Source organism: Mycobacterium sp. pV006, from assembly GCF_041287115.1.
GTDB lineage: Bacteria > Actinomycetota > Actinomycetes > Mycobacteriales > Mycobacteriaceae > Mycobacterium.
The window spans coordinates 1-57069 of the sequence record NZ_JBGGKT010000019.1 but is presented as its reverse complement, the minus strand read 5'-3'; the positions used below and the strand labels follow the sequence as shown (position 1 = coordinate 57069).

52 protein-coding genes and 2 pseudogenes (1 of these 54 only partly in view) are annotated in these 57069 nt (G+C 67.3%); 20 read left to right on the top strand and 34 right to left on the bottom strand.

The features are described from left to right. Nucleotides 1-355, top strand: the final stretch of a protein-coding gene (locus ACAG25_RS22125) for a class I SAM-dependent methyltransferase (RefSeq protein WP_370490618.1). Its footprint begins 419 nt before the window's first position; only the last 355 of its 774 coding nucleotides appear in the window; the start codon falls outside the window, past its left edge; it ends in the stop codon at nt 353-355. On the opposite strand, the gene ACAG25_RS22120 is transcribed toward ACAG25_RS22125, so the two are convergent. Both ACAG25_RS22120 and ACAG25_RS22115 read right to left on the bottom strand, forming a co-directional pair. Beyond that, on the bottom strand, nt 340-1797 hold the full coding sequence (locus ACAG25_RS22120; protein ID WP_370490637.1) for a methyltransferase: 1458 nt from the start codon (nt 1795-1797) through the stop codon (nt 340-342). The genes ACAG25_RS22125 and ACAG25_RS22120 overlap by 16 nt on opposite strands. 41 nt (nt 1798-1838) lie before the next feature. Further along, nucleotides 1839-2585, bottom strand: a complete 747-nt coding sequence (locus ACAG25_RS22115; protein ID WP_370490617.1) for an SOS response-associated peptidase — start codon at nt 2583-2585, stop codon at nt 1839-1841. A gap of 69 nt (nt 2586-2654) precedes the next feature. On the opposite strand from ACAG25_RS22115, the gene aroA reads away from it, so the two are divergent. The 3 genes from aroA (at nt 2655) to ACAG25_RS22100 (ending at nt 5909) form a co-directional block, all read left to right on the top strand. Next, nucleotides 2655-3956, top strand: coding sequence for a 3-phosphoshikimate 1-carboxyvinyltransferase (aroA, locus tag ACAG25_RS22110; RefSeq protein ID WP_370490616.1), 1302 nt, complete (start codon nt 2655-2657; stop codon nt 3954-3956). A gap of 3 nt (nt 3957-3959) precedes the next feature. Continuing rightward, complete coding sequence (gene rsgA, locus ACAG25_RS22105; protein WP_370490615.1) at nt 3960-4970, top strand: ribosome small subunit-dependent GTPase A; 1011 nt, start codon at nt 3960-3962, stop codon at nt 4968-4970. 90 nt (nt 4971-5060) lie between these two features. Further along, on the top strand, nt 5061-5909 hold the full coding sequence (locus ACAG25_RS22100; RefSeq protein ID WP_370490614.1) for an aldo/keto reductase: 849 nt from the start codon (nt 5061-5063) through the stop codon (nt 5907-5909). A 67-nt stretch (nt 5910-5976) separates the two neighbouring features. On the opposite strand, the gene ACAG25_RS22095 is transcribed toward ACAG25_RS22100, so the two are convergent. The 5 genes from ACAG25_RS22095 to ACAG25_RS22075 all read right to left on the bottom strand — a co-directional run bounded on the left by ACAG25_RS22095 (nt 5977) and on the right by ACAG25_RS22075 (nt 12243). Next, entirely contained in the window at nt 5977-7224 is a 1248-nt protein-coding gene (locus ACAG25_RS22095) for a fatty acid desaturase (RefSeq protein WP_370490613.1), read from the bottom strand. A 72-nt stretch (nt 7225-7296) separates the two neighbouring features. Continuing rightward, nucleotides 7297-8439, bottom strand: coding sequence for a ferredoxin reductase (locus ACAG25_RS22090; protein WP_370490612.1), 1143 nt, complete (start codon nt 8437-8439; stop codon nt 7297-7299). 86 nt (nt 8440-8525) lie between these two features. Then, complete coding sequence (locus ACAG25_RS22085) at nt 8526-9029, bottom strand: hypothetical protein (protein WP_370490636.1); 504 nt, start codon at nt 9027-9029, stop codon at nt 8526-8528. 30 nt (nt 9030-9059) lie between these two features. Then, a complete protein-coding gene (locus tag ACAG25_RS22080) occupies nt 9060-10775 on the bottom strand; it encodes a BCCT family transporter (RefSeq protein WP_370490611.1) in 1716 nt (571 codons plus the stop codon). A gap of 58 nt (nt 10776-10833) precedes the next feature. After that, nucleotides 10834-12243, bottom strand: a complete 1410-nt coding sequence (locus ACAG25_RS22075) for a wax ester/triacylglycerol synthase family O-acyltransferase (protein WP_370490610.1) — start codon at nt 12241-12243, stop codon at nt 10834-10836. A 175-nt stretch (nt 12244-12418) separates the two neighbouring features. Here ACAG25_RS22075 and ACAG25_RS22070 point away from each other — a divergent pair, with 175 nt between their 5' ends. Next, nucleotides 12419-12889 (top strand): Rv3235 family protein, encoded by a 471-nt coding sequence (locus ACAG25_RS22070; RefSeq protein WP_370490609.1) that lies wholly within the window; start codon nt 12419-12421, stop codon nt 12887-12889. A gap of 6 nt (nt 12890-12895) precedes the next feature. Here ACAG25_RS22070 and secA read toward each other — a convergent pair whose 3' ends face one another. The 3 genes from secA to ACAG25_RS22055 all read right to left on the bottom strand — a co-directional run bounded on the left by secA (nt 12896) and on the right by ACAG25_RS22055 (nt 17434). Then, nucleotides 12896-15691, bottom strand: coding sequence for a preprotein translocase subunit SecA (gene secA, locus ACAG25_RS22065; RefSeq protein WP_370490608.1), 2796 nt, complete (start codon nt 15689-15691; stop codon nt 12896-12898). A gap of 141 nt (nt 15692-15832) precedes the next feature. Then, entirely contained in the window at nt 15833-16483 is a 651-nt protein-coding gene (hpf, locus tag ACAG25_RS22060; protein WP_370490635.1) for a ribosome hibernation-promoting factor, HPF/YfiA family, read from the bottom strand. A 321-nt stretch (nt 16484-16804) separates the two neighbouring features. Then, nucleotides 16805-17434 carry a ComF family protein gene (locus tag ACAG25_RS22055; RefSeq protein ID WP_370490607.1) on the bottom strand — a complete coding sequence of 210 codons (630 nt, stop codon included), beginning with the start codon at nt 17432-17434 and terminating at the stop codon, nt 16805-16807. Between the two features lie 496 nt (nt 17435-17930). Between ACAG25_RS22055 and ACAG25_RS22050 the strand changes: the two genes are divergently transcribed. Next, nucleotides 17931-18635, top strand: coding sequence for a PE domain-containing protein (locus tag ACAG25_RS22050; RefSeq protein ID WP_370490606.1), 705 nt, complete (start codon nt 17931-17933; stop codon nt 18633-18635). 9 nt (nt 18636-18644) lie between these two features. Here ACAG25_RS22050 and ACAG25_RS22045 read toward each other — a convergent pair whose 3' ends face one another. Then, nucleotides 18645-19616: a secretion protein EccK gene (locus tag ACAG25_RS22045; RefSeq protein ID WP_370490605.1), complete on the bottom strand. Its 972-nt coding sequence runs from the start codon at nt 19614-19616 to the stop codon at nt 18645-18647. A 292-nt stretch (nt 19617-19908) separates the two neighbouring features. Between ACAG25_RS22045 and ACAG25_RS22040 the strand changes: the two genes are divergently transcribed. Further along, a complete protein-coding gene (locus ACAG25_RS22040; RefSeq protein WP_370490604.1) occupies nt 19909-20121 on the top strand; it encodes a hypothetical protein in 213 nt (70 codons plus the stop codon). Between the two features lie 745 nt (nt 20122-20866). Here ACAG25_RS22040 and ACAG25_RS22035 read toward each other — a convergent pair. From ACAG25_RS22035 to mtrA, 4 genes are all read right to left on the bottom strand, one after another. Continuing rightward, complete coding sequence (locus ACAG25_RS22035; protein ID WP_370490603.1) at nt 20867-21865, bottom strand: hypothetical protein; 999 nt, start codon at nt 21863-21865, stop codon at nt 20867-20869. A 107-nt stretch (nt 21866-21972) separates the two neighbouring features. Then, nucleotides 21973-23733, bottom strand: a complete 1761-nt coding sequence (lpqB, locus tag ACAG25_RS22030) for an MtrAB system accessory lipoprotein LpqB (protein ID WP_370490602.1) — start codon at nt 23731-23733, stop codon at nt 21973-21975. Then, nucleotides 23733-25373: an MtrAB system histidine kinase MtrB gene (mtrB, locus tag ACAG25_RS22025; protein ID WP_370490601.1), complete on the bottom strand. Its 1641-nt coding sequence runs from the start codon at nt 25371-25373 to the stop codon at nt 23733-23735. Before mtrB ends, lpqB begins: the two co-directional genes overlap by 1 nt. A gap of 85 nt (nt 25374-25458) precedes the next feature. After that, complete coding sequence (gene mtrA / locus ACAG25_RS22020; protein WP_098005155.1) at nt 25459-26145, bottom strand: two-component system response regulator MtrA; 687 nt, start codon at nt 26143-26145, stop codon at nt 25459-25461. A 106-nt stretch (nt 26146-26251) separates the two neighbouring features. Between mtrA and ACAG25_RS22015 the strand changes: the two genes are divergently transcribed. Then, complete coding sequence (locus tag ACAG25_RS22015) at nt 26252-27889, top strand: dihydroxyacetone kinase family protein (RefSeq protein ID WP_370490600.1); 1638 nt, start codon at nt 26252-26254, stop codon at nt 27887-27889. Here the strand turns inward: ACAG25_RS22015 and ACAG25_RS22010 are convergent. The 9 genes from ACAG25_RS22010 to ACAG25_RS21970 all read right to left on the bottom strand — a co-directional run bounded on the left by ACAG25_RS22010 (nt 27878) and on the right by ACAG25_RS21970 (nt 35551). Then, on the bottom strand, nt 27878-28474 hold the full coding sequence (locus ACAG25_RS22010) for a hypothetical protein (protein ID WP_370490599.1): 597 nt from the start codon (nt 28472-28474) through the stop codon (nt 27878-27880). The genes ACAG25_RS22015 and ACAG25_RS22010 overlap by 12 nt on opposite strands. A 77-nt stretch (nt 28475-28551) precedes the next feature. Continuing rightward, on the bottom strand, nt 28552-29178 hold the full coding sequence (locus ACAG25_RS22005) for a dTMP kinase (protein WP_370490598.1): 627 nt from the start codon (nt 29176-29178) through the stop codon (nt 28552-28554). Nucleotides 29179-29193: 15 nt separating this feature from the next. Further along, complete coding sequence (locus tag ACAG25_RS22000) at nt 29194-29667, bottom strand: hypothetical protein (RefSeq protein ID WP_370490597.1); 474 nt, start codon at nt 29665-29667, stop codon at nt 29194-29196. Next, nucleotides 29667-31130: an adenosylhomocysteinase gene (gene ahcY, locus ACAG25_RS21995; protein ID WP_370490596.1), complete on the bottom strand. Its 1464-nt coding sequence runs from the start codon at nt 31128-31130 to the stop codon at nt 29667-29669. The genes ACAG25_RS22000 and ahcY overlap by 1 nt, the downstream gene beginning before the upstream one ends. Before the next feature lie 119 nt (nt 31131-31249). Beyond that, complete coding sequence (locus tag ACAG25_RS21990) at nt 31250-31870, bottom strand: TetR family transcriptional regulator (protein ID WP_370490595.1); 621 nt, start codon at nt 31868-31870, stop codon at nt 31250-31252. 134 nt (nt 31871-32004) lie between these two features. Then, a complete protein-coding gene (locus tag ACAG25_RS21985; protein ID WP_370490594.1) occupies nt 32005-32184 on the bottom strand; it encodes a rubredoxin in 180 nt (59 codons plus the stop codon). 158 nt (nt 32185-32342) lie between these two features. After that, entirely contained in the window at nt 32343-32504 is a 162-nt protein-coding gene (locus tag ACAG25_RS21980) for a rubredoxin (protein WP_370490593.1), read from the bottom strand. Then, entirely contained in the window at nt 32504-33715 is a 1212-nt protein-coding gene (locus ACAG25_RS21975) for an alkane 1-monooxygenase (protein ID WP_370490634.1), read from the bottom strand. The genes ACAG25_RS21980 and ACAG25_RS21975 overlap by 1 nt, the downstream gene beginning before the upstream one ends. 339 nt (nt 33716-34054) lie before the next feature. Further along, nucleotides 34055-35551, bottom strand: coding sequence for an APC family permease (locus ACAG25_RS21970; RefSeq protein ID WP_370490592.1), 1497 nt, complete (start codon nt 35549-35551; stop codon nt 34055-34057). 54 nt (nt 35552-35605) lie between these two features. On the opposite strand from ACAG25_RS21970, the gene ACAG25_RS21965 reads away from it, so the two are divergent. Continuing rightward, a complete protein-coding gene (locus ACAG25_RS21965) occupies nt 35606-36946 on the top strand; it encodes an FAD-dependent oxidoreductase (RefSeq protein WP_370490591.1) in 1341 nt (446 codons plus the stop codon). Here ACAG25_RS21965 and manA read toward each other — a convergent pair. Genes manA through ACAG25_RS21950 form a run of 3 tightly spaced genes read right to left on the bottom strand, consistent with a single transcriptional unit; the run spans nt 36943 to nt 40672 of the window. Next, nucleotides 36943-38169 carry a mannose-6-phosphate isomerase, class I gene (gene manA / locus ACAG25_RS21960; RefSeq protein ID WP_370490590.1) on the bottom strand — a complete coding sequence of 409 codons (1227 nt, stop codon included), beginning with the start codon at nt 38167-38169 and terminating at the stop codon, nt 36943-36945. The two genes, ACAG25_RS21965 and manA, sit on opposite strands and share 4 nt — an antisense overlap. 5 nt (nt 38170-38174) lie before the next feature. Continuing rightward, nucleotides 38175-39290 carry a TobH protein gene (locus ACAG25_RS21955; RefSeq protein WP_370490589.1) on the bottom strand — a complete coding sequence of 372 codons (1116 nt, stop codon included), beginning with the start codon at nt 39288-39290 and terminating at the stop codon, nt 38175-38177. Continuing rightward, a complete protein-coding gene (locus ACAG25_RS21950) occupies nt 39287-40672 on the bottom strand; it encodes a phosphomannomutase/phosphoglucomutase (protein WP_370490588.1) in 1386 nt (461 codons plus the stop codon). Before ACAG25_RS21950 ends, ACAG25_RS21955 begins: the two co-directional genes overlap by 4 nt. 197 nt (nt 40673-40869) lie before the next feature. Here ACAG25_RS21950 and ACAG25_RS21945 point away from each other — a divergent pair, with 197 nt between their 5' ends. Then, nucleotides 40870-41565, top strand: a complete 696-nt coding sequence (locus ACAG25_RS21945; RefSeq protein WP_370490587.1) for a trans-aconitate 2-methyltransferase — start codon at nt 40870-40872, stop codon at nt 41563-41565. A gap of 4 nt (nt 41566-41569) precedes the next feature. On the opposite strand, the gene ACAG25_RS21940 is transcribed toward ACAG25_RS21945, so the two are convergent. Then, complete coding sequence (locus ACAG25_RS21940) at nt 41570-41989, bottom strand: DUF3499 domain-containing protein (RefSeq protein WP_098005167.1); 420 nt, start codon at nt 41987-41989, stop codon at nt 41570-41572. A 132-nt stretch (nt 41990-42121) separates the two neighbouring features. Here ACAG25_RS21940 and ACAG25_RS21935 point away from each other — a divergent pair, with 132 nt between their 5' ends. Then, nucleotides 42122-42544 (top strand): metallopeptidase family protein, encoded by a 423-nt coding sequence (locus ACAG25_RS21935; RefSeq protein ID WP_098005142.1) that lies wholly within the window; start codon nt 42122-42124, stop codon nt 42542-42544. 42 nt (nt 42545-42586) lie between these two features. On the opposite strand, the gene ACAG25_RS21930 is transcribed toward ACAG25_RS21935, so the two are convergent. Continuing rightward, on the bottom strand, nt 42587-42853 hold the full coding sequence (locus ACAG25_RS21930; protein ID WP_179964339.1) for a WhiB family transcriptional regulator: 267 nt from the start codon (nt 42851-42853) through the stop codon (nt 42587-42589). 426 nt (nt 42854-43279) lie between these two features. On the opposite strand from ACAG25_RS21930, the gene cofD reads away from it, so the two are divergent. Genes cofD through ACAG25_RS21915 form a run of 3 tightly spaced genes read left to right on the top strand, consistent with a single transcriptional unit; the run spans nt 43280 to nt 46130 of the window. Continuing rightward, the gene (cofD, locus tag ACAG25_RS21925) at nt 43280-44263 is read left to right on the top strand and encodes a 2-phospho-L-lactate transferase (protein ID WP_098005140.1); all 984 of its coding nucleotides are present in this window, start codon (nt 43280-43282) and stop codon (nt 44261-44263) included. Further along, nucleotides 44260-45600: a coenzyme F420-0:L-glutamate ligase gene (locus ACAG25_RS21920; RefSeq protein ID WP_370490586.1), complete on the top strand. Its 1341-nt coding sequence runs from the start codon at nt 44260-44262 to the stop codon at nt 45598-45600. Before cofD ends, ACAG25_RS21920 begins: the two co-directional genes overlap by 4 nt. Next, nucleotides 45597-46130, top strand: coding sequence for an NUDIX hydrolase (locus ACAG25_RS21915; RefSeq protein ID WP_370490585.1), 534 nt, complete (start codon nt 45597-45599; stop codon nt 46128-46130). The genes ACAG25_RS21920 and ACAG25_RS21915 overlap by 4 nt, the downstream gene beginning before the upstream one ends. Before the next feature lie 35 nt (nt 46131-46165). On the opposite strand, the gene ACAG25_RS21910 is transcribed toward ACAG25_RS21915, so the two are convergent. The 4 genes from ACAG25_RS21910 to rfbD all read right to left on the bottom strand — a co-directional run bounded on the left by ACAG25_RS21910 (nt 46166) and on the right by rfbD (nt 50006). After that, nucleotides 46166-47029, bottom strand: a complete 864-nt coding sequence (locus ACAG25_RS21910; protein ID WP_370490584.1) for a hypothetical protein — start codon at nt 47027-47029, stop codon at nt 46166-46168. Nucleotides 47030-47167: 138 nt separating this feature from the next. Further along, on the bottom strand, nt 47168-48247 hold the full coding sequence (locus ACAG25_RS21905) for a sugar phosphate nucleotidyltransferase (RefSeq protein ID WP_370490583.1): 1080 nt from the start codon (nt 48245-48247) through the stop codon (nt 47168-47170). Next, nucleotides 48247-49149: a glycosyltransferase family 2 protein gene (locus ACAG25_RS21900; protein ID WP_370490582.1), complete on the bottom strand. Its 903-nt coding sequence runs from the start codon at nt 49147-49149 to the stop codon at nt 48247-48249. The genes ACAG25_RS21905 and ACAG25_RS21900 overlap by 1 nt, the downstream gene beginning before the upstream one ends. An 8-nt stretch (nt 49150-49157) precedes the next feature. Beyond that, nucleotides 49158-50006 carry a dTDP-4-dehydrorhamnose reductase gene (gene rfbD / locus ACAG25_RS21895; RefSeq protein WP_370490581.1) on the bottom strand — a complete coding sequence of 283 codons (849 nt, stop codon included), beginning with the start codon at nt 50004-50006 and terminating at the stop codon, nt 49158-49160. 66 nt (nt 50007-50072) lie between these two features. Between rfbD and ACAG25_RS21890 the strand changes: the two genes are divergently transcribed. From ACAG25_RS21890 to ACAG25_RS21875, 4 genes are all read left to right on the top strand, one after another. Beyond that, nucleotides 50073-51539: an LCP family protein gene (locus ACAG25_RS21890; RefSeq protein ID WP_370490580.1), complete on the top strand. Its 1467-nt coding sequence runs from the start codon at nt 50073-50075 to the stop codon at nt 51537-51539. 1 nt (nt 51540) lies between these two features. Beyond that, nucleotides 51541-52251, top strand: coding sequence for a TIGR03089 family protein (locus tag ACAG25_RS21885; RefSeq protein WP_370490579.1), 711 nt, complete (start codon nt 51541-51543; stop codon nt 52249-52251). A 131-nt stretch (nt 52252-52382) separates the two neighbouring features. Beyond that, a complete protein-coding gene (locus tag ACAG25_RS21880) occupies nt 52383-52706 on the top strand; it encodes a hypothetical protein (protein WP_098005133.1) in 324 nt (107 codons plus the stop codon). Nucleotides 52707-52708: 2 nt separating this feature from the next. Beyond that, nucleotides 52709-53476 (top strand): biotin--[acetyl-CoA-carboxylase] ligase, encoded by a 768-nt coding sequence (locus tag ACAG25_RS21875; protein WP_370490578.1) that lies wholly within the window; start codon nt 52709-52711, stop codon nt 53474-53476. Nucleotides 53477-53818: 342 nt separating this feature from the next. Here the strand turns inward: ACAG25_RS21875 and ACAG25_RS21870 are convergent. Then, nucleotides 53819-53971, bottom strand: a pseudogene (locus ACAG25_RS21870) (acyl-CoA dehydrogenase); the annotation flags it as partial. Between the two features lie 152 nt (nt 53972-54123). On the opposite strand from ACAG25_RS21870, the pseudogene ACAG25_RS21865 reads away from it, so the two are divergent. Beyond that, nucleotides 54124-54502: pseudogene (locus tag ACAG25_RS21865) on the top strand (hypothetical protein). A 1375-nt stretch (nt 54503-55877) separates the two neighbouring features. Further along, nucleotides 55878-57069 (top strand): YncE family protein (locus ACAG25_RS21860; protein ID WP_370490577.1); only part of this gene is annotated, 1192 nt, incomplete at its 3' end.

The following is a 57069-nucleotide window of genomic DNA, read 5'->3' as shown; positions in this document are numbered from 1 at the left end:
CCCGTTCTTCGATCCGGTGGTGGCCGTGCTGGGCCCGCCGGCGGCGTCGGGCTTCTCCCCCGACCAATGGGGTGACGCCGACATGCTCACTACCCGCCTGGCTCCACACTTCGACGACCTCGACATCCGGCGCGGCGAACACCGGTGGGAGTTCGCGTCCGTCGCTGCCGCGCTGCACTTCCTGCGCGAGGAGTCCCCGGTGCACGTGGAGACGTTCCGCCGCGTCGATCCTGCCCTACAGGAGGAGCTGGCCGCGGAGTTCGAGACGACGCTGGCCCAGCACACCGTGGACTCCGGTGCGGTGGCTTTCACCGCGCCCTACGTCGTCGTCAGCGCCGTCTACCGCGCCTCGTAGAGGATTCCGCGGCCGATCGCTTCGCGCACCACCGGCAGCGCCGCGACCGCCAGGGCGTCGGCGTCCACACCGTGATGGGCCGCCAGCAGATCGATCAGCATGCCCAGCGGAACCTCACCGCGGCACCCGGCCAGCAGCGCCCGCGACACCTCGTCGACGCCGAGCACCGCTCCCGGTGCGCCCGGCCGCCGCACCGCCGCGCCGACCACCTGCCACCCGTCCGGCCCGGGCAACGACTGCTCCTCGAGGAACACCGGGGCCGTCGTGAGCCGCGCGGCCAGCAGCTGCTCGCCGCTGGTCTCGTACAGGTACTCGCGGCGGGTGAAGAACACCTCGACCTCGGGGCCGGTGAGCGCCTCCCCGGCCCCGGTAATCTCTTCGAGCACCACGTCGGGCGACCGCGTCTCACCGGCCCGCGGTGCGCGCAGGTTGATCATGCCCATCCCGACGCCGGCAATGCCCTCTTCGGCGAACCAGTCCAACCACTGCCCGCCGCGCCGCGCGGCATCCTGCGGAAGTTCACCCGCATCGGAGGTCCACAGCGACACGTAGCTGATCGGGTCGGCGAACTCGCGCTGCACCACCCAGGCGTGCAAGCCGGTGCCGGCGAGCCAGCCGCCGACCCGGTCGCGCCAGTCGTGGCCGTCCCGCACGATCCAGTTGGCCATGATCTGCGCGGTCCCGCCGGGCCGCAGATGATCGGCGACCTCACCGATGAGCTTCTGCGACAACGCATCGCCGGCCATCCCGGAGTCCCGGTACTGGTAGTCGAGGCTTCCGGTACCCACCACGAACGGCGGGTTGGACACGATCAGGTCGAAGCGTTCCCCGGCCACGGGTTCGAACAGGCTGCCGCGCCGCAGATCCCAGGACATGCCGTTGAGCCGTGCGGTCGCAGCCGCCAGCGACAGCGCGCGAGCGTTGGTGTCGGTGGCGACGATGTGATCGCAGTGCGCGTCGAGGTGCAGCGCCTGGATACCGCATCCTGTGCCGAGGTCCAGTGCGCGTTCGACCGGTGTGCGAATCACCGCGTGCGCGAGCGCCACCGACGCGCCGCCGATGCCGAGGACGTGGTCGTGGCGCACCGGCCCCGGACGCAGCGCGGCATCCTGGTCGGAGACCACGAGGAAGTCGCGGGCCCCGTCGCCGTGCGGGCGGATGTCCAGGACGGCGCGTACTGCTCCGGTCGCCGCGGGTTCGACGACGCCGCCCGCGAGCAGCGCGTCAACGCCTGTGGTCGGCAGCGTCGCAGAAACCCGCTCGCGGGGTTCGTCGGTGCCGAGCAGGAACAGCCGCACCAGCACCGCCAGCGGCTGCAGCGCGGCATCCGCGCGCTCGGTGGCGCGCAGCGCCGACCACCACAGACCGCGGCTGAACGCGGCGCTGGCGTCGGCGCCGAGCAGGTCGGTGACCCCGTCGGTGGTGTAACCGGCGGCGCGCATGTCGGCAGCCAGGGCGTCGACCAGCGTGTCGGGCAGCTCGCTCAAAGCAGGGTGCCTTGCTCGGCCTGCGGCTCGGCCGGTTCGATCAGCTCGGGCCCGTTGTTGCGCACGCTGTTGACCAGCCGGGAGACTTCGCGGATCTGGATGCGGTCCAGGTCGCCGTGCCCCCGCAACAGACCTTCGTCGATCGGTGCGTCCGGATCCAGCCAGCGGTCGAAGTCTTCGGCGCTGATGGTCAGCGGCATCCGGTCGTGAATGGGCTCGAGCGGCCCGGCGGCGTCGGTGGTGATGATCGTGCAGCTCAGCAGCGGGGCGCTGTCCTTCGGAGCGTCTTTGGGTCGCCAGGTGGTCCAGAGCCCAGCCATGAACAACGGCTCGCCATCGGCGGCATACATGAAATAAGGGGTTTTGGCGCCTTTCTGGCCCTGCCATTCGTACCAGCCGTCCATCGGCACCAGGCACCGCTTGCTCTTCGCCGAACTGCGGAACGCCGGCGACGTGGTGACCTTCTCGGAGCGCGCGTTGATCAGCAGCGGACCCTTGTTGTCGGGGCTGCCGTCCTCGGTGGCCTTGGTCCACGGCGGGATCAGTCCCCACCGCATCAGGCGCACGCGGCGCGTCGACTCGTCGTCGGGTTCGGTATGCCTCTTGACGACGGTCGCGACGGCGGTGGTGGGTGCGACGTTGTAGTTCGGGGCGGGTGCGTCCTTCGTGTTGGTCTCGTCGATGGCTTTGATCTTCTCGGCCAGCAGCGCCGGGTCGGTCGTCACCGCGAATCGCCCACACATACCGTCCATCGTGGCAGAAACCCGGCGGTCGTCGCCCCCGCCGATTCCGCGACAGGGAACAATGAACCGGTGAGCACCTGGCCGGCCCCGTCGACGTCCACCCCCATCCATGCGACCGTGACGGTCCCCGGATCGAAGTCGCAGACCAACCGTGCCCTGGTGCTGGCCGCGCTGGGCACGCGGCAGGGCACCTCCACGGTGCGCGGCGCGCTGCGCAGCCGCGACACGGATCTGATGATCGGCGCCCTGCAAACGCTGGGTGTCGAGGTGTCCGCGGCCTCGAACGACGACACCGATCTGACCGTCAGCGGCAACCTGGGCGCGGCCGCCGGCGCGCGGGTGGACTGCGGGTTGGCCGGCACGGTATTGCGGTTCGTCCCGCCGGTGGCGGCGTTGGGCGCCGAACCGGTGATCTTCGACGGCGACGAACAGGCCCGGGCCCGGCCGATCTCCCCACTGTTGGACGGACTGCGCGCGCTGGGCGTGGACATCGACGGGGACGGTCTGCCGTTCACCGTCCGCGGGGCCGGAGGGGTGCGCGGCGGCACCGTCGAGATCGACGCGTCGGGGTCGTCGCAGTTCGTGTCGGGCCTGCTGTTGTCCGGCGCCGCGTTCGACGAGGGGTTGACCGTCGTGCACACCGGTTCGGCGGTGCCGTCGATGCCGCATGTCGCGATGACCGTGACGATGCTGCGCGACGCCGGCGTGGAGGTCGACGACTCCGCACCCGACCGCTGGCGGGTCGCCGCGGGTCCGGTGGCCGCCCGGGATTGGGTGATCGAGCCCGACCTGTCCAACGCCGTACCGTTTCTCGCCGCCGCGGTGGTCAGCGGCGGCCTGGTGCGGCTCACCGGTTGGCCGACCGTCAGTACGCAGCCGGCCGATGCGATCATCCGCATTCTGAAGGACTTCGGCGCGACGGTGCGGACCGGCCGCGCCCATCTGGAGGTGCAGGGCGCGACGGTGTATGAGGGCATCGACGTCGATCTGCGCGATGTCGGCGAGTTGGCGCCCTCGGTGGCCGCGCTCGCAGCGCTGGCCGCCCCGGGATCGGTGTCACGGCTGCGTGGCATCGCCCACCTGCGGGGGCACGAGACCGACCGACTGGCGGCGCTGAGCGCCGAGATCAACCGGGTGGGTGGTCAGTGCGAGGAGACCGACGACGGGCTGACGATCACCGCCCGACCGCTGCACGGCGGGGTGTGGCGGTCCTACGCCGACCACCGCATGGCGACCGCCGGCGCGATCGTGGGACTTCGGACCCCGGACATCGAGGTCGAGGACATCGGCACCACCGCCAAGACGCTGCCGCAGTTCACCGAGCTGTGGACGCAGATGCTCAGCGGCCAGACCGACGACGTCGCGGGCTGATCCTTGGTCCACCGCGAGTACGACGAGTCCGACGTCCGGGTGCGGCCCGGCCGCGGCACCCGGCCGCGGACCAAGAACCGTCCTGACCACGCGGATGCCCAAGCGGCGATGGTGGTCACCGTCGACCGTGGCCGGTGGGGCTGCGTGGTGGGCCGCGATCCGCAGCGGCGGGTCACCGCGATGCGGGCGCGCGAGTTGGGCCGCACCCCGATCGTGGTGGGCGACGACGTCGACGTGGTCGGCGACCTGTCCGGCCGCCCCGACACCCTGGCACGGATCGTGCGCCGCGGTGAGCGCCGAACGGTGTTGCGCCGCACTGCCGATGACACCGATCCGACCGAGCGGGTGGTGGTCGCCAACGCCGACCAGCTGCTGATCGTGGTGGCGCTGGCCGACCCGCCCCCGCGGACGGGTCTGGTGGAGCGCGCGCTGATCGCCGCATACGCCGGCGGCCTGGCGCCGATCCTGTGCCTGACCAAGACCGACCTGGCTCCGGCCGAAGACTTCGCCGAGCAGTTCGCCGACCTGGACCTGGTGGTCACCACCGCCGGCCGCGACGATCCGTTGGCCGACGTCGAAGCGCTGCTGACCGGCAAGGTCACCGCGCTGCTCGGCCACTCCGGGGTCGGGAAGTCCACGTTGGTGAATCGTCTTGTACCCGAAGCGGATCGGGCGACCGGAGAGGTGACCGACATCGGGCGCGGCCGGCACACGTCCACGCAGTCGGTGGCGTTGCCGCTGGAGTCGGGCGGCTGGGTGATCGACACCCCCGGCATCCGGTCGTTCGGCCTGGCCCACATCGAACCCGACGACGTGGTGCTGGCGTTCTCCGATCTGGCCGAGGCCATCGACGACTGCCCGCGCGGGTGCGGACATATGGGGCCACCCGCCGATCCCGAGTGCGCACTCGACGAGCTGACCGGGTCCGCCGCGGCCCGGGTGGCCGCCGCGCGCCGCCTCCTGGCCGCCCTCAGTTTGCGCGACCGCGCGAGTCTGCCGCTCGACACGCCGTAAAACCCCGGCAGTATCAGCGCGCTCGCGCCCCGCGAGCGCGCACTTATGACGTCATGTTTGCGTCCACCTCGGATGTGGCACGCTGGGAAAATGACTGACGTACCTGCGATCGAACTCAACGACGGCACCCGCATCCCGCAACTGGGCCTCGGTGTCTATCAGGTCCCGCCGGACGACACCGCCGCCACGGTCCGAACCGCCTTGGAGATCGGCTACCGCCACGTCGACACCGCGCAGATGTACCAGAACGAGCGGGGGGTCGGTCAGGGCGTGCGCGACTTCGGCATCGACCGTTCCGAGGTCTACATCACCAGCAAGCTCAACAACGGGTTCCACCGGCCCGACGATGCGCGTCGCGCGTTCGACAGGACGCTGTCCGAACTCGGATTCGACTACGTCGACCTGTTCCTGATCCACTGGCCGCTGCCCACGCTGTACGACGGCGACTTCGTCTCGACCTGGAAGACGTTGGAGGAGTTCAAGAACGACGGCCGGGCCCGCAGCATCGGGGTGTCAAACTTCAAGGTCGCGCATCTACAGCGCCTCGCCGAGGAGACCGACACGGTGCCCGTCGTCAACCAGGTCGAGGTGCATCCGTACTTCGGCAACGACGAGGTGCGGGCCTACGGGCGAGAGCACGGAATCGCGACCGAAGCGTGGGCGCCGATCGCCCAAGGCAAGGTGCTCGACGATCCGGTGGTCACCCGCATCGCCGAGTCGCTCGGCAAGACGCCGGCCCAGGTGGTCCTGCGCTGGCACATCCAGCGCGGCGACATCGTGTTCCCGAAATCGGTGACAGAGCAACGGATCCGGGACAACTTCGCGCTGTTCGACTTCACCCTCGGAGACGAGGACTTCGCTGCGATCTCGGCCATGAACAAAGGTGAGGCCGGGCGTTTCGGACCGGATCCGGACGTCTTCGACTGGGTGCCGGAATAGCCGGCAGAAGGCAAAGGCTGCGTTGAGGGCGGAAGAGCGGGGCCCGTCCTCAACGCAGCCTTCGGGTCTAGGCCGCCAGGCGCAGCGCGGCTTTCTCGGCCTGCCGGGCGCGGCGGCGCGTGCGCACCGCGGCGATGGCCGATTTCAAACCGCGCCGTTCCTCGGCAGGCAGGTCGGCGAACATCGCCTCACTGCGGGTCTCCGGGGCGTCGTCGGCGGTGTCGCGCAGGAAGCGGTCCGGCAGCGACAGTTTCGTGATGGTGCGCCACGACTTGCCGTACTGCACCAGGAACGATCCGGTGGTGTAGGGCAGGTCGTACTTCTCGCACAATTCCTGCACCCGCAGCGAGATCTCGTACAGCCGGTTGCTCGGCAGATCGGGATACAGGTGATGCTCGATCTGGTGGCACAGGTTGCCGCTCATGAAGCGCAACACCGGACCGTTGTCGAAGTTCGCGCTGCCCAGCATCTGACGCAGGTACCACTCACCCTTGGTCTCACCGACCATGTCGGTCTTGGTGAATTTCTCTGCGCCGTCGGGGAAGTGGCCGCAGAAGATCACCGCGTTGGACCAGATGTTGCGGATGATGTTGGCCACCGCGTTGGCCTTGGCCGTGGACTTGAACGTCGCGCCCGGTGACAACGAGGTCAGGGCGGGGAACGCCACGTAGTCCTTGAACACCTGGCCTCCGGCCTTGGCCAGGAACTCGCGGATACGCACCAGCGTGGCCTTGCGGTTGTCCCGGCCCTTGAAGATTTTGCCGATCTCCAGGTGCTGCAGGCCGACGCCCCACTCGAAGAAGGTGGCCAGCATCGTGTTGAACGGCAGGTTCAACAGGTTGACCGGCTTCCACTTCTGGTCGCGGGTGACACGCAGCAGGCCGTAGCCCACGTCGTCGTCCATGCCGAGGATGTTCGTGTACTTGTGGTGCATGAAGTTGTGGGTGAAGCGCCAGTGCTTGGACGCCCCGCTCATGTCCCATTCCCACGTCGAGGAGTGGATCTCGGGATCGTTCATCCAATCCCATTGACCGTGCATGACGTTATGCCCGATCTCCATGTTCTCGATGATCTTGGCCACGCCCAGCGTGGTCGCGCCGGCCCACCAGAACGTCCGCTTCGAGCTGCCGGCCAGCAGCAGCCGGCCGGTGATCTCCAGGGCGCGTTGGAAGGCGATGGTGCGGCGGATGTAGCGCGCGTCGCGCTCCCCGCGGGAGTCTTCGATGTCCTGCCGGATCGCGTCCAGCTCGTTGGCCAGGCTCTCGATGTCGGCATCGGTGAGATGCGCGAATTCCGGTACGTCGGTGACTGCCATAGGGTTCAGCCCTCCTCTCGCTTGCCTACGCTAGCGTAACCTACGATCCCGTAGGTTACTACCCAGTAAACCTCACACATCGAGTACGCAATCACCCGATGCCGCGCTCACGCAGGTCTGCACCCGGGAGCCGGGTTCGTGCTCCACACCGGTGCGCAGGTCGCGCACATGGCCGTCGACCAGCGCGACCACACACGACTGGCAGATCCCCATCCGGCAGCCGAACGGCATCTGCACACCGGCGTCCTCGCCGGCCTCCATCAGGGATGTCGCTCCGTCGATCACGGCGGTCTTGCCCGACCTCGCGAACTCGACCGTGCCTCCGCTGCCGTGCCCGGCGCTGCGCACCGCGGCGAACCGCTCCAGATGCAGCTGGTCGGTCAGCCCTGCGGCAGACCAAGTCCTCTCGGCGGCTTCCAGCATCGCCGCGGGGCCACACGCCCACGTCTGCCGCTGCCGCCAGTCGGGGACCGTCTCGTCGAGCCGGGACAGGTCCAACCGGCCTTCCGAACGGGTAGCCCGGATCGTCAGCCGATAACCGTCGTGCCGGTCCTGCAACGCGGCCAGCTCCGAGCCGAACAACACGTCGGCCTCGGTGGGCGCCGAGTGCACGTGCACGATGTCGCCGATCTGGCCGCGCCGGTCCAGCGTGCGCAGCATCGACATCACCGGCGTGATCCCGGACCCGGCGGTGAGGAACAGCACCGACGCCGGGGCGGGATCGGGCATCACGAAGTTCCCTTGCGGCGCAGCCAGTCTCACGATCGTGCCGGGCGCCACCCCGCCCACCAGGTGGGTGGACAGGAACCCCTCGGGCATGGCTTTGACCGTGATGGTGATGGTGCGCGAGCCGCGGCTGGAGAGCGGACTGGAGGTCAAGGAATACGACCGCCACCGCCACCGCCCGTCGACGAGCAGACCGATGCCGATGTACTGACCGGGCTGATAGTCGAACGAGAATCCCCAGCCCGGTTTGATGACCAGGGTTGCGGAGTCCTCGGTCTCGCGCCGGACCTCGACGACCCTGCCGCGCAGTTCGCGGGCCGACCACAGCGGGTTGGCAAGCTTGAGGTAATCGTCGGGGAGCAACGGCGTGGTGACGCGGCTGGCCACAGTCCGCAACAGGTGCAGACCGGGACGATCCTTGGCGCCGGCCACGGTAGGCCGGACGGTGTCGACCACTCGGGCCGAGTTTTTGACGGTGTTCTTGGCCATGACGGCTCCTGCTCGGGTTCGTATGACGAGTGAATACCCGCAGATGCCTACCTACGGTACCGTAACTTACGCTACCGTACCCAACGTCACAGCAGGTCCAGCAGGAACGGCAACTCCTGTTGCGCGTACCACGCCAGGTCGTGGTCCTGCGCGTCGCCAACGGTCAGTTCGGCGTCCTCATCCCCCAGGTCCGCCGCGTCGATCACCTCGACCGCGGCGCGAACAGCGTCCTCGGCGGCGGAATTGTCGACGTATGCGGCGATCACCTGAGTCAGCGCGACGTCGCCGGACAACCGAACCACCGCGTCGTCGAGGTCGGGACGCAGCTTCACGTCGGCGTCGTCGGCGTCGACCTCGAGCACCGCGCGGCGCGGCGGCACCTCTGCTCCCGCGTCGTCGAGCAGGCGCAGCGACGCCAGCGCGGCTTCACGCAGCGCGACGTCGGCGAGTTCGTCGTCATCGCCCTCGGCGTAGGACTCCCGCAAGGTGGGCGTGACCGCGAACGCGGTACCGCCGACCGGGCGGAGGGATCCGTCGGCGACCAGCCGTTGCAACAACGCCAAAGTGGCGGGGACGTAGACGCGCACCAGGTGAGACTAGCCGCGCAGGCGCCGCGCCACTCAGCGCGAATCGGTCGGTCTGTGGTTCGGGTCCCGCTCCACCGCCAGCACGAAGTTGTCGCCGTGGCGGGTGACACCGGCGATCACCGCGCTGTTCACCGCTTCCACGGCGTAGGCCCGGCGCACGATCTTCGGGTCCCGGCGCAGGTCCCGTACCAGGGCGACGGCCATCGCGATCATCACCAGCAGGAACGGCAGCGAGGCGATGATCGTGATGGACTGCAGGCCATTCAGCGCGTCCTCCCCACCAACGAGCAGCATCACCGCGGCGACGGCACCGGTGGCCACACCCCAGAAGACGACGGTGCCCCGGCTGGGCCGGATCGTGCCGCGTTGCGACAGCGACCCCATCACCAGGGACGCGGCGTCGGCGCCGGAGACGAAGAAGATCGCGACCAGGATCATCACGATCACACTGATGACGGGCGCGATCGGGTACTGCTCGAGCAGCGTGAAGAGCTGCTCCTCGACGCCGCCCTCCCCGGCCAGGTCCGTGCCGTTCTGTTGCTGGTTGATGGCCGCACCGCCGAACACCGCGAACCAGATCAACGACACCAGGCTGGGCACCAACAGCACCCCGGCCACGAACTGGCGGATGGTGCGCCCGCGCGAGATGCGGGCGATGAACATGCCGACGAACGGCGTCCACGACACCCACCACGCCCAGTAGAAAATCGTCCAGGATTGCAGCCACTCGTCGACGGCGGCACCCTCGGCGCCTGTGCGTGCCGACATCTCGGCGAGCTCGGCGGCGTAGCTGCCCAACGCGGTCGGCAGCAGGTTGAGGATGAACATCGTCGGCCCGACGACGAACACGAAGAACGCCAGGCCCACGGCCAAGACCATGTTGATGTTGGACAGCCACTGGATGCCGCGCGCCACCCCGGACACCGCCGAGAGGACGAACCCGACGGTGAGCACGACGATGATCACGATCAGGATGGTGTTGCCGGTCTCACCGATGCCGCCGACGATCTGCAGTCCACTGCGGATCTGCAGCGCACCCAAGCCGAGGGACGCGGCCGAGCCGAACAGGGTGGCGAAGATCGCCAGCATGTCGATGACCTTGCCCCACGGCCCGTTGGCCCGGTCGCCGAGCAGCGGTTCGAACGCCGCGCTGATCAGTTGCAGCCGTCCCTTGCGGTAGACCCCGTAGGCGATGGACAGGCCGACCACGGCGTAGATCGCCCACGGGTGCAACGTCCAGTGGAACAGCGTGGTGGCCATGGCGCTCTGCACACTGGGCTCGGCATCCATGCCGGACCCCGGGGGCGGTGACGTGAAGTGCGACAGCGGCTCGGCGACGCCGAAGAACATCAGGCCGATGCCCATACCGGCGCTGAACATCATCGCGACCCAGGAGATCCCGTTGAACTCGGGGTCCTCGCCGTCGCGGCCCAACGGGATGTTGCCGTAGCGGCCCAGCGCCAGGTAGAGCACGAACGCGACGAAGCTGGTGCTGGTGAGCACGAAGAGCCAGCCGGCCGTGTCCATCACCCAGGTCAGGGCGGTGGCGGAGGCGCTGGCCAGGCTGTCGGTGCTGACGAAGCCCCAGACCAGGAACGACACCGCGATCGCGGCGGTCACTCCGAACACGACCCAGTCGACGCTGCGGCGACGGGTGATCCGGCCCTCCTCGATGGGGACGTCGAGCACCGGATGCGGCACCGGTGTCACGGCGGGCTGTTCCAACGGGGTCTCTCCAGATGCGGTCATCCCGACCATTCGACCCCGGTTACCACGGGCCGTCAAACACCTGGTGTTTGCCGGGGCATCAGCGTGCCGCGTTGACCAACTCGTCGAGCGACTCGCGCATCAGGCTCGGCAGCATGTCCACGTCGCTCATCGCATCGCGGTCGGCGTTGATGCCGAAGTACAGCATCCCGTTGTAGGACGTCACCCCGATGGCCAGCGCCTGGTTGTGCAACAGCGGCGGCACGGCGTAGGTCTCCAGCAGTTTGGTGCCCGCGACATACATCTGCTTCTGGGCGCCAGGCACATTGGTGATCAGCAGGTTGAACAGCCGCGCCGAGAAGCTGGTCGCCACGCGGATTCCCATGGCGTGCAACGTCGGTGGCGCAAAACCCGACAGCGTGACGATCGAGCGGGCGTCGACGAGGCTGCCCGCGGTCGGATGAGTCTCCGTGGCGTGGGCGATCTGGGACAGCCGCACCACGGGGTTGGCTTCTCCCACAGGCAGATCGACCAAGAACGGGGCGACGTCGTTGATCGCCTGTCCGGGTGCGGTCGACTCCAACTCGGCGTCGGCGTACACCGACATCGGGGCCATCGCGCGCACCGTCGAGGTCGCCGTGACGGGTTCGCCCCGGGAGAGCAGCCAGTTGCGCAGCGCGCCGGTCACCACGGCCAGCACCACGTCGTTGATGTCGCAGTCATAGCGGGACTTCACCCGGCGGAACTCGTCGAGGGAGCCCGAGGCCACCGAGAAGCGCCGGTTGCGCGACACGGTCGCGTTGAGCGGGCTGTTCGGTGCGGTGCCGCGGGCGACGGTCCGGGCGGCGTCGACGACCCGGCGGCCCAGCTCGACGAGTTCCCCGGTGTTGGTGACGGTTTCGGTGACGGTGGTGCGCAGCGCGGCAGCCTGCGCGGTGGGCCGGGTGATCCACTCACCCAGCGCGCCGATCAGCAGCGCACGGTCGCTGGGCTCGCGCGCGGGGATCCAGATGTCCTCGCCGAACTCCGGGGGCTTCTGGGTGTGGTCGGCGATGACGTGCCCGATCTCGAGTGCGGTCATGCCGTTGACCAACGCCTGGTGTGACTTGGTATAGATCGCGAGGCGGTTCTTCTCCAAGCCCTCGACCAGGTACATCTCCCAGAGCGGCCGCGACTTGTCCAGCGGTCGCGCAGCCAGCCTGGCGATGAGTTCGTGCAACTGGGCGTCGCTGCCCGGCGACGGCAAAGCTGAACGCCGAATGTGGTAGGTGATGTCGAAGTCGCGGTCGTCGATCCAGACCGGACGGGCGAGGTCGAACTTCACCTCGCGCACCTTCTGCCGGTACCGCGGGATCAGCGGCAGCCGCTGCTCGACGGTGTTGAGCAGGGTTTCGTAGCTCAGACCGTTGCGGGGTTTCCGCAGGATCTGCAGCGAGCCGACATACATCGGCGTCGACGAATTCTCCAGCCGGTAGAACGACGCGTCGGCCGCCGACAATCTCGTCACCACCGGACCCGCCGCCTCCTTCTCGAAAGATCACCCATGACAGACCCTGACACGTTACGGGTACCCGCGCGGTGTTCGCACCATTGAGTGCTCGGGAGGGTCACAGTGCCGTGCCATCATGGGATGGTCTGCCACTCTCCAGCAGATTTCCGGCCCGTCGTCGTCCTGTTGGAGAGCCATGTCCGCATCACCCTCTGTCACTGTTTCCCCGGTCATCGATTACGAGCCGGCGCCCCTGACCACGTCGCGGATCGGGTCGCGGTCGGTGCTGCACCGGCTGTCTCCGCGACCGGCGCGCCGCCGGCCGGGCCGCTGCGAACCGGTGCCCCCGAAATCGGCGGTGGTGTTCGCCGAGACCGCGGTACGCCAGCTCCTCGAGGTCATCGACCGGCGCCGGCCCGTCGCTCAGCTGCGTCCGCTGATGACGCCGGTGCTCGTCGAATGGGTGATCGCCCAGGCCGCGGAGGCACGCACCGGCAGCACCACGGTGCTGAGGGTGCGTACCCGGGCCGTCGACAGCGCCGGTGACGACGTCGGCGCCGCCGAGGTCTTCGGTTCGTTCCGCCGCGCCGGACGGGTGCACGCGATCGCCGCACGCATCGAACGGCACCGCGACGGGTGGCGCATCGTCGCGCTGCAGATCGGGTGAGACGCGTCAGCGCCGCTTGGCGTGCTTGCCTCCGGCCTTCTGCTGGCGGGCGGCCTCGCGACGCTCACGCCGCGACCCACCGGCCGGCTTGGCGCCACCGGTGCGCTTGATCTCCACGCCGCCGTCCTCGGACGGTCCGGAGTACGTGAGCGGCTGCTGCTGGTCGTCGATGCCCTTGGCGCGCACTGCGGGTGCGGGCCGCTCCTTCGTGGCCACACCGCCACCCTGCTGAGCGGCTGCGGCGGCGAACTCGGCGAGCCCGGACGGCGGCGCCACCGGGGCCACGGCTGGTTGAGGCGCGGCTTCGACCTGCACGTTGAACAGGAAGCCGACCGACTCCTCCTTCATGCCCTCGAGCATGCCGACGAACATGTCGTAACCCTCGCGGGCGTATTCGACCTCCGGACGCTGCTGGGCCAGCCCGCGCAGGCCGATGCCCTCACGCAGGTAGTCCATCTCGTAGAGGTGCTCACGCCATTTGCGGTCGAGCACGTTGAGCAGCACGTTGCGTTCCAGCTGGCGCATCGCGCCCTCGCCGGCGATCGCGTCGATCTCGCGTTCCCGCTCGGCGTAGGCGCGCTCGGCGTCTTCGAGCAGCGCGGTGAGCAGTTCGTCGCGGGTCAGCTCGCCGGGCTCACCGATGGCGTCGGAATCGAGCAGATCATGGTGATCGATACCCACCGGATACAGCTGCTTGAGGCCTTCCCACAGCTTCTCCAGATCCCAGTCCTCCGAGTAACCCTCGGCGGTGGCGCCGTCGACATAGGCAGTGATGACGTCGCGCAGGATGTCGCGGGCCTGTTCGGCGAGGTTCTCCCCCTCGAGGATGCGGCGACGCTCGGCGTAGATGACCTTGCGTTGCTGGTTCATCACCTCGTCGTACTTGAGAACTTCCTTACGGATGTCGAAGTTCTGCTGCTCGACCTGGGTCTGGGCGCTCTTGATGGCGCGCGAGACCATCTTGGCCTCGATCGGCACGTCGTCGGGCAGGTTCAGCCGCGTCAGCAACGTCTCCAGGGTGGCGCCGTTGAAGCGGCGCATCAGCTCGTCGGCCAACGACAGGTAGAAGCGGGACTCGCCGGGGTCACCCTGACGGCCGGAGCGGCCACGCAGCTGGTTGTCGATACGACGCGACTCGTGGCGTTCGGTGCCCAGCACGTAGAGGCCGCCGGCGGCGATGACGTCCTTGGCTTCGGCCTCGACCTCGGCTTTGACGTGCGGCAACTCCTCGTGCCAGGCCTGCTCGTACTCGTCGGGGGTTTCGATCGGATCCAGTCCGCGCTGACGGAGTCGGCGGTCCAGCAGGTAGTCGACGTTGCCGCCGAGCACGATGTCGGTACCGCGACCGGCCATGTTGGTGGCGACTGTGACCGCACCGAGGCGACCGGCCTCGGCGATGATGCCGGCTTCCTGCTCGTGGTACTTGGCGTTGAGGACGTTGTGCGGGATGCGCCGCTTCTGGAACTGGCGCGACAGGAATTCCGACCGCTCGACGCTGGTGGTGCCGATCAGGACCGGCTGGCCCTTCTCGTAGCGCTCGGTGACGTCGTCGACGACCGCCATGAACTTGGCTTCTTCGGTCTTGTAGATCAGGTCCGACTGATCCTGACGGATCATCGGCTTGTTGGTGGGGATCGTCACCACGCCGAGCTTGTAGATCTCGTAGAGCTCAGCCGCCTCGGTCTCGGCGGTGCCGGTCATGCCGGCGAGCTTGTCGTAGAGCCGGAAGTAGTTCTGCAGGGTGATCGTGGCGACCGTCTGGTTCTCCGCCTTGATCTCGACGTGCTCTTTGGCCTCGATGGCCTGGTGCAGGCCCTCGTTGTAGCGGCGACCGACCAGCACGCGACCGGTGAAGTCGTCGACGATGAGCACCTCGCCGTTGCGGACGATGTAGTGCTTGTCGCGCTCGAAGAGCTCCTTGGCCTTGATCGCGTTGTTGAGGTAGCTGATCAGCGGCGAGTTGGCCGCCTCGTAGAGGTTGTCGATGCCGAGCTGGTCCTCGACGAACTCGACGCCGAGCTCGTGGACACCCACCACGCGCTTCTTGATGTCCACCTCGTAGTGGACGTCTTTCTCCATCATCGGCGCCAGGCGGGCGAACTCGGTGTACCAGTTCGAGCCGCCGTCGGCCGGACCGGAGATGATCAGCGGCGTACGGGCCTCGTCGATGAGGATGGAGTCGACCTCGTCGACGATCGCGAAGTTGTGGCCGCGCTGCACGCAGTCCTCGAGCCGCAGCGCCATGTTGTCGCGCAGGTAGTCGAAGCCGAACTCGTTGTTGGTGCCGTAGGTGATGTCGGCGTTGTAGGCCGCCCGACGCTCGTCGGGCGTCATCTGGGACAGGATCACGCCGACGTCGAGGCCGAGGAAGCGGTGCACGCGGCCCATCTGCTCGGCGTCGCGCTTGGCCAGGTAGTCGTTGACCGTGACGATGTGCATGCCCTTGCCGGCCAGCGCGTTGAGGTAGGCCGGCAGCACGGCGGTCAGGGTCTTGCCCTCACCGGTCTTCATCTCGGCGACGTTGCCGAAGTGCAGCGCCGCACCGCCCATCACCTGGACGTCGAAGTGACGCTGGTTGAGCACCCGCCAGGCCGCCTCGCGGGCGACGGCGAACGCTTCGGGAAGCAGATCGTCGAGGCTTTCGCCCTTCTCTACGCGGGCCTTGAACTCGTCGGTCTTGCCGCGCAGTTCGGCGTCGGAAAGCTTCTCGACGTCGTCGGACAGGGTGTTGACGTAGTCAGCCACCCCCTTGAGGCGCTTGACCATGCGGCCTTCGCCGAGTCGGAGCAACTTCGAGAGCACGTGCTTGATCCTCTTAACTTCGTGGATGTGTCCGGTTTCAGACGTTTCAGACCGACACCATCGTAGGGGACTGCACGTAATCGCTGGTCATACACAGCACGAGTCCCCCGGATTCGTGCGCCGGGGGACTCGTGGTGGCGGTCAGGCGAGCCGGATCAGGCCGTAATCGAAGGCGTGGCGGCGATAGACCACCGTCGGCTTGTCCGTCTCCTTGTCATGAAACAGGAAGAAATCGTGGCCGACGAGCTCCATCTCGTAGAGGGCGTCATCGACGGTCATCGGGGTTGCCGGATGTTCCTTGACGCGGACGATCCGGCCCGGAGTGTGGTCGTCGAGGTCGGCGTGGGTGTCGGTGGCCGTCTCCGAGTTCTGGGTCGGCGGAGCGAAGGCACGCTCGAGGTGTTCCAGCGAGGTGGCCTCGGCCAGCGACAGCGGGGTCTTGTCCCCATAGTGGATCTTGCGACGGTCTTTGCTCTTGCGCAGCCGGGCCTCGAGTTTGCTCACGGCAGATTCGAAGGCGGCGTAGAAGCTGTCGGCGCAGGCTTCGCCGCGGACCACGGGGCCCCGGCCGCGCGCAGTGATCTCGACGTGTTGGCAGTTCTTGCGCTGGCGCCGGTTCTTCTCGTGGTCGAGTTCGACGTCGAACAGGTAGATGGTGCGGTCGAACCGCTCCAGGCGGGACAGTTTCTCGGACACGTAGACCCGGAAGTGGTCGGGGATCTCCACATTGCGACCCTTGACCACCACTTCGGCGTTCGGGGTCGGCTGCGACGGTTCTTCGTCGGCCACCATGGTGGTCTTGGATTCGGCGGAATACCTTGACATGCTTGGCAACTCGATCCTCTTTCGCCCGTGCACGACGTTGCGTGCAGTGTGATCTAGATACGAAATCGCACCGACGAGGCCCTACCTGGTTTTCGCCGCCCGCCGGTGCAAGGTGTCGACTACTCACCTCCTATCGCAATTGCGATACCGGCGTCTCGCGTCGTGAACGCCGCCGTGAGATGTTCACGGACTGTTGGTGCCGACGGTAGTCCGTAGTTCGCAACTCGGCCACTGATTCGGCCTACCTGTTTTCAGTTCTTCATGCCGGGTTGATCCCGGGGTAATGGTTTACGCGTGCGCCAGCGCCACTACCGCGGCGACATTGGTACCGGACGTTTGCAGGACGCGGACCGACTCCGTGGCCGTGGCGCCGGTGGTGACGATGTCGTCGACGACGATCGCCTGGCCGATGACGGGTGCGACGCACCGAATGCGTCCGGCGATGTTGCGTTGACGATCGGCGCTGGACAGGCCGACCGAATCGCGGGTGAAGGCCTTCAGGTGCAGCGCCGGGGTGACCTGTACGCCGGGCAGGTGTTGGGCGGCGGCGTGCGCGATCCGGGCGACCGGGTCACCCCCGCGTCGTCGCGCGGCGCTGCGGCGGGTCGGGGCGGGGATCACGGTGAGCGGAATGTCCAGCACGTTCCAGGTCAGCAGCTGGTCCAAGGCGTCTTTCAACGCCTCGGCGAGCACCGGGACCAAGTCGGCGCGGCCGTGCTCCTTGAGCGCGACGATCGCGCGTCTGCGTGAGCCCGCGTACCGCCCGAGCGACAAGACTGGGACGCCGGGATCGACTCGCGGGGTCACGACGTGCGGCTCGTCGAGTCTGACGGCGAGTTCCTCGGCGCAGCTCGGGCACCATTTCGTGCCGGGCGCACCGCAGCCGCCGCACTGCAGCGGCAGGACGAGGTCGAGCATGTGGTCAGTGTGCGTTCAGGCTCGGACAATCGGTGCGGGGCTTTGGCGTTGTTGACTCCGTGAAGCGTCTGCACCTCGTCATCGGCCAGCGCATACGACCACGCGCGGATTCCACGCGGCGGCCGCCGGTTGGCCCAGATGACCTCCGCTGGCCATCGCCGGTCGGTCCATCTGGCGCCGTGCATGGCGGCCGCCGACCGGCCTGCGACGACGCCGTCGCGACCCGTCCACAGCCGGGCTGCCTTCGCCCGCGTGATCGCCGTGAATGGCGCCTCGGGACGCAGGTAGACGTCGGGGTAGATCGCGCGGAAATCAGTTCGCAGCCGGTGCCTCGTCAGACGGCCCGCTCTGCGGGCTTCGCTACCAAGGAACGACTCGGTCATGGCCGAAGTGTGCAACCGAGGACCGACAGGTCTTGACCGACAAATTGGTGCCGACCAGCCCTCGCGCGCTCCGGTAATCTCGACGCCGACTGCCGTGACGAAAAGGGGGACCCGTGGGCGATCCACCACCGTTGAAGGTCGATCCTCCCGCTCTCACCTGGGATCCTGCCGTTGTCAATGTGCCGCCGTTGCCAGTCATCCCGCCCGGTGGCGATCCGATGAGCACTCTCATTTCGTCCGTCATGCCGGGGCTCGCGGCCGAATTGGCCACCCACGTCGCCGAAACGCACGCGCGTGAACAGCGCTTCGCCGGCAATCTCGCGGGGGCGCGCGCCGCTTACCAGTCGACCGACCAGTCCGGTGGCGAGGAAATCCGCACCGTGGCCGACACCCAGTTGGCCCCCTCTGCGGCCGCCCCTCCGACAGCAGGCGCGGGTGGTGCAGGAGCTCAGGGGCAGATGGGCCAATTCATGAGTACCGCCATGCAGATGGGCAGCCAAGCGGCGCAGGCGCCGGCGCAGATCGGCGGCATGATCGCTTCCGCGCCGCAGGCCGCGATGCAAGCCGGCCAAGGTGCGTTTCAGCAGATTTCGCAGATCGCCGGGCAGTTCGAAAAGTCTGAGGGCGGCCAAGACCCGATCCCGCCGGTTGACCAGGTCGTCGAGCAGAGTGACGACGAGTCACGCGAGTCCGAGCAACAACCTCCTGTCGAGCAGGGAGCTGAAGCCGGCGATTCCGCCGTCGAGCGTGCCCCGGAAACTGAGCGGGACGAAAAAGCTGAGCGGGACGAAGAACGTCTCGACCCAATTGACCTGTAGCTGAGGGCTTCAGCTACTGGCCGGGGCGGTCTCCAATGCCTCGGCGATGAGGCTGCTTTCGTGTTGCCAATAGACCCAGTCGGCGATTGCGGTTCGCTGCTCGCCGGCGTTTGTCGCGGTCTGCGCCTTGTGCAGCGCCAGCTTCATCGCGTGGTCGGAGTAGGTGCGCATGGCGGCGAGGTGCGCGGCGCCACGGGCTGTCGAGGTACTCATGAGGGGTTTGCAGACTTCGAACCACAGCACGGCTGAATTGTCTTCGGGCGCACTAGCATCCGCAGGGGCGACGGGGAGCAGTTGTGGGAGCTTGTCGTCGGCAGTGGCGGCGAGTGTCGCTGCGGCACCCGGGGCCAGGATCTCCAGCCGGGAACGGCCCTGCATCGTCCCGTCCTCGGGCATGTCATCAGGTTGCAGAACGATCTTCGCCACGCCGGCGTCGAATCCCTCGAACTGCTCTGCCGTAGCGATCACTACACGCAACTTCTGATTATGGTGCTGCGCCCATCCCTGCAGGGCGAGGATCGGGTAGGTCGCCCAGCGCCCGCGCTCGGCCGAAGGTATCGAATCATCGGCGGTGGCCATCTGAACACCTTGCGGCAGCTGAACATTCGCTGGGATGTAACCGATCCCGAAGCTGTTGGCCACGACGATGGTGCCGTCGGCAGTCAGGCCGGTGACCCAGAAGAAACCGAAATCGAAAATGTTGACGTTCAGAGCTGCCGCGATTCGGCGGGCAAGCTGCGTCGGGTCGTTGCCTTGGTGCTGACGCCGCAGGGCTCCTGCCGTCGCCGCCGTCGCGACGGCATCGCGTTCGGCACGGGCGGCCGAAACCGGAACCGGCGCGGGCCCAGCCGTTGACGATGTTGCGCTCGTCGAAGCGGGAGCGACACCGGGTCCGCCCGGCGGGGCGGCGGGAGCAGCACCGGCTGTCGGACCTCCCGGCCCGACAGGCGCGGGCGGACTGGGTGTGGTCGGCGGGCCCAACGGAACCGGTGGCGCAGGCGCGCCACCCACTGGGGCGCCACCAGTGACCGGCGCTCCACCGAAACCACCCGACGAGCCGCCCGAGAAACCTGGTGCCGATATCCCGGAGGCCGCAGCCGGGGCAGTCGGAGCGGGAGGAGGAGTGGGTGCCGCCGCGGGAGGTGGCACACTCAGCGGTGCGGGCGGTGGCTGGGAAATCGGCTGGGCCGTCGGCATTCCCGAGCCTGCCGTGCGGGCGGCACCAGCTGCGGACTTGTCAGCGCCGGCGCCAGTTGCTGCCGGGGATGTAGACGTGGAAGAGCCTCCAGTCCCGCTGGCACCGTTGCCCTTTACCGTCGACCCGGATCCGGTGCTCGAGCCGCTTGCAGAGGATGAGCCGGAAGACGATCCCATCGAGGAACTGGATGAGCTGCCGCTGCCTCCGCCAAAGCTCGATGACCCGCCGCCGCTTCCAGAACTCGCTCCTTGGCCCGATCCGCCCGGCTGGGCTGGCTGCCCCGAGTAGATGCCATCCGGGGACGGATGGGCCGGCGCTTCGGGAGCTTTCGGCAGTTGGGAACCTTGACCTGCGGAGCCGGTTACGGCGTTATCACCGCTCTTCCCGCCGGTGTCCGGAGCGTAGTACACCGGGTTGACGTACGGCGCTTGACTCGACTGCGTCACGTCACGCTCACGGCGTCCCCACGATTTGTCGTCAGTGTTCGACGCCTCCGCGCCGTCAGTTACAGGGCCAGCTCCACCTGTAATCCCGGCTACTCCAATGTTCCCCGCAAGTTCTGCTGCATTTGAGGAAACGATTTTCACGTTCTCGGACAGTCCAGCTGCGACTCTCGCTTCAATGAGCGCCTCGGCAGCCGAACGATCCTTGACAGTCCTATCCGTCTCGTCGCAGTCACGTTGAGTTTCTTCGGCATTGGCGTTTACGGCGATCTTGGTCTTGGTAACCGAGTTCTCCATGGCACGAAGCTTCTTTGAAACGCTGTCGGCGAGGTTTGCGTTCTTTTCGTGCGCGTCGATGATCGCACTTGCCTCTGAAAGGGCGGCGTCGCTAGCACCACCCTCCCACGCGTCGGCAAGCGACATCATCTGAGTTCGAAGCGCAGGAATCGTGGAGTGCCGAAGATGATCTCGGAATGATTCGAAGCTCAAGGCGGCCTGCGAAAGCGCGTCTTCATCTATCTCAGGCCAACCAGGTGGCACTACAGTTTGGCCACCGTACCTACTTGCATTGCGTTGTGTACTCCACCAACTCACAGCTGAGCCTCACATGCGGCTCCGAGGCCGCCTCCAAGAAATGTCGCGACTTTCCATAATTGATGGTCGTCCGGTTCGTAGGTGGGCAATGCATCCGCGAACGCGTTCATATAGGCCACGTACGTCTGTACCAAGTCAGCGAGCACTGGATTAGTGGAGGTCTGCGCGATAGCTACTGCCCGCTTACCATCCTCTACTAGTACAGGTATCGCCGCTTGATTTAGCCTTCGCTCGTCCGCGCTCCATTCGGAAGCCCGTTTTGACGGGTCGCCGTCTGACCAACCACGGAGAATTCTGTCTTGTCGGTCCATCAGTGCGGTGAGCTCGTTACAACTGGGCTCGGTGTCGCGTATGAATGCTGACAGTTGAGCGGGCGTTTCAGAGGACGCGGGCACGGCCTCAGATATAAGGTCTCTGCCTAAAATAATTGGAACAGCGGTGCACATGAATGTCGCTGCTGAACCGAAATTCCCGGCCGTTCCAGCCAGCATCGAGTCTGCCCGAACGTAATTCGGGACCCGGTCGACGAAGGCGCGCCAGTACACGATCGTTTGTGCGATGAGTTCCTGTAGTGCAACATCGTTGGCCATCGGCAGTATGGACTCGAATTGATCGGCAGCGGACCTCATTGCATCAGCGGCGCGTTCGACGATATCTCGCTGCTCGGGACTCCAACCCGCGGCGGATATTGTCTTGTCGATTGCGTCCCATTCTCTCGTTTCCTCTGCCAACTCGTCCGCGTACTTAATCCAGTCGTCGCAGACCGGATCCTTCTCGGTAAGCAGACCCACGGTCCGATCCACACCGCCATCAGCTGATGGCGCCCCTGATCCATCCCCGCCCGACCTCGACTGCCACACCAACAACCCGACGACGAGCGCGACCACGGCTGCAAAGGAAAGTCCGACGATGATCCAGCGGCGGCGATTCGAATCACCGGACGGATCCGGCCAGACCTGATCGCCACCTCCGGGCGGCATCGGGGGCAATGACATGCGCTTATCCGAGCCTGTCAGCTGTCAGCCCACACCCCATGATCGGTCATGCTACCGGCCGCCCCGGCACGGCCAGCGCACCAATTTTGTGAAGCCATCCCCGACTCTCACCCCGGCAGCACCGGCAGCGCCCCTTGAACCATCAACGGCCGCACCTCAACCCAGCCCGCCTCCCCATCGGCATCGGACGCGGCCAGCTGCAGCACGCCCCGCTGATCAGCGACATACACCGACGACGGATTCGCCGCCACGGTCTTCACCGGCATCAGCAGGTTGCGGCTGGGCCCGTCGGAGTTCACGCCGTCGAGGTTGACGTAGGACACGGGATTCTGCGGGTCGGTGCGGGTGACGACGATGTCGTCGCCGGTCCGCCATGCCAGTGACACCACGCTGTTGCCCAAGCCGTAGCCCAGCCGGCGCGGGTAGGTCAGCGCGTAGCCCCCGTCGGGCGTCTGCTCGACCCCGGCGAGCACGACGCGCCCGTCGATCACCAGCGCGGCGCGGGTGCCGTCCCGCGAGAGTTGCAGTTCGCCGATCGCGCCGGGGAACCGTGTCGACACGGGCGAGGAATCCACCGGGATCCGCGCGGGCTGCCCCGACGCATCCTGTATCACCCGCACCACGTTGATGCCGTCGACCACCACCCAGATCGCGTCGTCGAGCGCCCACGACGGTCGGCTGAGGGTGCGTCCGTCCATCACCTGCGCGGCATTGCCGCCGAGCGGGCCGACCCACAGCGAGGACGCGACGTCGGGTGCGCCGGGCCGCAAGGTGACGACCGATGCGACTTCCTGACCACTGCGCGACAGCGACGCCGCGACCTGCTCGGGAATCTGGCCGAAGGACCCCGGTACGCGCGGTGCGCGAGAACCGTCCAGCGACACCAGCGACCCACCCACCAACGCATGCAGTCCAGCCGCGGCCCCGGCCGCCGCTCCGGGATCGGTGCCGGCCACGTCGACGGTGTCCCAGCCGTCGGCGAAACGATCGTCGAGGGCGGCACCGTCGGCGTTGATCACGTACGGTCCGTTGATACCGGCCCGCGACAGCGTCCAAATGATCTGCGCGGCAAGCAATTGGCGACTCTGCGGATCAGTGGTCGATAGATTCTCCAAGTCCACCCGCGCTCCGCCGTATCCGCGGCCCACACCGGTCTTCCCGCCGTCGGCGCGCGTTACCGGCCCGCGCAGCCGCAGCGGCGGTGCGAGCAGATTGCGGACCGTCCTGGCCATTTCGGGACGCTGCCCGGCGATCAACTTGCTGACCAGTTCGGTGGCAAGCTGATCGGCTTCGGACACCGCAACATAGCGCGGGTCGGGCACGACGGTCTTGCCCGTCGGATCCGCGAAGTACAAGGTGTGCCGCTTGTAGGTGGACTGGAACTGCTGCCAGTCCAGGAACACTCCGTTGGGCAGACGGTCGATGCGCCACCCGTCGGGCGTTCTGACCAGTTCGATCGGTCCCGGATCGGGCAGTGCGCCCTCACCGGTCTCGAAGACGCCCATGTCGGACAGCGAGCCCAGAATGTCGGCCTTCATCGTGACCGAAACCCGTTGCGGCGTCCGATTTTCAACGAACACCACGTTGTCGATCAGCAAGGCGCTGCCCGCGTCGTCCCATCCACTCGACGCCGACTCGGTGAGGAACTGCCGCGCTGCGAGATGTCGGTTCGAGGGATCCGCCGTGGCCTTGAGGAATTCCCGCAGCAGCACATCGGGATCCATGCCCGGCGTGGGCTTGGGCAGGCTCGGCGGCGCGGGGCGCTCCACGGTGCCGATCGCCTGCGGCGACGACGAACTCGGCACACCGGCGCACCCGGACAGCGCCACCACAAGACACAGCAGGCAGGCCGACGCCAAAGCACGCATCACACGCGCTCCCCCGCGGGTTCACGCGCAGACTTCCCGCCGGTGGGCTCGTCGATCGGCTTGACCGGCAACGGACTACTGGTCACCTTGTGCCCACGCACCAGCGGCAGGGTCAGGCGGAAGCAGGCACCGTTGCCGGGTTCGCCCCAGGCTTCGAGCCGGCCCTGGTGCAGCCGCGCGTCCTCGATGCTGATGGCCAGACCCAGTCCGGTCCCGCCGGAACGACGGACCCGCGACGGGTCGGCGCGCCAGAACCGGCTGAAGACCAACTTCTCCTCGCCGGGCCGCAGGCCGACGCCGTAGTCGCGGACGGTCACCGCGACGGTGTCCTCGTCGGCGGCCATCCGGATGCGTACGGGTTTGTGTTCGGCGTGGTCGATGGCGTTGGCGATCAGGTTGCGCAGGATCCGCTCGACGCGGCGCGGGTCGACCTCGGCGATCACCTCGTCGCCGGGGAGGTCGAACACCAATTCCACGCCGGCGCCTTCGGCGAGGTGGCCGACGTTGTCCAGCGCGCTCTGCACGATGTTGCGCAGATCGACGGCCTCGACGGCCAGCTCGGCGACGCCGGCATCGTGACGCGAGATCTCGAGCAGATCGTTGAGCAGGGACTCGAACCGATCGAGTTCGTTGACCATCAGCTCGATCGAGCGCCGCAGCGACGGTTCGAGATCTTCGGAATGGTCGTGGATCAGATCGGCGGCCATCCGCACCGTCGTCAACGGGGTGCGTAGCTCGTGGCTGACGTCGGAGGTGAAGCGCCGCTGCAGATTTCCGAACTCCTCGAGTTGGGTGATCTGTCGGTGCAGGCTCTCGGCCATGTCGTTGAACGACATCGCCAGCCGGGCCATGTCGTCCTCGCCACGCACCGGCATCCGCTCGGTCAGGTGCCCTTCGGCGAAACGTTCGGCGATCCGCGAGGCCGACCGCACCGGCAGCACGATCTGGCGCGCCACCAGCAAAGCGATCGCGGCCAGCAAACCGAGCAGCACCACGCCGCCGGTGGCCATCGTGCCGCGCACCAGCGCGATCGTCGACTCTTCACTCTTGAGCGGGAAGATCAGGTACAGCTCGAGATTGGTGACCGACGACGACGTCGGGCTGCCGACGATCAGCGCCGGACCGGAAAAGCCGTCAGTGTGCACGGTGGCGTACTGGTAGCTGACCTGGCCGGCCTTGACGAACTCGCGCAGTGTCTCCGGAACCTGGGCGATGGGTCCGGCCGCGGTCGCCGCCCGCGGTCCGTCGCCCGGGACGATCAGCACGGCGTCGAACGAACCGGCCAGCCCCGCCCCGGCTTCGGCCTTGCGATCGATCAGGGTGTTGCGCGCCAGCTGCAGGCTGCTGTCCAGCGAGCGCGTCTCCTCGCCGCCGACGATCCCACTGACCGTGGTGCGAGCGCGTTCGATCTCCTCGGTGGCCGCGCCGACCTTGACTTCAAGGATGCGGTCGGTGATCTGGCTGCTGAGCACGAAGCCGAGCACCAGGATGACGGCGAGCGACAAGCCGAGGGTCAGCGTCACCACGCGCAGCTGCAAGGAACGGCGCCACGCCAGGCTCAGCGCACGTCCGAGCGCGGTCAGACCACGAACCAGCGGTGCCGAGCGGCGGTGGATCCGCCGCCGCGAGCCGAAGATCACGGGGACCGCCGGGACACAGAGACGGTGAACCGTCCGATCACGACAACGGTGAACCGTCCAATCACGACGACGGTGAACCGTCCGATCACGGAGGTCCGGCCTTGTATCCCACTCCTCGAACGGTCAACACCACCTGCGGGTTCTCCGGATCCTTCTCGACCTTGGCCCGCAGCCGCTGGACATGCACGTTCACCAAACGGGTGTCCGCGGGATGCCGGTAACCCCACACCTGTTCGAGCAGCACATCACGAGTAAACACCTGCCGCGGTTTGCGTGCCAGCGCCACCAACAGGTCGAACTCCAGCGGCGTCAGGGAGATCTGCTCGCCGTTGCGGGTCACCTTGTGTGCAGGCACGTCGATGTCGACGTCGGCGATGGACAGCATCTCGGCGGGCTCGTCCTCGTTGCGGCGCAGCCGTGCCCGCACCCGCGCGACGAGTTCCTTGGGTTTGAACGGCTTCATCACATAGTCGTCGGCGCCCGACTCGAGGCCGAGCACAACGTCGACGGTGTCGGTCTTGGCCGTCAGCATCACGATCGGCACCCCGGAATCGGCGCGCAGCACCCGGCACACGTCGATGCCGTTCATGCCGGGCAGCATGAGATCCAGCAGCACCAGATCGGGGCGCAGTTCGCGCACAGCCGTCAGCGCCTGGGTACCGTCGCCGACCACCGCGGTGTCGAAGCCCTCACCACGCAGCACGATGGTGAGCATCTCGGCGAGCGAAGGGTCGTCGTCGACGACCAGGATCCTTTGCCTCATGGTGTCCATGGTGGCACCGAATTGCGATAAACCGGTGCTACCACACCGGGTGTTTCACGTGCTAGACGCAAAATGCTCGGCAAACGGCAGCCGGAGCTGTCACTAGAGTTCTGTCATGGAGCACCGCTACTTCGTCAATTCGGTCGATTCGTTCCTCAGCGACGCACTGCGCGGGTTCGTCGCCGCCAACCCCGGGATCACGTGGCATCGCGACCCCGGTTTCCTCGCGCGGGAGACGGCGACGCCACCGGGACGCGTGGCTCTGGTCTCCGGGGGCGGCTCCGGTCACGAGCCGATGCACAGCGGTCTGATCGGCGAGGGTCTGCTCGACGCGGTCTGTCCCGGGCTGATCTTCACCTCGCCGAATGCGTTGCAGATCGCCGCGGCGACCAAGCACGTCCACTCCGACGCCGGGGTGTTGCACATCGTCAAGAACTACACCGGCGACGTGATGAACTTCCGGATCGCGCGCGACATGGCCCGCGACGAGGGCATCGACACCGACTTCGTCCTGGTGGCCGACGACGTGGCCACCGAATCCGACGACGGCTCGCCCGGGCGTCGAGGCACCGGCGCCACCATCGTGGTGGAGAAGATCTGCGGTGCAGCGGCCGCGGAGGGCGCCGCGCTGGGCGACCTCGCGGCGTTGGGCAAACGGGTCGCCGATAACGCGCGCAGCATGTCGGTGGCGTTGACGGCGTGCACGGTGCCGGGCGCCGACGAACCCTCGTTCGACCTCGGTGACGACGAGATGGAACTCGGGGTCGGCATCCACGGTGAGTCCGGCGCCGACCGGACCCAGTGGCGCCCTGCCGGCGAGATCGTGCACGCCTTGATGGAGCGGATCAACGCGTCGTTGCGACTGTCCGCGGGTGACGACGTGCTGGTGGTTGTCAATGGTCTGGGCGGCACGCATCCGCTCGAACTGCATCTGGTGTTCGGCCACGTTCTCGACGAACTGGACAAACTCGATGTGCGGGTGACGCGCAGCCTCGTGGGCACGATGGTCACCGCGCTGGACATGCGGGGCGCGTCGGTGACGGTGGTGCGCGTCGACGACGAGATGGTCCGGTTGTGGGATGCGCCGACCGACGCGCCGGCCTGGCCGCGGTTGGTCGCTGCGGCGCCGAACCCGCTGACCGACACCTCGTTCGCCGACCCGCACGACACCGCTGATTCCGGACCGGAATGCGGGTGGCTGTCGGCGTTCGTCGACCGGGTGCGCGACAGCATCGACGATCTCACCGCGCTGGACCGCCAGGCCGGTGACGGCGACTTCGGTGTGAACATGTCGGCTGCGCTGCAACACTTCTCGTCGCCGCTACGCGGGTCCGACGCCGACGTGCTCGACGCGATCTCGCAGTCGTATCTCGTCCGCGCGGGCGGGACGTCGGGTGCGGTGTTCGGCACGCTGTTTCGGGAACTGTCCAAGGGCTTCGCCGACCACGACGATTTCACCGCCGCGTTGACCGCCGGCACGCAGGCCGCCCTGGACGCGATCGTCGAACTCGGCGGAGCAGAAGTCGGGGACAACACGGTCGTCGATGCTCTGTATCCAGCGAATGATGCTCTGCAGCAGGGGGATTCGCTGCAGAAGGTCGCCGAGGCCGCGACCGAGGGGGCCGAGTCGACGAAGGACCGGGTGGCCCGCAAAGGCCGCGCCAGCTACGTCGGCGACGCCGGTAAAGACGTCATCGATCCTGGCGCGTTGGTGGTGTCCTGGCTGTTCGAAGCGGCGGCCTCAGCCGGCTAGCCGGGTCTGGACCGGGTGAATGACGTTGTGCTGCTGACGGATCGACTGCAGCACCTCGTAGGCGATCTGCCGGATGCTGGCCGCGACCGGGTTGCTCGCGCGCAGCGACGCGCCGCTCCCTGCGTTCCGCTGTCCCGCTACATGGAGCACCAGTTGCTCACGCGAGTACTCGACGCCGTCGGTGTCGCGCAGCACAGGGTTGGTCCACCAGTGCTCGAACGAGATCCGCGAGCCGCGATCGATGTGACCGCCGTCCCGGGTGCGGATGGGCGCCGGTGGATACAAATTCATCTTCGGCACGAACTCACCACCGCGCCGCGCGCGGTTACCGACCTTCATCAACGTCAGGCACGCCGTCGGGCACTGCGTTTTCGGGTTCGGCACCCCGGCGGTGTCGACCCAGGCGAGCCGGTCCGCCACCCCGAGCGCGCCGATCAGCGCATCGTCGCCGTGAAGCAGTTCGCGAAGGTGCGCGGCAAGCACCACAGCCTGGTCGTAGTCGCCCTGGTCGAATCGCTCGCCGGCCGATCTCAAGCCGGCGACGACGTCGTCGAATCGCGCGATGAGTTCAATTCGGACTGCCATCTGTGTCCCCCGTAGCCCATGTCGCCGTAGCGACTCCCCTCAGGACGAGAGCCTAGACCTTCCGGTGGAGATATGTGTCACAACAAGCGTCCGGCCAGCTCGTGAGCGTCGATCTCGGGCGGCACAACCTCCCAGCGGCCGCCCCAATCGGCCTCGGCCAGCTGGGCGTAGACCGCTCCGGTCCGGCGCTGCAGCCCGTCATCCCGTTCGTAGGCGTCGCGGGCCCGGTCGACCTCAGCCGCGGCCCGGCTCACCGCGCGCTGCGCCGCCAGCTCGATGGGCACGTCGAGCAGGATCTGCCGGTCCGGGGCAGGGAGCTGCAGCCGTCCGTACTCGAGTTCCCGGACCCAGGTGACGACGTCGCCGTCGACGTCCTGGTGCAGCCGCGCCGCGCTGTAGGCGGCGTTGGAGGCGACGTAGCGGTCGAGGATCACGACGTCGTGCTCGGAACACAGCCGGTCGATGTCGTCGCGGGCGCCGGCACGGTCCATCGCGAACAACACCGCCATCGCGTACACCGAGTCGGCGAGGTCACCGTGGCCGCCGTGCAGCGCCTCGGCCGCCAGGTCAGCGTGCACGGACACGCCGTACCGCGGGAAGGCCAAGGTGGCCACCGACTTTCCGGCGGCGTTGAACCCTGCGCGCAGTCCGTCGGTGAGCGTGCGCTTGCCCGCGCCGTCGACCCCTTCGATCACGATGAGCACCGGGTGAGCTTAAAGCTAGCGCTCCATGCGATAGGACTGCAGCACCACGGTGTTGTGCTGCTCGTCGAGAAACGCCCGGGTGCTGGCCTGGTTGGCGCCGAAGATGATGTTGAGGTCGACGCCGGTGCGGAACGGTCCCGGCGGGACGGCCGGTTCGAGCACTTTCTGCACCGCGGGCTGCTGGCCGGACAACTCGGTGAAGTTGTCGGCGACGAGGTCGGTCATCGTCTCCGGCGCGATCTCGACGACGGCGTCGATCCAGACGACCCGGGTCGTCGAGGACTCCTCCGAAGAGTTGTCCCATTCGATCCACGACGCCGAGACCGGCGTGCCCAGCGCAGGGAATGCACGGGCCAGCGGTTCGGTGTCGTGACGGACTTCCAGAACCGGCCGAGTGGCGGTGGCCTCGGTGTCGTCCTGCTGTTGCTGTTGGCACGCCGTCAGCGTCAGCAGCAGGCCGAGTGCCACCGCCATCGAACCGATCTTCATCAGTAGCGGTAGTGCTCCGGCTTGTACGGGCCTTCGACGTCGACGCCGATGTACTCCGCCTGCTCCTTGGTGAGTCGGGTCAGGGTGCCGCCGAGGGCCTCGACGTGGATCTTGGCGACCTTCTCGTCGAGGTGCTTGGCCAGGCGGTAGACCTCGTTGTCGTACTCGTCGTTCTTCGTCCACAGCTCGATCTGCGCGATGACCTGGTTGGAGAAGCTGTTGCTCATCACGAACGACGGGTGGCCGGTGGCGTTGCCCAGGTTCAGCAGACGGCCCTCGGACAGCACGATGATCGCCTTGCCGTCGTCGAAGATCCACTGATCGACCTGCGGCTTGATATTGATGCGCTTGGCGCCGGAACGCTCCAGGGCGGCCATGTCGATCTCGTTGTCGAAGTGACCGATGTTGCCCAGGATCGCCTGGTGCTTCATAGCCTTCATGTGCTCGAGGGTGATGATGTCCTTGTTGCCCGTCGAGGTGATGACGATGTCGGACTCACCGATGGCCTGCTCGACGGTGACGACGTCGAAGCCGTCCATCAGCGCCTGCAGCGCGTTGATCGGGTCGATCTCGGTGACGGCCACGCGGGCACCCTGACCGGCCAGCGACTCGGCGCAGCCCTTGCCGACGTCGCCGTAGCCACAGATCAGAACCTTCTTTCCGCCGATCAGCACGTCGGTGCCGCGGTTGATGCCGTCGATCAGCGAGTGGCGGGTGCCGTACTTGTTGTCGAACTTGCTCTTGGTGACCGAGTCGTTGACGTTGATCGCCGGGAACGCCAGCTCGCCGGCCGCGGCGAACTGGTACAGACGCAGCACGCCGGTGGTGGTCTCCTCGGTGACACCCTTGACCGACTCAGCGATCTTGGTCCACTTGGTCTTGTCGGTCTCGAACCGCTCACGCAGCAGGTTCAGGAAGACCTTGTACTCGGCGGAGTCGTTCTCGTCGGCGGGCGGCACCACGCCGGCCTTCTCGAACTGTGCGCCGCGCAGCACCAGCATGGTGGCGTCGCCACCGTCGTCGAGGATCATGTTGGCCGGCTCGTTCGGCCAGGTCAGCATCTGCTCGGCGGCCCACCAGTATTCCTCGAGGGTCTCGCCCTTCCACGCGAACACCGGGGTGCCCTTGGGCTCCTCGGGGGTGCCGTGCGGGCCGACGACGACGGCCGCGGCGGCGTGGTCCTGGGTGGAGAAGATGTTGCAGGACGCCCAGCGGACCTCGGCGCCGAGCGCGGTCAGCGTCTCGATGAGCACGGCGGTCTGCACGGTCATGTGCAGCGAGCCGGAAATGCGTGCGCCCTTGAGCGGCTGCACCTCGGCGTATTCGTCGCGCAGGGCCATCAGGCCGGGCATTTCGTGTTCGGCCAGGCCGATCTCCTTGCGGCCGTATTCGGCCAGCGAGAGATCGGCGACCTTGTAGTCGATGCCGTTGCGGACATCGGCGGTCAGTGCGGGTCCAGTCATGGAGAGCCCCTCATATGTCGTTCGTCATTGCCTAGGAGCGCACAGCTGTGCGTGGCGACACCGGTAGCCTGCGGGCTCGCGGGACAGGCGCTCTGGCGTGATCGCTAGCGCTCTGACAGCTACGGGGTATCGATAACACCGTAGCGTTCGGCGAACGGGGTCATCAATCTGGCCAGGTCACGTGCGACATCATGATCGGCTTCCGGGGGCATCGACACGTAGCTCATCGCCAGCCGGACGATGGCGCGAGCCAACACGCCGGCGTCTTCCTCGCTGGCCCGCACCCAGCTGTTCATGAAGGACTCGGTCAGGCGCGCCGAGCTGCGGGTGATGATCGGTGCGCTGTCGGTGGTGATGATCTGCAGCAGGTCGGGCTTGGAGGTGCCGGTCAGCAGTGAGATGACCAGCGGGTCGGCGGCGGACTCGGTGAAGAAGTCGCGGAAGCCCTGCAGAAATGCGGCGTAGACGTCGCCGACGTTGTTGCCGATGGCGTCGTTGATCTGGTCGACGAGGCGGTCGGCCAGGCGCAGGGCATATCCCTGCGCCAGGCCTTGCCGCGATCCGAATTCGTTGTAGATGGTCTGGCGGCTGATGCCTGCGGCCTTGGCGACGTCGGACAGCGTGATCTGAGACCAGTCGCGGGTGAGCAGCAGTTCGCGCATGCCGTCGAGGATCGAGTCGCGCAGCAGAGCCCGCGACGCCTCGGCGTAGGACACGCGCTGGCCCGCTGGCTTGCTCACCTGCGTGACATTAGTGCCCGCCCCGTTTGGCCGAGGGCGCGTGTCTGCACCTCCCCCACCCGGCGTGTCGCCGACATTCGCGCTCGCTCGCCGGCCACGACCGTGATGTTGCCGTCGGTCGACCTCGGCGACCGTCACGGGCGGGCAATCTCGACCATGTCGAAGTCCGACTTCGCCGCGCCGCAGTCCGGGCAGCTCCAGTCCTCGGGGATGTCCTTCCAGCGGGTGCCGGGGGCGATCCCGTCCTCCGGCCACCCCTTGGCTTCGTCGTACTCGAAGCCGCACTGCACACACACGAACAGCTTGTAGTCCATGAATCTCTCCTCTGTCTGGCATCGAGACTGCGCTCAGGGCGGGCACCACTCGAGCTTTGGCGCCGTGAGCGCAGACTCAACGGGGGTCTGGCATCGAGACTGCGCTCAGGGCGGGCACCACTCGAACTTTGGCGCCGTGAGCGCAGACTCAACGGGGGTCACACCGGTTCGAAGTCGACCTTCTCGCGGACCGCGCAGTCCGGGCAGCACCAGTCCTCGGGGATGTCGCCCCAGCTGGTCCCGGCCGGGAAGCCTTCGCGCGGTGCACCTTTGGATTCGTCGTAGACGTAGTCGCAGCCAGGGCAGCGGTAAGCGGCCATCAGCGCTCACCCCCGTGACGGGCCAGCACCTTGTCGCGCACCCTCGGATGGATGTTCACGCGGCTGAGATCGCCGTCGTAGTGGTCGAGCACGCGGTGGTCCATGACCTTGCGCCACAGCGGCGGGAAGTAGGTCAGCGCGATCATCGACGCGTAGCCGCTGGGCAGGTTCGGTGCACCCTCCATGCTGCGCAAGGTCTGGTAGCGCCGGGTCGGGTTGGCGTGGTGATCGCTGTGGCGCTGCAGGTGGTACAGGAACAGGTTGGTCACGATGTGATCGGAGTTCCAGCTGTGCTCCGGCGCGCAGCGTTCGTAGCGTCCGCTCGGGGTTTTCTGTCGCAGCAGCCCGTAGTGCTCCAGATAGTTGACGGTCTCCAGCAGCGTGAACCCGAACACCGCCGAGATCGCGATGTAGGGCACCAGCGCCCAGCCGAACACCGCGATCAGCGCGCCGTAGAACACCACCGACATCGCCCACGCGTTGAGCACGTCATTTGACGGGTGCCACTTGCTCTTTCCGGCACGCTCCAACCGTTTGGCTTCCAACTCCCAGGCCGAGCGCAAGCTGCCGAACACGCTGCGCGGCAGGAATTCCCAGAACGTCTCACCGAAGCGGGCCGACGCGGGATCCTCGGGGGTGGCGACGCGCACGTGGTGGCCGCGGTTGTGCTCGATGTAGAAGTGCCCGTAGAAGGTCTGCGCGAGCGTGATCTTGGCCAGCCAGCGTTCCAGCGAGTCCTTCTTGTGGCCCATCTCGTGGGCGGTGTTGATGCCCACCCCGCCGAGCAGCCCCACCGACAGCGCCAGGCCGATCTTGGCCGGCCAGCCGAGTCCGCCGTCGAAGCCGAGCCAGCCCAGGTCCGACGCGGTGAACAGGTAGGCGCCGAACACGACGCTGGCGTACTGGCACGGGATGTAGAGATAGGTGCAGTAGCGGTAGTACTTGTCGTTCTCCAACCGCTCCATCACCTCGTCCGGCGGGTTCTGTCCGTCCGGCCCGAACTTCAGATCGAGAGCCGGCAGCAGGACGTAGAGAAGGATCGGTCCGATCCAGAACGGCACCTGCGCGGCGCCGTGCCATCCCCACTGATTGAACGCGTAGACCAGCGGCATCATCACGAACAGGGCGGTGGGCGCGATCAGCCCCATCAGCCACAGATAGCGCTTCCGGTCGCGCCACTGTTCGACGTCGATGTGCGGTGTTTCCTGCATGGTCACGATGTGCCTCCTCGCTGTGAGTGTGATCACCCGTCGAGGTTGACTATAGGCCACTATTTGTCGCCTGTCTAGACATAGACCATAGATTTGTAAACAAGCTATTTCCGAAGGAGTAAATACCGGAGCAACGGGTAACAGAACGTCATCGTCGGAAAGGAGCAGCAAATGCCTGCGATGTCTTCGGGTCTGGCGGGTTCGTCATGTTGTCCCGCGTGCGGTTACCCGACGTTGAACGCGAGTCTGTGCCATGTGTGCAGCCCGGTTGCTGCTCAATTCAGCCGCGCGACACCCCGAGCCGACGTGCTCGGTACGGCGGCCGCAACCGCCGGCGTGTCAGCGCTGTAGCGTGCCGCGCTTGCCGAGCAGCGAATGCCGGCGACCGTAGAGGAAGTACACGACCACGCCGATAGCCATCCAGATGCCGAACCGGATCCAGGTCATACCGGAGAGGTTCAGCATCAGCCACACGCAGGCGATGATCGACACGATCGGCAGCCACGGCACACCGGGCGTGCGGAAGCCGCGTTGCAGATCGGGGCGGGTGCGCCGCAACACGATCACCCCCGCCGACACCAACACGAACGCGAACAGCGTGCCGATGTTGACCATCTCTTCGAGGTTGCCCATCGGGAACACCGTCGCGGTCACCGCGACCACGGCGCCCACCAGCAGCGTGATGCGCACCGGTGTACCGCGACTTCCGGTGCGGGCCAGCTGCCGCGGCAACAGGCCGTCGCGCGACATGGCGAACAGCACGCGGGTCTGGCCGAGCACCAGCACGATGACCACGGTCGTCAGGCCGGCCAGTGCACCGATCGAGATGACGGTGGCCGCCCAGTCCACGCCGTTCATCGCGAACGCGGTGGCCAGGTTCTGGTTCTCTTCCTCACGCAGGTCCTTGTAGCTGACCATGCCGGTGAGCACGATCGCCACGGCGACGTAGAGCACGGTGACGATGGCCAGTGACGCCAGGATGCCGCGTGGCACGTTGCGCTGCGGGTTCTTGGTCTCCTCGGCGGTGGTCGCGACGATGTCGAAGCCGATGAACGCGAAGAACACGATCGACGCGCCGGCCAGCAGGCCGTACCAGCCGTAGTTGCTGCCCTCGGCGCCGGTGAGCAGCGAGAACAGGGACTGTTCGGCGCCGCTGCTGCCCACGCCGCTCTCGGCGGGCTCGGCCGGCGGTATGAACGGGGTGAAGTTTGCGGCTTTGACGTAGAACGCGCCGACGGCCACGACCAGCAGCACCACCGCGACCTTGACGACCGTGATGGCCAGACTCACCCCCGCGGAGAGCTTGGTCCCGAACGCCAGGATCGCGGTGACGAACGCGATGATGATCAGCGCGCCCCAGTCCACCTCGATGCCGCCGACGTCGGTGACCGCGCCCCTGAACCCGAACACGGTGCCCAGGTAACTGGACCAACCCTTGGCCACCACGGCCGCGGCGACTGCGAATTCGAGGATCAGGTCCCAGCCGATGATCCATGCGACGAACTCGCCGAACGTCGCGTAGGAGAACGTGTAGGCGCTGCCGGCGACCGGCACGGTCGAGGCGAACTCAGCGTAGCACAGCGCGGCGAGGCCACAGGCGACCGCGGCGAGGATGAACGAGACCGAGATCGCGGGACCGGTGATGTTGGCCGCGGTGGACGCGGTGATCGTGAAGATGCCCGCGCCGATGACCACCGAGACACCGAAGACGGTGAGGTCCCACCAGCTGAGGTCCTTGCGCAGTTTGGTGTCGGGCTCGTCGGTGTCGGCGATCGACTGCTCGACCGATTTGGTGCGCCATCTGCCGTTGCTCGGCGCGGTCGACTCAGCGGTCACACCCGTCCCCTTTTCGTCATGGTCCTTGCGGAATGTACCGACTACCGTGACCCCATGGGGCGCACTCTCAAACACGTAATCGTGATTGGGGCCAGCCTCGCCGGGTCGTGCGCGGCCCGGGTCCTCTCCGAGGTCGCCGACGAGGTCAGCGTCCTGGACCGCGATGCCCTCCCCGACCAGCCGAAGCAGCGTCCGGGGGTGCCGCAGGGCCGGCACGTACATCTGCTGATGGCCCGCGGTGCGCAGGAGTTCGAAACGCTGTTTCCCGGTCTGCTCGACGACATGGTCGCGGCCGGTGTGCCGATCTTGGAGAACCGGCCCGACTGCATCCACTTCGGCGCCGCCGGCCATGTGCTGGGCACGCAGCACACGCTGCAGGACGAGTTCACCGCGTACGTGCCGAGCCGCCCGCACCTGGAGTGGCAACTGCGCACCCGGGTGATGCGCCTTCCCAACGTGACGGTCACCCACTGCGGTGTGGATCAGCCGGTGTTCGACAGGCGTCGCGTCGTCGGGGTACGCACCGACGGCGGTGCGACGCTCCGGGCCGATCTCGTGGTCGACGCCACTGGTCGCGGCACCCGGCTGCCGGTCTGGCTGGAGCAGTGGGGCTTTGCGCGCCCACCGGAGGAGACGGTCCAGGTCGGTATCGCCTACGCCAGTGTGGCACTACAGATTCCCGACGGGTCGATCGCCGGGAAGGTGGTGGTGGCCGGCGCTTCCCGGGACCAGCCGCTGGGATTGGGCATGTTGTGTTACGAGGACGGCACCTGGGGTCTCACGACATTCGGGGTCGGGAAAGTCTTGCCGCCCAACGACTTCGAGGCCATGATGGACCTGGCCGAGCAGCTCTTGCCGACGCACATCGTTGCCGCACTGCGGCAGGCGCGTCCGGTCTCGGATAGCGCGATGCACAAGTACCCGACCAGCCGGTGGCGCCGCTACGACAAGCTCGAGCACTTCCCGGACGGGATTCTGCCGTTCGGTGACTCGGTGGCCAGCTTCAACCCGACGTTCGGGCAGGGCATGACGATGGTGTCCTTACAGGCACACCCGCTGCGGCAGGCGCTCCAGGGCCCGCCTGACGAGATGGCGACGACCTTCCTGCGCGCCACCGCGAAGACGACGTACCCGGTGTGGATGATGAACGCGATCGGCGACCTCACGCTGCACCGCGCCGAGGGCGCCGCGCCCTGGTGGTACCAGCCGGTCGGCGCGCTGTTCGACCAGTTCCTCGGCGCCGCCGAAACCGATCCCATTCTCGCGGAGTGGTTTCTACGCCGGTTCAGTCTCCTCGACAGCCTCTACATGGTGCCCTCGGCGAAGTTGATCGCCCGCACCGTCAGACACAACCTCGGGCTGTGGGCGGCAGAGCGCAGACCGATTCCGGTCTAGAACCCGACGGTCACGCGGAACAACCGGGTCGGCTCGTGTGCGGACAACCGGATCGGGCTCTCGTCCGCGGCTACCCACGCCGCGGCGCCGCGCTGCATGGTCACCGAGTCGCTCTTGGCGTACACCGTCACCGACCCCTCGGCGCACAGCAGGATCTGCGGACCGTCGTGCGTCGTGGGCGTGTCGATTTCGTGGCCCAGGCGCTCACCGTCGATACGCAGGACCGACACCGCGAATTCCGGTGCAGGCGTGCGATAGACCAGTTCCGCTCCGTCGCAGCGCTTTTCGGTGGGCACCAACGGGTCGCGGACCGGTTCGAAGTCCAGGATGCGCAGAAGTTCGGGGACGTCGACGTGCTTGGGGGTCAGCCCGCCGCGCAGCACGTTGTCGGAGTTGGCCATCACCTCGACACCCATCCCGTGCAGGTAGGCGTGCAGGTTCCCGGCCGACAGGTAGATCGCCTCACCCGGTTGCAGGGACAACCGGTTGAGCAGCATGGAGGCCAGCACCCCGGCGTCTCCGGGATAGCGCTCCCCCAGTTCCAGCACCGTCTTGGCTTCGCGGGCGAATTCGGTGGCGCCGGAGCGGACGTAGTTGATCGCGCCGTCGATCACCGCGGCCACCAGCACCTCGAGATCTGGTTGCGGGCAGGTGATCCACGTGGTGAACAACGCCCGCAATCCGTCGGCGTCGGTCTGACCTGACAGGAGATTGATGTACGGGTCGAGTTCGGGCACCTGCAGCGCGCGCATCAGCTCGACCGAGCGGGCGGCGGGCGCGAATCCGGCGAGCGCCTCGAACGGCGTCAACGCGACGATGATCTCCGGTTTGTGACTGCGGTCCCGGTAGTTGCGGTTGGGTGCGGTCACCGGGATGCCGAGGCGTTCCTCGCGCTCGAATCCCTCGACGGCCTGCGCGGTGCTGGGGTGTGCCTGCAGCGACAGCGGCTCGTCGGCGGCCAGCACCTTCACCAGGAACGGCAGGGCGTCGCCGAACCGGTCGCGCAACTCCGCGCCCAGTTCGCCTTCGGGGTCGTCGCGTACCGCGTCGAGCAGGGAACGCTGCCCGTCGTCGGTCAGCAGATGGGCGGGGTCCTGCGGGTGCGCACCGAACCACAGTTCGGCTTCGGGATGCGGGGTGGGGCTCGGGGCCCCGGTGAATTCGGCGATCGCGGTGCGCGAACCCCAGGCATAGGTCCGCACCGCTCCCCTCAGCAGATGCACTCGTCTCAACCTCGGATCAAGCGCTGGTAGACCGCCGCCATCTCCAGGCGGAGCGCCAACAGCGCCACTTGTTGTTCAGGACGCGCGGAGACGGGCATCGCTGCTGAACCCGGCGGCTCCTGATTCCCCCTCGTCACCTCGACGTCGGGGACGTCGTAGGCATTGATCACGTCGACGTCGTCGAATCCGCGCAGCCGTGCCGAGACCTCGAACCGGTCGGCATCGGAGGTCAGCACCAGCGTGCGGGTCCGGGCGGCCAACGGCCCGTCGATCTCTTCGTCGTGAAAGATCGACGGCGCCACACCCTCGCTGCGACCCCAGCCGGTGCGCAACGCGGCCAGGACATCGGAGAGACCCGCCGCGGTGACGGTCTGGTTCCCGACGCGCAGCATCACCGTCGCCGCGTGCCGGGCCAACGCACGCATCGCGGCGGTGTCACCGGCGAACACCACGTCGCGACCCACCATCCGCTGGGCCAGCTCCTTGGCGGGGTTGGTGAAAACCTCACGCGCAGCGCTGTTTCGGACGGCTTCGCCGTCGAGTTCGTCGGCCAGCGCCTCCAGATCGAAGGAGTACGCCGCGATCGTGGCCGTCAGCACCGCCAACCCGGCCGCGAAGAACCGCACCATGGTGAAGTCGTCGGGCACCGCGAGCCGCGGTGGCAGGGCGACCGCGCGCCCGGCCGTCGCGTCGCGCAGTGGACCCTCGTACGGGGCGACCACCACCACGCGGGCGCCGCGGCGCACCCCGACCGCGGCCGCAGAGACCAGGGCGGGGTCGCCGGGGTCGTCGCCGGCGACGACGAGAACGTCCAGGGCGCCCAACCACAGCGGCGCTTCGGAGGCGACGACCAGCGGTGCGCCGACGGTCGCCCCCACGAGCGCGGCCAGCATCGTCGCGGCGGTCTCGGCGTTGCCGCGCCCGGCCACCCACACCACGGTGCGGGGCGGGCCGTCGGCGCGCAGCGGCTCGAGAACGCCCTCGTCGAGCGCGGCGGCGGTGGCGCGGACCTGCGCCCCGGCCATCGACGCGGCGCGCAGCAGGCCGTCACGGTCGGCGTCGAGCAAGCCGGCGGTGTCGTCGAGATCCACCACGGCAGCCGACAGTGACCCGGCGTTCACGTCAGTTCCTTTGTCCCCGAGGTGATCTGGGCGCCGATCTCATCGACGAGCGCGGCGACGTCCTCGGTGGTGCGGGCCTCGACGTTGAGCCGCAGCAGGGGTTCGGTGTTCGACATCCGCAGGTTGAACCAGCTGCCGTCGCCGAGGTCCACGGTCACCCCGTCGAGGTGGTCGATGCCCTGCACACGGCTGCTGAAGGCCTGCAGCACGGAGTCGACGATCGCGGGCGCGTCGGTGACGGTGAAGTTGATCTCCCCGGAGGCCTCGTAGCGCTGGTAGTCGCTCATCATGTCCGACAGCGGCCGGTGCTGCTCGCCCAGCGCGGCCAGCACGTGCAGCGCGGCGAGCATCCCGGAGTCCGCACCCCAGAAGTCGCGGAAGTAGTAGTGCGCGGAGTGCTCGCCGCCGAAGATCGCGCCCGTCTCGGCCATCAGCCCCTTGATGTAGGAGTGGCCCACCCGCGAGCGCACCGGGGTGCCCCCGCGTTCGGTCACCAGCTCGGGCACCGCGCGCGAGGTGATCAGGTTGTGGATGACGGTCGCGCCGATCTCGCGGCCGAGTTCGCGGGCGGCCACCAGCGCGGTGACCGCCGACGGGGACACCGCCTGGCCCTTCTCGTCGACGACGAAGCAGCGGTCGGCGTCGCCGTCGAAGGCCAGACCGATGTCGGCACCGGTCTCGAGCACGTAGGACTGCAGATCGACGAGGTTGGCCGGGTCCAGCGGGTTGGCCTCGTGGTTGGGGAAGGTGCCGTCGAGTTCGAAGTAGAGCGGCTTGAGGGTGATCGAGCCGATCGCGCCCAGGACGGCCGGCGCGGTGTGGCCGGCCATGCCGTTGCCGGCGTCGACGGCCACCGTCAGCGGGCGGGCCGCGCCGATGTCGACCAGCGAGCGCAGGAACCGGCCGTAGTCGTCGAGCACGTCGCGGTCGGAGATGCTGCCGCGCGGGCCGTCGTAGCCGGGGACGCCGGCGATGATCTCGTCGCTGATGGTGGTCAGCCCGGTGTCCTTGCCGACGGGTTTGGCCCCGGCGCGGCACAGCTTGATGCCGTTATAGGCCGACGGGTTGTGGCTGGCGGTGAACATCGCGCCCGGGCAGTCCAGCAGTCCGGAGGCGAAGTACAGCTGGTCGGTCGAGGCCAATCCGATGCGCACCACGTCGAGGCCCTGGGCCAGCACGCCGTCGGCGAACGCGTTGGCCAGCCCCGGCGAGCTCGACCGCATGTCGTGGCCGACGACCACCTGGGTCGCGTCTGCGCGGACCAGCCGGGCGAATGCGGCGCCGACTTCGCTGACGAACTGCTCGTCGATCTCGGCGCCCACGAGTCCACGCACGTCGTAGGCCTTGATGACGCGCTGTACAGCCTCAGCGGGCCGGGACATAGTGCTCCTTGGACTCCGGACGTGGTTACGTCCAGCCTAGCCGGAACCGATCGAGAAGAATCCGCCATCGACGCCGGTACACGCTACGGCTTGCACCGATAGCCTCCGATGACCGGCCGTTTCATTGCCGGCGTGCTAAATTGCCGCCAAAGGCCCAGGTGGGCCCCTCGAACCTAGCGCTGAGTGAGTGGCGAGCGATGTCTCCATCAACGTATGAATCCGGCGAGTACTTGCTTAAAAATCCTGACTGGCACGAAGGGGACGCCCCGACGAAAGCAGCCTGGATCCTCGACATTCTGTCGCGAAATGCTCTGGCGCCGGCACATGTCGTTGAGGTCGGAGCAGGCTCCGGCGAGATTCTTGCTCAACTTGCGGCGAAGTTACCGGACGCGACGTTCGATGGCTACGACATATCACCCCAGGCATACCAAATAGCCAGTCCTAAGAGGACCGATCGCCTGACCTTCCACCACGAAGATTTTCTCGCTGCCGACACCTCGGGGATCGACCTTCTGATGGCCATCGATGTCTTCGAGCACGTCGAGGATTACATGGCGTTTCTCAAGGCCCTTCGGCCGCGTGCAGAGTTCAAGTTGTTTCACATACCGCTCGACCTCTCGGTTCAGACCGTTCTGCGGTCGAAGCCGATCCTCGGCGCCCGCGAACAACTCGGCCATCTGCACTACTTCAGCAAAGACACCGCGTTGGCGGTTCTCGGCGGCTGCGGTTACGAGGTCCTCGATTGGAATTACACGCACGGCGCCGAGGAGCTTCCGGACCGCGCGACACGAACGCGAATCGTCAACTTGGCGCGCCGAAGCCTGCGCGCACTCCATGAGGACTTAGCAGTCCGATTGATGGGGGGGTCCTCCATCATGGTGCTGACGAAGTAAGCCCTTAGTCGGTCGGGTCGGGCAGCACCCGCAGATGTCCGCGCCGGCGGCCGTTGGTCTCCGGGCGGCGGGCCGGCGGGGCCATCAACGCGCCGCCGTGCGCTCCGCTGACCGGGTCGCTGAACCCGGCGGTGAAGCCGTGCGCGGGCGCCACCCCGTCGCGGCCCTCGCGCACCGCGTCGGCCAGCGCGACCAGGTCGTCGTCGTCAGGGTGCGACGGCAGCGGGCCGGCGTGGCGCACCAGCTCCCATCCGCGCGGGGCGGTGATCCGGCCGGCGTGCATGACGCACAGGTCCCAGGAGTGCGGCTCAGACACGGTGGCGAGCGGGCCCACAACCGCAGTCGAGTCGGAATAGACGAAGGTGAGCGTCGCGACCGCATAGTGAGGGCACCCTGGCCGGCAGCAGCGACGGGGAACATTCACGCTCGGAAGGTTATCGTGGCTCGTCGCCGGGGTCGCGCCGGACACGCGCAGCCGGCAGGCCGCCGAAGCCCAACCGTTACGATCTTTTTCGTGACCGTGCGCAGGCATCGGGGCTCGCGGCGGGGCCGGGAGATGCGGGGACCACTGCTTCCGCCGACCGTTCCGGGCTGGCGCAGCCGCGCCGAACGCTTCGACATGGCGGTGCTGGAGGCCTACGAGCCGATCGAGCGGCGCTGGCACGACCGGGTCTCGGCGCTCGATGTCGCCGTCGACGAGATTCCGCGGATCGCCCCGAAGGACCCGGACAGCGTGCAGTGGCCACCGGAGGTGGTCGCTGACGGTCCGATTGCGCTCGCGCGTCTCATCCCGGCCGGTGTGGACGTCCGCGGCAACTCGACGCGGGCTCGAATTGTGCTGTTCCGCAAGCCGATCGAGCGACGGGCCAAAGACACCGTCGAGCTGACCGATCTGTTGCACGAACTACTGGTGGCTCAGGTGGCCACCTATCTGGGAGTGGAGCCGTCGGTCATCGATCCGACGATCGGTGACGACTAGACGATCTGTTGGGTCAGGGTCGCCGGCGGGGCCGGCGCGCGGTCAGATGATCCCGCGCTTGAGGCGACGGCGCTCGCGTTCGGACAGGCCGCCCCAGATACCGAAGCGCTCGTCGTTTGCCAGGGCGTACTCGAGGCATTCGTCGCGCACCTCGCAGCCCTGGCAGATGCGCTTGGCCTCGCGGGTGGAGCCGCCCTTCTCGGGGAAGAACGCCTCGGGGTCGGTCTGCGCGCACAGCGCACGCTCTTGCCATTGATCTTCGGTGAGATCCGAATCTTCGGTGAAATCCTCGATCCGGTCGGGCACCACGCTCAGTTGCGGGCGTCCGTTGGTTGCAGGTGTCGGTCCGGTCTGGATGTGCGTCGCACTTCCCACCGAGCCGAGGAGCCTGATGTCGAAATGGTCCGATTCGCCGAAATCGGCCTGTTCAAATGCCATGTTTCCCCTCCTCACAGTCTCGTACAGTCTCGTAGATCCGGTTGCTGCCAGCCGACACTATTGCTCTGTGTGGCCACCCAATTCGAACAAGTGATCGAATCTCGGTCTGCGACACCGAATCCGGTGGGAAACCGCGAATGACACTGGTGTGATTACACACGCGATCACTACCTCGGTCAAGCGCTAGAACAGGAATTCATACCATTTCGTGATGACAATTCGGCGCGTCGCGCTGTGGTGTGTCTGTCACTCCCCACCCGACACGGGTCCGGACCGCACGGCCTAGTCTCGTTCCCTGTGAAGGTGACGGTTCTGGTCGGCGGCGTCGGGGGCGCACGATTCCTGCTCGGCGTGCAGCATCTCCTCGGCCTCGGCCAGTTCGGCGACAATGCTAGCGACCACGAACTGACCGCCGTCGTCAACGTCGGCGACGACGCGTGGATGTTCGGGGTGCGGATCTGCCCGGACCTCGACACCTGCATGTACACCCTCGGCGGCGGCATCGACGACGAACGCGGCTGGGGTCATCGCAACGAGACCTGGCACGCCAAGGAAGAGCTCGCCGCCTACGGGGTGCAGCCGGACTGGTTCGGTCTGGGTGACCGCGATCTGGCCACCCATCTGGTGCGCACCCAGATGCTGCGCGCCGGCTATCCGCTCTCGGCGGTCACCGAGGCGCTGTGCCGGCGCTGGAACCCCGGCGCCCGGCTGTTGCCCGCCAGCGACGACCGCAGTGAAACCCACGTCGTGATCAGCGATCCGGAGACCGGGGAGAAGAAGGCCATCCACTTCCAGGAGTGGTGGGTGCGCTATCGGGCCCAGGTGCCGACGGAGAGCTTCGCGTTCATCGGCGCCGATCAGGCCAAGGCGGCGCCCGGGGTGACCGAGGCGATCGAGGACGCCGACGTGGTGCTGATAGCCCCGTCGAACCCGGTGGTCAGCATCGGCACCATCCTGGCCGTCGGCGGCATCCGGGCCGCGCTGCGGGCCACGTCCGCGCCGGTGATCGGATACTCCCCCATCGTCGGCGGGAAGCCGTTGCGCGGCATGGCCGATACCTGCCTGTCGATCATGGGGGTGGCCAGCACCTCCGAAGCGGTGGCCGCGCACTACGGCGCCCGGTCGGCCACCGGCATCCTCGACGGCTGGCTGGTGCACACCGGCGACACCGCCGCCGTCGACGGGATCTCGGTGCGGTCGGCGCCGCTGTTGATGACCGAGCCGGCGGTCACCGCGCACATGGTGCGCGCCGGACTGGAGCTGGCCGGGGTCTCGTGGTGACCGATCACGGCACATCGGCCCGGTTGGAGATCCTGCCGGTCGAGGGACTGCCGGAGTTCCGGCCCGGCGACGACCTGGCGTCGGCCATCGCCGAGGCCGCGCCGTGGCTGCGCGATCACGACGTCGTCGTCGTCACCAGCAAGGTGCTGTCCAAGTGCGAGGGCCGGATGGTCGTCGCGCCGTCCGACCCAGAGGAGCGGGATGCGCTGCGGCGCAGATTGATCGACAGCGAGGCGGTCCGCGTGCTGGCCCGCAAGGGCCGCACGCTGATCACCGAGAACGCGCTGGGTCTGGTGCAGGCCGCCGCCGGGGTGGACGGATCCAACGTCGACGCCAACGAATTGGCGCTGCTGCCGGTCGATCCCGACGGCAGCGCGGCGGCGTTGGTGTCGTCTCTTCGTGAGCGACTGGGCGTGCGGGTCGGCGTGGTGGTCACCGACACGATGGGCCGGGCCTGGCGCACCGGCCAGACCGACGTGGCGATCGGCGCGTCCGGGCTGACCGTGCTGCACGGCTACGCCGGCGAACACGACCAGCACGGCAACGAGTTGATCGTCACCGAGATCGCGGTGGCCGACGAGATCGCCGCGGCCGCTGATCTGGTCAAGGGCAAGCTGACCGCGGTGCCGGTGGCGGTGGTGCGCGGGCTGACGCTGCACGACGACGGATCCTCGGCGCGGTCGCTGGTGCGCGCCGGCGAGGAGGACCTGTTCTGGCTGGGCACCGAAGAGGCGCTCGCGCTGGGCCGTTCGCAGGCGCTGCTGATGCGCCGGTCGGTGCGGGCATTCAGCGCCGAACCGGTCGCCGCAAGCGTGATCGAAGACGCGGTGGCCGAGGCGCTGACGGCCCCGGCACCGCACCACACCCGGCCGGTGCGGTTGGTGTGGGTGCAGGACTCCGCGTTACGCGTGGAGCTGCTCGATCGGATGAAGGAGCAGTGGCGTTCGGACCTGCTCGGTGACGGTCGCGATCCCTTGGCTGTCGAGCGCCGGGTGGCGCGCGGCCAGATTCTCTACGACGCACCGGAGTTGGTGATCCCGTTCCTGGTGCCCGACGGGGCGCACTCCTATCCCGATGCGCGGCGCACCGCGGCCGAACACACCATGTTCACCGTTGCCGTCGGGGCCGCGGTGCAGGGACTGCTGGTGGCGCTGGCGGTCCGCGGGGTGGGCAGCTGCTGGATCGGGTCGACGATCTTCGCGCCGGAGCTGGTGCGGTCGGTGCTGGATCTGCCCGAAGACTGGGAGCCGTTGGGCGCCATCGCGATCGGTCATCCTGCTGAGCCGCTGGCGCCGCGCGACCCGGCGGCCGTCGGTGATCTGCTGGTGCGGCGATGACGCTGCACGAGTCGGCGGTCGAGGTGCTGAGCGCGTGGAAACCCGCTGACCCGGCGCTGGATTCGACGCGGTATGCGCTGCTGGCGTTTCTCGATGCGCGCCCGGACGCGTGCCTGCGCTCATGCGTGCCCGGCCACATCACCGCGTCGGCGCTGGTGCTCGACCACGGCCGTCGGCATGCGCTGCTGACGCTGCACCCGCGGATCGGGCGCTGGCTGCAACTCGGCGGCCACTGCGAACCGTCCGATGAGACCCTGGTGGCCGCGGCACTGCGCGAAGTCACCGAGGAGTCCGGGATTGCGGGCCTGACGATCTCGCCGCTGCCCGCCGCCGTGCATGTGCACCCGGTGACCTGCTCGCTGGGCGTGCCGACGCGCCACCTCGATGTGCAGTTCGTCGCCTATGCCCCGGCCGGCGCACAGTTCGAGCGCAGCGACGAGTCGCTGGACCTGCGCTGGTGGCCGCTCGACGCGCTGCCCGGCGAGTCCGACTTCGGCCTGGCCCAGCTGGCCCGCGCCGCCCTTCTCTGACCCCGCGCCCGCCCGCGAAAGTGCCCTCACAGTAGTCATGCCGCGCGCGGAGCTACCCTCAGCGCACTCTCGCGGAGAGCCCGGGCTCGTCGGACCCGATCGACGATCTCTTCGGGTGTGTCTTCATTGATCACTTTGATGTGCAGCCAGTTGAGCTGTTCGATCTTGCGCAGACGCTGTATGTCGAATTGGTACTGATCGCGTTCTCTGTGGTGATCGCCGTCGTACTCCACTGCGATTTTGAGGTCCTCCCAGCCCATGTCCAAATACGCGAAAGCCCACCCGTCTGCGCGGGAAACCGGGATCTGAGTTCTCGGCCGCGGAAAGCCCTTCTTGATCAGGAGCAGGCGCAGCCAGGTCTCCTTCGGCGACTGGGCGCCGGCGTCCATCAGCGCGAGCGCGCTGCGTAGGTTACGTGTGCCGCGGGCGCCCCGGTAGCGCTCGATCAAGGGCAGGACGTCGTCGGCCCGCAGACCCGTCTTGTTGGCCAGTGCGTCGAGGCGCTCCACCGCGCGCTCCACTGAGGAGAATCTGCCGAGGTCGAACGCGGTGCGTTGAATCGTCGCGACGGGCAGCCCATATCGGACAATTCGCTCGTCTTCTCCGATCCGCTCATTTCGCGTGACAACCCCGGCGGGCGGGCGCTTGCAGTCGTAGATCATTTCGATCGGCACGGACGGGTCGATCCACTTCGAGCCGTGCCAGGCGGACGCTGCCAGTCCCGTGATCACCCCTCTTCGTCCGCTCCATAACCATGCGCCGACGGTCCGGACGCTCAGCGACGGCATGTCGTCGACTGTGTACACGTTGGGGAACAGGCGGTGGTACCGGTAGCGGAGTTCGCCGGGCGTCGCTGCACCGCTCGAGATCGCTTCAGTGCCGAGAAACACTCTTCGCATGCCGGAAGCGTGCGGCCGCAGGCCGACAAGATGACCGCTGCCGGAGCAGGTTATCCACAGGCTGCCTCCGCGAAAGTGCGCTCACCGCAGCGACAACGCGACTGCGACTACGCTCAGAGCACTTTCGCGCGAAGAAAGCTAGACGTCGGTCGAGAAGCGGATACCGCCGTCGGGGATCACCACGCCGGGCCAGACGCGGGCACCACGCAGCAGCTCACAGCGGGCGCCGATCTCCGCGCCGTCGCCGATCACACCGTCGCGAATCAACGCCCGCGGCCCGATGCGCGCACCGAAGCCGATGATCGAGCGCTCGATCACCGCGCCGGCCGCCACCGTCACGCCGTCGAAGATCACCGCGCCGTCCAGCCGAGCGCCGCCGGAGATCTCGGCGCCGCGGCCGACGACGGTCCCGCCGATCAGCAGCGCCCCGGGGGCGACCGACGCGCCGTCGTGCACCAGCTTCTCGCCGCGCTGATGCGTCAGCGCCGGCGACGGCGCGATGCCACGCACCAGATCCGCGGAGCCACGCACGAAGTCCTCGGGCGTGCCCATGTCGCGCCAGTAGGTGGCGTCGACGTAGCCGCACACCTTGAGCCCCTCGGTGAGCAGCCGCGGAAACACCTCGCGCTCCACCGACAGCGCCCGCCCCTTCGGGATGTCCTCGATCACCGAGCGCTTGAACACATAGCAGCCGGCGTTGATCTGATCGGTCGGCGGATCCTGCGTCTTCTCCAGGAACGCCGTCACCCGGCCCTCGGAATCGGTGGGCACACAACCGAAAGCGCGCGGATCGCCGACGCGCACCAGATGCAGCGTCAGGTCGGCGTCGCGCTCGAAGTGCGACGACAGCAACTCCGAGAGATCGCAGCCGGACAGCACGTCGCCGTTGAACACGATCGCGGTGTCGTAGCGCAACCGGGACGAGACGTTGGCGATGCCGCCGCCGGTGCCCAGCGGCTCGTCCTCGACGACGTACTCGATCTGCAGCCCGAACTTGGAGCCGTCCCCGAAAGTGGATTCGAACACCTCGGCCTTGTAGGACGTGCCCAGGATGACGTGCTCAATTCCGGCGTCGGCGATCCGCGACAGCAGATGGGTCAGGAACGGCAGCCCGGCCGTCGGCAGCATCGGCTTCGGCGCCGACAACGTCAACGGCCGCAATCGGGTGCCCATGCCACCGACGAGGATGACTGCATCGACTTCGGCTGGATTGACCATCACCGCCGCCCTTTCCGTTGCGAACGTCGGGACTTCAACGAACTGCGCACCACCAACCGTGAGCGCGCCCCCAAGGCCCCCCGAAAAGCCCACCGTAACGGGGCCTGCCAGCGTCGCGGGTACCGATCGGCCAGAAAAGTGTAGGTGCTGACGTGGTGGGCGGCCAGGTTGCGGGCGGGATCGCGCCCGGTGGAGTGACCCTTGGCGTGCAACACCTCCGCCGAGGGCACGTAGACGTTCTGCCAGCCGGCCTTGCCCAGCCGGTCGCCGAGGTCGACGTCCTCCATGTACATGAAGTAGCGCTCGTCGAATCCGCCGATCTCGGAGAACGCGCCGCCGCGCAGCAACAGGCACGACCCGGACAGCCAGCCCACGGCGCGTTCGCTGGGGTCCTCGCGTTCCTGCCGGTACACCGCGGTCCACGGGTTGGACGGCCACACCGGCCCGACGACGGCGTGCATCCCGCCGCGGATGATCGAGGGCAGATGCCGCGCCGACGGGTACACCGAGCCGTCGGGGTCGCGGATCAACGGGCCCAGCGAACCGGCCCGCGGCCAGCGAGCCGCGGCGTCGAGCAGCAGGTCGATGCTGTGCGGCCCCCACTGCACGTCGGGGTTGGCGACGACGAACATGTCCTGCGCGGTCAGGTCGTACTCGGCGACGGCCCGGTTGATCGCCGAGCCGTAGCCCAGGTTCGCGCCGGTGCGCAGCAGCCGCACGTTGTCGTAGCGCGTGACGGCTTCTTCCGGCGCGCCGTCGGTCGACCCGTTGTCGGCCATGATCACCGTCACCGGCCGCTCGGTGGCATGCGACAGCGACGCCAGGAATCGGTCCAGATGCGGTCCGGGCGAATAGGTCACCGTCACGACAAAGAGTTCGTCGCTCACCGGCGGGCTGCCCATCTCACGGCCTAGAGGGTAGCGGCCAGCGCAGCGGTGACCGCCTCGCGCCATGGCCGCAGCGGGGTCAGCCCCGCCGCGGCGGACTTCTCGGCTGCCAGTGCCGAGTACGCCGGGCGCGGCGCGGGCCGCGGATGCTCGTCGCTGCCGACGGGCCGCACCCGTGCTGGATCGGCACCGAGCTCGGCGAACACCGCCTGTGCCTGGTCGAAGCGGCTGACGGCGCCGACGTTGGCGGCGTGCAGCAGCGGCGCGCGGACACCGTCGGCGATTTGCAGCAGCGCCGCGCACAGGTCACCGACGTAGGTGGGTGAGCCGATCTGGTCGGCGACGACGTCGACGGTGCCGTCCCCGAGCGCGGCGCGGCGCATCGCGGCGGCGAAGTCGCTGCCGTCGCGGCCTTCGTAGATCCAGGCGGTGCGCACCACGGTCGCGTCGGGCAGCGCGGCGTGCACGGCCTGCTCGCCGGCGAGCTTGGTGCGGCCGTAGACGCTGAGCGGTCCGGTGGCGTCGTCGATGTCGTAGGGGCGCCGCAGCGCGCCGTCGAACACGTAGTCGGTGGACAGGTGGATCAGCGCCGCGCCGGCGCGGGCGCACACCTGCGCGACGTTGCCGGCGCCCACGGCGTTGACCAGGTGTGCGCGATCGGGGTCGGCTTCGGCGGCGTCGACCTTGGTGTAGGCGGCGCAGTTGACGACGACGTCGCCGGCCCGCACCACGGACGCGCCCGCGGCCGGGTCGGTGATGTCCCACTGCGCAGAAGTGAGCGTCACCACATCGCGGCTCTGCTGGGCGGCCTGACCTGCCAACACGCGTCCTACCAGGCCGGCCGCGCCGGTGATCACGATTCGGGCGCTCACGTCACGATATTGGCACGCCGGTCTCAGCTCCCCCGCATCGAGGCTGTTCGCAGATAGCCTGAACTAATGCCTGCTGCTCCCCTGACCCGTGTCGTCTCGGCGGTGGTGGCGTTGACGGTGGTGATCGGCACCGGGGTGGCGTGGAGCAAAGTCCGCTCCTTCGAGTCCGGTATCAACCACATCAGTTCGGTCGCGCTGGGCGACGGCGGCGAGGACGGCGCGGTCGACGTGCTGCTGGTCGGCATGGACAGCCGCACCGACGCGCACGGCAACCCGCTCAGCCAGGAGGAACTGGCCACGCTGCGCGCCGGCAACGACATCTCGACCAGCACCGACACCATCATCCTGGTGCGCATCCCGAACAACGGGCGCTCGGCCACAGCCATCTCGATCCCGCGCGACTCCTATGTCGAGGCGCCCGGGCTGGGCAAGATGAAGATCAACGGCGTGTACGGCGACGTGCATCTGGCCACGATGAAGGAGCTCGTCGAGCAGCAGGGTGAGGACCCAACGGTCGCGCAGCAGGAGGCCGCCGAAGCCGGCCGCGAGGAGCTGATCAAGACCGTCGCCAACCTGACCGGGGTGACGGTCGACCACTACGCCGAGATCGGGCTGCTCGGCTTCGCGTTGATCACCGACGCGCTCGGCGGGGTCAATGTGTGCCTCAAAGATGCGGTCTACGAACCGCTTTCGGGGGCGGACTTCCCGGCCGGGTGGCAGAAGCTGAACGGGCCGCAGGCGCTGAGTTTCGTGCGGCAGCGCCACGACCTGCCGCGCGGCGACCTGGACCGGGTGACGCGTCAGCAGGCGTTCATGGCTTCGCTTGCCCACGAGGTGATTTCGAGCAAGACGCTGTCCAGCCCGGCGACGCTGAACCGCCTCGAGGACGCGGTGCAGCGCTCGGTGGTCCTCTCCGACGGCTGGGACATCATGGATTTCGCCGAGCAGCTGCAGAAGCTCGCCGGCGGCAACGTGGCGTTCGCGACCATCCCGATCGTCGAGGAAGCGGGCTGGAGCGACGACGGCATGCAGAGCGTGGTGCGCGTCGATCCGAGCGAGGTGCGCTCCTGGGTGGACGGCCTGCTGCACGAGCAGGAGCAGGGCAACACCGAAGAGGTCACCTACAGCCCCGACAAGACCACCGTCGAGGTGCTCAACGACACCGACATCAACGGCCTGGCCGCGGCGGTGTCGCATGTCGTGACCAGCAAGGGCTTCAAGCCCGGACCGGTCGGCAACAACGAGGGCGACAAGGTGATGACGACACAGGTGCAGGCCGCCAAGGCCGACGACCTGGGCGCGCAGGCGGTCGCCACCGAACTCGGCGGCCTCAAGATCGTCGAGAACAGCGCGGTGCCCGAGGGCGCGGTGCGGGTGATCCTGGCCGACGACTACACCGGTCCCGGCTCGGGTCTGGACGGCACCGACGTGATGCTCTCGGCGCCGGTGACCGCGCAGGCCGGCGGCGAGGCGCTGCCGGCGGCGTCGCCGATCATCACCGCCGGCTCCGACGACCCCGAGTGCGTGAACTGACGTGACCAACGTCAGCTCGGCCGTTCTCGATCCGCTGCTGGCCACCAACCCGGCCGGGCCGCGGATCACCTACTACGACGACGCGACCGGTGAGCGCATCGAGTGCTCGACGGCGACGCTGGCCAACTGGGCGGCCAAGACCGCCAATTTGCTCCGTGACGAGCTGGGCGCCGGGGCAGGCAGCCGGATCGCCGTGCTGCTGCCGGCGCACTGGCAGACCGCGGCGGTGCTGTTCGGGGTGTGGTGGATCGGCGCCGAGGTGGTGTTGAGCGGGGAGGCCGACGTCGCGCTGTGCACCGCGGATCGGCTCGACGAGGCGGACGCGGCGGTCGGCATGGGCGAGGTCGCGGTGTTGTCGCTGGACCCGTTCGGCAAGCCGGCGCCGGATCTGCCGGTCGGCGTAACCGATTACGCGACGGCGGTGCGGGTGCACGGGGATCAGATCGTGCCGGAGGCAGTGCCGGGTCCGGCGTTGGAGGGCCGCTCGGCCGACGAGGTCCTTGCCGCGGCGCGGGCGTCGGCGGACGCGCAGGGCTTCACGGCGAGCGACCGGGTGCTGTCGACCCGGGCCTGGGACAGCGCCGACGACATCGTCGAACGGCTACTCGCGGTATACATAATTGGTGCGTCACTCGTGCAAGTGGCGAACTCTGACACCTCGTTGCTGGAGCGTCGGCGCGAAACGGAAAGATTGACTAAAACGTTACCGTGACCTTATCGTTTCCGTAGCCACACACTGCTCTCAGGATCGACGCGCACACTCGTACATGGCGGTTTGTGCAGTTTTGGCAAAGCTGGACCCTTTGAGAGACGCAGAGGGCCACGCCTGCGAGGAGGGCGCCGATGGATTCGACCATCACGGCAGTCGCCGTCGTCATCGTCCTTGCTGTCTGGCACGCCCATAACCGCCGCCACCCAGGCTGGCGCGCCAGCTCCGACGGTCGATTCAACATCTACTGCGGTTACGCGCTGGTCGCGATCGCGACCTACTGGCTGCACACCGCTCCTACGGCCACCGGCTGGGAATGGGCCGTCGGCAATCTGTGGGCGCTGGGCGCGATGCTGGCGTTCGTCACCGGGTTCGGCGCGCTGAACCGGGTGACGGCCGAGCACGCCCTCTCGGCTCAGCTGCTGGAATCCCTCGAAGGGTCGACCACTAACCTCTAGGCGTGCCTGCACCGCTGGATGTCGATCAATTGCGCGCGTCGGTCTCTGGGACGGGATGGCGCCGCGTCGACGTCGTCGAGGAGACCGGGTCGACCAACGCCGACTTGGTGGCGCGCGCCGCGACGGAGGACATCGCCGGGGCGGTGCTGCTGGCCGAACACCAGCGCGCGGGACGCGGACGCCATGGCCGCAGCTGGTCGGCGCCGCCGCGGTCGCAGATCGCGATGTCGTTCGGCGTCGACACCGCCGGGGTGTCCCCGGATGCGTGGGGCTGGCTGCCGCTGATCACCGGTCTGGCCGTTGTCGAGACCGTGCGTGAGCTGGGTGTCGACGCGGGGCTGAAGTGGCCCAACGATGTGCTGGTCGGTGACGGCAAGCTGGCCGGCATCCTGGCCGAGGTGGCCGGCACCGTGGTGGTGGTCGGCGTGGGGCTCAACGTCAGCCTCACCGAGGATGCGCTGCCCGACCCGCGGGCGGTGTCGCTGACGATGCTCGGGGTCGCGGTGGACCGCACCGTGCTCACCGGGCGTCTGCTCGTCGCGCTGGACCGGCTGGTGCAGCGCTGGCGGCGCTCGGACCCTGCCCTGGCCGACGACTACCGCCGGGTCAGCATGACCATCGGCTCCGAAGTGCGGGCACATCTACCCGGCAACTCCGACATCGTCGGTACCGCAACGGGAATCGACGCGAGTGGCCGACTGCTGATCGACACCGGCGAGACGACGGCGACGGTGTCAGCCGGCGACATCACCCATCTGCGGCCGGCCTGATCTCACTCGCGGCCGCTGCCGCTTCCACGAAAATGCGCTCAGCGAAGTCATTCGCCTACGCCAGCGACGCCGAGCTCACTCTCGCTCCCGATTCTGGTCGATGATCACACCGTTGACCAACCCGACGATCTGCCGTTGAACTGCGGCGGTCGTATCGAGCGCCGAGCATGAACTCGGCGAACTGGCCCTCGACATGCTGTAGAAAGTCGATGAGGCCCGCCGCAAGTCGGCGAAGTCCTCGCGCATCGCGTTGAAGCCGTGTTGGTGGCCCGGCGGAAGTGCACCCCCTCGTTAGCGATCGGGCGACTCCACCAACTGTAAAAGAACTTTCGCAAGCGGCTGCTACTTCAGCAGGGCGCGGCTCATCACCACGCACTGAATCGGGCTTGTGCTTTCGTAGATTTGGGTGATCCTGGCGTCGCGCATCATCCGCTCGACCGGGAAGTTGACCGTTGAGTTCGACGCCACTGAGTTGAAGGCCGCCGAAGTGGTGACGCACCGTGTGTGAAGCCGTGACCGAATCGTCTCCTTCGGGTGACAATGCTCCAAGGGTGGTTACGCATACTTTTGCAGTGGGCCGGGTAGGGTCCTGAGGTGAGAATTGGCCGTTGACGCCTACCGCATCCCTGACGCGAGGAGGGCCGCCGATGTTGTCTACCGCAGCGGCAATCGCTCTTGTCGTCGTGTTAGGGCTATGGCACATGCGCAATCGGCGGCACGCCGGTTGGCTTGCCAGTCCTGACGGGCGGTTTTACGTGCTGTCCGGTTATCCGTTGGTCGCAATAGCCGTGTACTGGTTGACCACCCGCACCTACGGCCACCACCTGGGAGTGGGCGCTAGGGAATGCCTGGGCGCTCGCGGCGGTGGTTTTTTTCGTGGCAGGTTTCAATGCGCTCAACCGGGTCACCACCGCCGGCCACGCAAAGAGGAGCCTGGACGTGAACAACCCTCGACCTGCAGGGAACAGAGGGCGGGACCGACACCGACACGATGGTTTGGCGGATCGGGAGTCGACCCGAAAGTAGTACTGCAGCCAGCTTTCTGGCCCCGACCCCGCGCTAGAATTGGTGCTCCGTTGTAGCGACAGCGACCGTGAGCAAGCGCGGCCACTACTATCGCTCTCGACTACTGCGACGCTAGGCGCCCGCCCCATCACGTATCGCGGGCCCCACTGATCGGCCCAGCCTGGACTCCTGCGAAACGCTCGCGTTCAAGCGCGGGGAGCGCACAGTAGGGTCAGCCGCCTCCTGTGTGACTCACCTCGCCTATCACGTCGCCACGCGGTCGATATCTACGGTCGCTCACGTCGGGGCAGCCCACACGATTTGCTGGCTGCCTCTGGCCAGACGGCGCGCGGCGCCTTTGCGCATGCCATCGTGGCAACGTCGCCAAACGAACCAAACAAGGGTTACTACTTCGTTCAAATTCCCTCGAGCGCTACTTCAGCAAAGTTTATACCTGTAACGAAAAATGTACTTTTCTGGAAAATACAGCGGCAAACGGAGTGGCTCTAGCAACGATTGTGAGAGGGCCTTTTAAATCGGCTGACACCCGTAACCCGGCGACGGTATCTTGAGCTCACAACACAGATTGCCGGGCATAATCACACTTTTCGGGCGGTGACCAATGACAGCACGATGCCGACGAACGCCTGTGAAAACGCTGGTGAATGGTGCATGTTTGCTACACAGTGCAGCGATAGCCGCTTCAAACAATGCATCCCACAGAATCGCGATTGAAGCAAATTTTGGTGGCGTGATTACTTCTAATCTTTAGTTATATTCGAATCTCTAATTTCCTCCCCGCAAAGTAAAATAAAAGGAAATCTTCCTGAAAGGGAGATGCCAGATGAAATACGCAAAGTCCGTCGGCAGAGTTGGCCCGCTAGCTATTGCGCTGGGCGTCGGAATGGTAATCGCGACATCTCCGGGTATCGCACTTGCAGCTCCTGCCGACGGCAGCCCGTCCCATGCCGCTTCGTCTCGCGACCGAAGTGCGTCATCGGCGCATAGTGACCGTTCGCTCGGCGACGAAGGAGCATCGACTGATCGGCGGTCCGATGCTGACGCCAGAGGCAACAATCCACCCCAGTGGCGAAGTGGCGCCCACCAAGCCCGGCGATTCGACCGCAACGAAGGTCGAGAGACGCGTGCCTCCGTGCGCACCGCCTCGGGCGCGACAGATGAACTTCGACCGGCCGACGAGTCGGAGCCGGCCCGAGGCTCCAAAGACTCGATATTGGATCGTCTCGACCGTGCTTCAAATCCCCATCAGCGCTACCGGGAGGACACCTCAGTAACAGGTGACCAGCCGGATGGTCTTCTTACAGACCACACCCTCGCAAGCACGAGATTTCAACCCACCGCCATTTCGACTGCTTCCCCGGACCAAACGAAGCCTGTGGACACTGACACCGATCAAACAGGCACCGTTTATACGAAGCGCAGCTCGGCAGTAGCCGACGCCGCGGTCCTCGAAACGGAGGCCCGTGCCGGCGCGCCGGATGATGCGCCGACGGGCCTTCCGACAACCACCGAGTTGATCACCGTGGCATCTGCAGTATCGGCAGACAATACGATGTACGACGAGCCAACTGTGCCGCCGACGGAATCGCCGCTGCTACTGGCGATGCTCGCTTGGGGCCGTCGGCAGTCGCAGGGCCCTACCGCTTACACGAAGGGGATTGGCGCAGCCGATCGCAAAGTCGAACATGCTGCCGTCGCTAACACCTCACCGACAGCGTCGGTCACGGTCGGCTCACCTGATGCGTCGACCGGGGCGGTCCGTGGAATAGTGCACGTGCCTGTCTTCGACACCGGAGCGGTTACGTTCACCGTTGTTCGCACACCCACCGGCGGAAGCGTCAGCGTCGACGCCCTGGGCAACTTCACTTACACGCCCTCCTTGACCGCCCGGCTACGCGCCGGCACCACCGCCTCGGCCGACTTCGACTCGTTCAGCGTCTCGGCGAAGGACGGACAGCAGAGCACTCTCGTCGACATCGAAGTACCCGTGCTGCCAGGCTCACTCGCCAGCGGTTCAAGAACCGCCGTGGGCGCCAGACCTTCGCACATCGCGGTAAGTGATGACGGGTCGCGGCTCTATGTCGCGAATCGAGGCAGCAGGACGCTCTCGGTGATCGATACCGCAACCAGTGAAGTCACGGCCACCATTCCTGTCGTCTCAGCGCCCAATGCCGTGGCCATCAACGCGGCCGGAACGTTCGTCTACGTGGCAGGCGGCTATACCGTCTCGGTTGTCAGCACGCTCGACAACGAAGTGGTCCACACCGTGCGGGTGGGAAGTCTGCCAAGCGCGCTGACACTGAGTCCAGATGGGGCCCTTCTCTACGTGGCGAATCGTGGCAGCCGCAGCATCTCCGTCATCGACACCACAACCAACCAACAGATCGACGCCAATCCCAGCATCTTCTCCAAAACCATCCGAGTCGGGTCCTCTCCGAGCGCGATGGCTCTTAGTCCCGACGGCACTCGCCTCTACGTGGCAAATCGCGGCAGCCGCAGCATCTCCGTCATCGACACCACAACCAACCAACAGATCGACGCCAATCCCAGCATCTTCTCCAAAACCA

Bases quoted from the DNA above. Each gene is read 5' to 3' on its own strand.
- ACAG25_RS21980 (WP_370490593.1), bottom strand. From the start codon at position 32,504: ATGGCCGCTTACCGCTGCCCTGGCTGCGACTACGTCTACGACGAATCC.
- ACAG25_RS21985 (WP_370490594.1), bottom strand. From the start codon at position 32,184: ATGGACTACAAGCTGTTCGTGTGTGTGCAGTGCGGCTTCGAGTACGAC.
- ACAG25_RS21965 (WP_370490591.1), top strand. From the start codon at position 35,606: ATGGGGCGCACTCTCAAACACGTAATCGTGATTGGGGCCAGCCTCGCC.
- hpf (WP_370490635.1), bottom strand. From the start codon at position 16,483: ATGGTGGCCGACGAAGAACCGTCGCAGCCGACCCCGAACGCCGAAGTG.
- ACAG25_RS21880 (WP_098005133.1), top strand. From the start codon at position 52,383: ATGGATTCGACCATCACGGCAGTCGCCGTCGTCATCGTCCTTGCTGTC.
- ACAG25_RS21945 (WP_370490587.1), top strand. From the start codon at position 40,870: ATGTCTCCATCAACGTATGAATCCGGCGAGTACTTGCTTAAAAATCCT.
- ACAG25_RS22120 (WP_370490637.1), bottom strand. From the start codon at position 1,797: ATGCGCGCCGCCGGTTACACCACCGACGGGGTCACCGACCTGCTCGGC.
- ACAG25_RS21905 (WP_370490583.1), bottom strand. From the start codon at position 48,247: ATGGTCAATCCAGCCGAAGTCGATGCAGTCATCCTCGTCGGTGGCATG.
- ACAG25_RS21890 (WP_370490580.1), top strand. From the start codon at position 50,073: ATGCCTGCTGCTCCCCTGACCCGTGTCGTCTCGGCGGTGGTGGCGTTG.
- ACAG25_RS21910 (WP_370490584.1), bottom strand. From the start codon at position 47,029: ATGCGAAGAGTGTTTCTCGGCACTGAAGCGATCTCGAGCGGTGCAGCG.
- ACAG25_RS22000 (WP_370490597.1), bottom strand. From the start codon at position 29,667: ATGAAGATCGGTTCGATGGCGGTGGCACTCGGCCTGCTGCTGACGCTG.
- ACAG25_RS22035 (WP_370490603.1), bottom strand. From the start codon at position 21,865: ATGTCATTGCCCCCGATGCCGCCCGGAGGTGGCGATCAGGTCTGGCCG.
- ACAG25_RS22095 (WP_370490613.1), bottom strand. From the start codon at position 7,224: ATGGCAGTCACCGACGTACCGGAATTCGCGCATCTCACCGATGCCGAC.
- ACAG25_RS22010 (WP_370490599.1), bottom strand. From the start codon at position 28,474: ATGGCAGTCCGAATTGAACTCATCGCGCGATTCGACGACGTCGTCGCC.
- lpqB (WP_370490602.1), bottom strand. From the start codon at position 23,733: ATGCGTGCTTTGGCGTCGGCCTGCCTGCTGTGTCTTGTGGTGGCGCTG.
- ACAG25_RS21975 (WP_370490634.1), bottom strand. From the start codon at position 33,715: ATGCAGGAAACACCGCACATCGACGTCGAACAGTGGCGCGACCGGAAG.
- ACAG25_RS22100 (WP_370490614.1), top strand. From the start codon at position 5,061: ATGACTGACGTACCTGCGATCGAACTCAACGACGGCACCCGCATCCCG.
- ACAG25_RS21915 (WP_370490585.1), top strand. From the start codon at position 45,597: ATGACGCTGCACGAGTCGGCGGTCGAGGTGCTGAGCGCGTGGAAACCC.
- ACAG25_RS21935 (WP_098005142.1), top strand. From the start codon at position 42,122: ATGCGGGGACCACTGCTTCCGCCGACCGTTCCGGGCTGGCGCAGCCGC.
- ahcY (WP_370490596.1), bottom strand. From the start codon at position 31,130: ATGACTGGACCCGCACTGACCGCCGATGTCCGCAACGGCATCGACTAC.
- ACAG25_RS21950 (WP_370490588.1), bottom strand. From the start codon at position 40,672: ATGTCCCGGCCCGCTGAGGCTGTACAGCGCGTCATCAAGGCCTACGAC.
- ACAG25_RS22070 (WP_370490609.1), top strand. From the start codon at position 12,419: ATGTCCGCATCACCCTCTGTCACTGTTTCCCCGGTCATCGATTACGAG.
- ACAG25_RS22015 (WP_370490600.1), top strand. From the start codon at position 26,252: ATGGAGCACCGCTACTTCGTCAATTCGGTCGATTCGTTCCTCAGCGAC.
- ACAG25_RS22115 (WP_370490617.1), bottom strand. From the start codon at position 2,585: ATGTGTGGGCGATTCGCGGTGACGACCGACCCGGCGCTGCTGGCCGAG.
- ACAG25_RS22090 (WP_370490612.1), bottom strand. From the start codon at position 8,439: ATGGCCAAGAACACCGTCAAAAACTCGGCCCGAGTGGTCGACACCGTC.
- ACAG25_RS22055 (WP_370490607.1), bottom strand. From the start codon at position 17,434: ATGCTCGACCTCGTCCTGCCGCTGCAGTGCGGCGGCTGCGGTGCGCCC.
- ACAG25_RS21900 (WP_370490582.1), bottom strand. From the start codon at position 49,149: ATGGGCAGCCCGCCGGTGAGCGACGAACTCTTTGTCGTGACGGTGACC.
- mtrA (WP_098005155.1), bottom strand. From the start codon at position 26,145: ATGGACACCATGAGGCAAAGGATCCTGGTCGTCGACGACGACCCTTCG.
- ACAG25_RS22080 (WP_370490611.1), bottom strand. From the start codon at position 10,775: ATGACCGCATCTGGAGAGACCCCGTTGGAACAGCCCGCCGTGACACCG.